The sequence below is a fragment of the Vibrio sp. RE86 genome (assembly GCF_013114545.1).
GTDB lineage: Bacteria > Pseudomonadota > Gammaproteobacteria > Enterobacterales > Vibrionaceae > Vibrio.
The window spans coordinates 1-56,316 of sequence record NZ_VTXI01000029.1; the positions used below are offsets into that span (position 1 = coordinate 1).

A 56,316-nucleotide genomic window follows, 5' to 3' on the forward strand; every position below is an offset into this window, starting at 1 on the left:
CTAAAAATCAAGGGAGCATTTAACATGGGTAGAACTACAGGCAAAGCCCAACTGAATGATAACCACCTACTGAAGTAGGTGGTTTAGGGCTGAAAATAAAAAAGTGCCGTAAGGCACTTTTAATCATCTTATCGTCTCATTGCTCGCTTTCTTGCAGCAGAACGCTGCCGTTCTGGGCTACTTTCAAGAGGTGGGACTTTTTCTTGCCCTGCAATTTTTTTCTGCAGAGACATCATGAGTTCAGCTTCCGCCTTAGGCAGTTCACACTCTTCAATTAACTCATTGATATCAGCACCAAGCTGAACCATTTTGCTAGCTCTGGAGTAAAGGCGTCCATCACTATCAGCTTGCTCTAACTCAGTGATTCGTTCATTGAGGTGTTGAATAATGTCTTGCTGTTCACTCACTTTTTGCCCCAAACCAACCACAACAGATCGAACTTCTAACAGCTGCTTATTCGCTTTTTGCAGTTCTTTCTCTAAATGGCGGGTTTGTTGGCGCTGGTGTTCAGATGTTCGCGTCTGTCCTTGCTTCAGGCGTAGTAACACCAAGCCTAATAATAAGAAAACTAACGCGGTTGCTCCAGCAATCACTGGAGCACTGGTCATCCAACTACTGTCCATTATAGGTGAGCCATCTCATCCCATTCTTCGTCAGTCAGAAGCTTATTGAGGTCAACCAAGATAAGTAGCTTACCATCGCGGTTGCTAACACCTTGGATGAACTTCGCACTTTCATCTGTACCAACGCTTGGCGTAGTATCAATTTCAGAAGAACGTAGGTATACAACTTCAGCAACACTATCAACCAGAATACCGATCACTTGGTGCTCAGACTCAATCACGATAATACGAGTGTTATCTGTAATTTCACCTTCCATTAGACCGAAGCGAGAACGTGTGTCAATAACAGTCACAACGTTACCACGAAGGTTAATAATACCTAGTACATAGTCAGGCGCACCCGGCACTGGCGCAATTTCAGTGTAGCGCAGAACTTCACGCACCTGCATTACGTTGATACCGTAAGTTTCTTCTTCTAATTGGAACGTCACCCACTGAAGCACTTCGTCGTTAGACTGCTCTTTTCTTACTTCTACTTCATTAGTTTGAGACATACCTTATCCTCTCTAAGCCCCAATTGGCATAAATGTTCTAATTATCTAGTGCTTTGACATCAAGCCCTGCATTAAGCATAGCTATCAATGCTTCTACATGGATCAAAGCACACATTTTTTCTGTGACCATTCCGGCAAGCCAAGGGCGTTTACCTGCGGTTTCGCGCCAGCGTACCATCTCTGGATTCAATGATTCGGTACCCATTAACTGGGTTGATGCCAATCCCCACATACTCTCGCCTAGCATGACGATGTATTGATATTGGTCTTTGTAATCTTCACCTGAGAGCTTTTCTGCCATTACCCATTTCGCGGTATCGACAACATCAAGCTGAGCTTCTCGGCTAGTCTGTAACCCTAAATACCATTCAGGGCGACCAATGAGATGATTCATTTCGCCAATGCGGTGAATTCCACCGAGCTCATCAAGCGGGACAGCAAACGTCACGTTATTGACGTCGAAGTAGAGAACTTGAAAGTCGATATTACGCTGAGTGGATTGCCACTCGCCTAACCCTCCAGCGCCCACTTGTGTCTCAAGCTCGTGGCTAGTTTCGACCTCTACCTCTTCCGAGATAACTTCTTCAATTTCTGGCAGTGCGATCTCTGGTTCAATAATCGGTTCTTGAACTTCAGCGATTGGCTCAAACACTTCTGGTTCAGAGATATCCCAATCCTGGAGTTCAACGACTTCTTCTTCAGCCTGAGCGATAGAAGCCGTGTTTTGATCCATGACTTCTTCTAAATCTAATTCAGCAACCGGGTTGGAGGATTCAAGCTGCTTGAGTAAGCGTTCGACATCCTCCAAGTTTGGTGCTTCAACAGGCTCTGTCGAAAATTCGTAATAACTCATTTCTTCCACCGACTGAACCATAGGTTCCAAAGTAAGTTCCGGTGGCTCTGGCAAGATTGTTGACTGCTCGTCTTGATCTGTAAACTCTTGTTCGATGACTTCTTCCGATTCTTCAAGTAAAGCGGAGAAATAATCATCTAGAGCTTGCTCACTTGAGAGTAACGATTGGTTAGTCATTAATCGCTAACCTCTCAAGATGAATCAAGAGTTGCTTGTAAGCAAACACCCCGCGACTGCCTGATGCAAAGTGAGACACTGGCAAATGCTTTAAGCTAGCATCCCTAAATTTCGTATCAATAGGCACCGCAGAAGACCAAACTTGCGTCGGATAATCTTGTTTCAGCTGCTGCAATGTTTGTAGCGATGCGCGAGTGCGCTTATCGTACATTGTTGGGACAATGGTGACATTAAACGATTTATTGCGAGATTTCTGCATAATCGCTAACGTTCGAACCATTCGCTCTAAGCCTTTCATCGCCAAGAATTCAGTCTGAACAGGAATCAAAATACGATCGCTAGCCGCTAACGCATTAACCATCATCACGCCTAAAATTGGCGGGCAGTCGATGAGTACGTAGTCGTAATGCTCTTTTATTGCTAACAGTGCGCGTTTTAAGATCAGTCCCATACCACTGCGGTTACCCATGACACGATCCAATGTAGCCAATGACATGTGCGCAGGAATGAGATCAATCCCTTCAATATCAGAACGCATCACCAACGGCATCACGCTCTGCTCTGTAAACTCTTTCAATTGGAATAGATCAAACAGACTTGAAGGGACACTATCAGAGTCGTATCCAAGGTAAGTCGTCAGAGAGCCATGCGGGTCAGTATCAACCAACAGTACACGCTTACCTTGTTTACTTAGCAAACCCGCCAGTGTGATCGTTGTGGTTGTTTTCCCCACTCCACCCTTTTGGTTCGCTATGCTCCATACAATCATGATTGACCTCTATGCTAGACCGACTTCGACTAACATTCGCTCTGCAATTCTTTCTAACGGCAAGTCTTCTGTGGAAATACCTGCTTTTGCAACAGCCTGAGGCATGCCATAAACGACACAACTCTCCTCGTCCTGAGCCCAAATTGTCGAACCAACACCTTTGAGCATGCGTGCACCTTCACGGCCATCAGCGCCCATCCCGGTTAGTACCATCGACAAAACTTGATCCGAGTAGATCTTTGCCGCACTACCAAAGGTAACATCAACACATGGCTTGTAGTTCATGCGTTCACCACCATCAATGATGCGTAGCTTCGCAGAACCAGGGCGACCATCAATCATCATCTGTTTACCACCTGGAGCCAAATACGCCACCCCAGGCTTTAGCACGTCACCATCTTCTGCTTCTTTCACCTGAATCTTACACAGGGAATTAAGACGGCTTGCAAATGCAGCGGTAAACGTCGCTGGCATGTGCTGAATAAGCACAATAGGATGCGGATAGTTCGCTGGGAGCTTGGTCAGAATTTTTTGTAGAGCAACAGGCCCACCAGTTGACGTGCCAATAGCAGTCAACTGGTACTTTTTACCAGAGGCTTTAAAGCGAGCTGCAGCACTCGGTTTTGAAGCGACTGGTGCTGCAGGTCTTATCGGCGTACGGGCGGTCGTCGTAGGTTTCGCTGCCGGCGCTGCTGCTGGTGTTTTAGGTGCAGCCATACGACGCATCGACGCGCGTTTTGATGCAATCTGGATAACACGCTGCTGCAGTAAGACAACCGCTTCGTCACGGTTACGTGCGATATCTTCAAACTTTTTAGGTAAGAAATCGAGAGCACCTGCCTCTAAAGCATCTAACGTTGCCTTCGCGCCATCGTGAGTCAATGATGAGAACATCAAAATCGGCACAGGGCTTTTTGACATGATTTCGCGAACGGCAGTGATTCCGTCCATCACTGGCATTTCAATATCCATGGTAATCACATCTGGCTTGATGGATAACGCCTTTTCAACGGCTTCTTTACCATTTGTCGCTACATCGATAACTTCAAGTCGTGCTTCTGAGTTAATAATCTCACTCACTCGGCGACGAAAAAAACTTGAATCATCAACAACTAATACTTTGATTGCCATATATGTCCTTCTATATTCCGCAGTTTAGATTCGCGACGCAGCTGCGTATTGTTTTAGCAAATCTGGCACATCTAGAATCAGTGCAATATGACCATCACTTGTGATCGTCGCACCCGCCATACCTGGCGTACCTTGCAATAGATTATCTAGAGGTTTGATCACAACTTCTTCTTGGCCAATCAAGGCATCAACAACAAAACCGACGCGCTGACTGCCAATTTGAACAATTACAACGTGTCCGTGGCCTTTACGCAGCTCAACTTGACCTGCTTGCGGCGCTAGCCAGTTTTGTAAATAGAAGAGTGGAATCGACTTTTCACGAACGATGATGGTTAGCTGTCCATCAACAACGTTGGTGCGGCTCAAATCTAAGTGGAAAATTTCGTTAACGCTCGCCAAAGGCAGTGCAAATGGGTGACCCGCTACACCAACCATAAGTGTCGGTAGAATCGCCAGAGTCAAAGGTACCTTGATAGTAATCTTTGTCCCTTTGCCCATTTCAGAATCAATATCGATAGAACCGTTCAAGGTATTGATCGCTGTTTTAACAACGTCCATACCTACACCACGACCCGAGATATCAGAGATCTGCTCTTTACTTGAGAAACCTGGCATAAAGATGAGGTTAAAACACTCTTTATCGGTCAGACGTGACGCTGCATCTTCATCCATAATCCCGCGTTTTACTGCGATACCACGGAGTTTGTCTGGATCCATACCGCCGCCATCATCAACGATTGCTAGCTCAATATGGTCACCTTCTTGTGATGCAGAAAGAATGACTTTACCCGTACGAGACTTACCGTTAGATACGCGAACTTCTGGCATTTCAATGCCATGGTCAACGGAGTTACGCACCAAGTGAATCAATGGATCCGCAAGCGCCTCAACCAAGTTCTTATCTAGGTCTGTGTCTTCACCACGCATTTCTAGCGTGATGTCTTTGTTCAGGCTTCGTGCAAGGTCGCGGACAACACGAGGGAAGCGGCCAAATACTTTCTTAATTGGCTGCATTCGCGTTTTCATTACCGCACCTTGAAGATCAGCGGTCACGACATCTAGGTTGGCAACTGCTTTCGACATCTCTTCATCGTTGCTATTTAAACCCAAGCTTAATAAGCGGTTACGAACTAACACCAATTCACCCACCATGTTCATAATGGTATCTAAGGTCGAGGTATCAACACGCACTGTCGCTTCTGCTTGAGGCTTTTTCGCTTGCGTTGCAGGAGTCGCGGCTTCTTTTTTCGCTGGAACTTTTGGCTCTGCTTTCGCTACTGGCTGTGGAGCCGGAGTAACAGGCGCGGCTGGTGCTGGCTTTTCAGCAGCAACTGCAACGTTTTCTGACGCTGGCTTCGTTGCGGCATCTAGCTCTTCAATGCTTGGGCCTTTACCTGAGCCGTGCAGATCATCAAGAAGCTTTTCAAACTCTTCGTCTGTCATCAAATCACTGTCAACTGCAGATGGTGCTGCTGGCGCTGGAGGCACTGGTGGTGGAGTCGGAGCAGCAGGCGCTTCGTTTTCGCCTGGCGCTTTACCTACACCGTGTAGCTCGTCCAGTAATTTTTCGAACTCGTCGTCAGTGATATCACTGCTCATGTCAACGCTAGCTGCAGGGGCTGGCGGAGGTGTCGAGGCAGCAGCGGCTGATTGGCCAGGCGCACTGCCTGAACCATGAAGTTCATCCAGTAGTTTTTCAAACTCGTCTTGAGTAATTTCATCGATGGATCCCGATGAAATGTCAGCTTGAGGCGCAGGTGCCTCAACCACTGGCTCAGGTACGACAGGCGCTTCTACAGCTGGAGGCGCTTGAGCTACGACGGCTTCGTCTGCCGCCTCAGGGGAGCTTAGACGGTGAAGTTCATCCAAAAGGCTTTGCTCTGCTTTTGGCAACTCTTCACGTTCTTGAACCGCTTGGAACTGTTCATTTACGGTATCTAGCGCTTTAAGCATGGTATCCATAAGGCTAGCGCTCACTTGGCGCTGACCATTACGCAAGATATCGAACACGTTCTCTGCACCGTGACAAGTATCAACAAGTTCGGTAAGCGATAGGAAACCTGCACCACCTTTCACTGTGTGGAAGCCGCGGAAAATAGCGTTTAATAGATCTTTATCTTCAGGGTTGTTCTCTAACTCAACCAGCTGCTCTGACAACAGCTCTAGGATTTCTCCCGCTTCGACTAAAAAGTCCTGAAGAATATCTTCGTCTAAATCGTAGCTCATATATAACCTCTAAAACCCAAGACTTGAGAGTAAATCGTCAACTTCGTCTTGTGATGAAACGGCATCATCCCTTTCTTGAGCGTTAAGGATTGGACCTTCCGGGTCCGTAGATGCTTTCTTGTTGTTATTGTTGCTGTCTTCTAAATGGGTGGTACTAAACGCAGTTAGAATTTCCACTAACCGCCCTTCAACTTCGTCCACCAAAGTAATAACACGTCGTATAATTTGACCTGTTAGGTCTTGAAAGTCTTGAGCCATCAATATCTCGGTCAATTGACCGCGTAGCTCCGAGCTGTCACCTTCAACCTCACTTAGTAGGTTATCGATTCGATGACAAAGTGCTTTGAACTCCGCAAGCTCAATACGACCATGCATAAGCTCATTCCATTGAGGACGTACCTGTAGTAAGCCCTCATGGAGATTATCAGCAATAGGCATACAGCGATCGACCGCATCCATGGTTTTATTCGCAGCAACTTCAGTCTTATCAATGACGTATTGGAGGCGATCCCTAGCGTCAGGGATTTCGTCATTGGCGATCTGACTCATTCGTTCATCCACGCTGAAATGTTTAATCGACTCATGTAAGTCACGAGTCAATTCTCCAATTTCTTGCAGCATAGGATTCGAGGTGCCCTCATAAATGCCTTTAACAAGAGTATTTGCTTCTTGTTGCTGGTCATTTTCTAACAGCTCAACGAGTTGCTTTGCCTGTTCTAATGAAATCATTCTGAATATTGGCCTCTCACGCTTTAGTCAAAGCTTTGACTATAAACGTTCGAAAATTTTATCTAGTTTTTCTTTTAATGTTGCTGCTGTGAACGGCTTAACAATATAGCCATTAACACCTGCTTGAGCGGCTTCAATGATCTGCTCGCGTTTCGCTTCTGCTGTAATCATTAACACTGGTAGGTGTTTTAGCTCAGCATCAGCACGGATATGCTTGAGTAGGTCAATGCCCTGCATGCCTGGCATATTCCAGTCTGTCACGACAAAGTCGAATTCACCTTTCTTGAGCATTGGTAACGCCGTTAAGCCGTCATCCGCTTCTTGGGTATTATTGAAACCCAAATCACGAAGTAGGTTCTTAACGATACGGCGCATTGTTGAAAAGTCGTCAACAATAAGGATCTTCATGTTTTTATTCAAAATTGCCTCCACTGAATTTGAGATCAGTGATTTTTACTCATTATTTGTCCAAGCACTCAACTTTGTGCGTAGACGCTGCATTGATTGACTCAGTATTTGGCTAACGCGTGACTCGCTAACACCAATTACCTCGCCGATTTCTTTTAAGTTTAACTCTTCATCATAATAAAGCGAAAGTACTAGAGCTTCACGTTCTGGCAGAGATTTTATTGAATCCACTAATGCTTTGCGGAAAGATTCATCTGCCACACCTTTAAAAGGTAAGTTCTCGTCTTCGCTATCTTCTGGTGATATCGAGTCTTCCGATACACCTAAGTCTTCAATTCCAACCAAACGAGAACAGTTTATATCCGTCAAAATCGTATGGTATTGATCTAGACTAATGCCCATCCGTTGTGCAACTTCTGCATCAGTCGGGTCGCGATTTAACTCACCCTCAAGTACTGCAATAGTTTGACTAACCTCTCGGTTATGTTTGTGAACTGAGCGTGGTACCCAGTCCCCTCGACGAATATCATCGAGCATTGCACCTCGAATGCGAATCCCTGCATAGGTTTCGAAGCTCGCACCTTTACTACCGTCGTAGTTCTTCTGGGCTTCTAGCAGGCCAATCATACCCGCCTGAATAAGATCTTCTACTTGCACACTCGGGGGTAACCGTCCGAGTAAGTGATGAGCAATACGCTTCACCAACACCGAGTATTTTTCTAAAAATGCTCGCTGACTGTTTTGGTTTGCGTACTGGTCATAAGTCAAAGCCTTATTCACCAAATGGTTCCTCTAGAATCTCAGGTCTATTTAGTAAGCGTTCAACAAAAAACTCAAGATGTCCACTCGGAGTTTTAGGAATAGGCCAAGTTAGGGCTTTACTCGCTAGTGAACCGATGGCTAATGCAGCAGGCGATCTCGGGAACGCATCCACTACAATCTTTTGTTTTTTAACTGACTGTCTAACTTTATCATCCAAAGGAATACATGCTACGAGCTCTAGGCTCACATTCAAGAATCGCTCTGTGACCAAGGTCAACTTTGCAAACAATTCTCGGCCTTCTCGGTAGCTTCTGACCATATTTGCAACGATTTTAAATCGCTGAACTTGATGCTCTTTGCTCAGAAGTTTAATTAACGCATATGCATCAGTGATCGAGGTTGGTTCATCACAAACCACCACAACGACATCTTGTGCGGCACGTGAAAAGCTCACTACCATGTCAGATATACCCGCCGCCGTATCGATCAGCAATACGTCCATTTCATCTTCAAGACTGCCAAACGCACGAATCAAACCAATGTGCTGTGCATGGGATAGCTCTGTCATTGACTGAGTACCCGATGTTGCAGGAATAATTTGAATGCCGTAAGGACCTTCAACAATCGCATCCTTGAGATCACATTCGCCCGCGAGCACGTGTCCTAAGTTGCGTTTAGGGCGAATACCCAACATGACGTCTATGTTGGCAAGGCCTAAGTCAGCATCAAGTACCATGACTTTTTTGCCTTGTCTTGCCATCGAGATCGCCATTCCTAGCGTCACATTTGATTTACCTACACCGCCTTTTCCGCCAGTCACAGTAATGACTTTAGTAAGAGAAGGTTGTGTTAAGCGGCGTAATCCGCTTGCTTGGTCTTGTATCATATTCTTCGTCATAATCGTCCGCCGCCTAGAACCTTTCTGATTCACTATTCCAATAGTGAGGTTCGTCATCTGTCGACTTCTCAAGTAATTCGTTTGCTTTAGCGACCATATACTTAGGTTGCGCTATCACAATATCTTCAGGCACTCTTTGTCCATTAGCGATGTAAGCAACTGGTAAAGCATTTTGTACTACCACACTCACAAACTCACCCAAGCTTAATGACTCATCGAGCTTAGTCATAATGCAGCCTGACAGAGGTATTCGCTTAAAGTGATCGATTGTTTCTTGCAACACTTTGCGCTGAGCCGTAGCGGGTAGCACTAAGTAACTGTGGATCACTTCCCCTGTTTCCTGCATTAAGGTGTCGAGTTGTTCAGACAGTCTGACATCTCGCTGTCCCATACCCGCGGTATCAACCAGAATTAAACGACGATTGCGTAACTGATAAATTACATCGGCTAACTCGTTGGAATCTTTAGCGACTTTTACAGGACAACCCATAATTCGTCCGTAAATTGCCAATTGTTCATGTGCACCAATACGATAAGTATCGGTTGAAACTAGCGCTACGTTATCTGCGCCGTACTCCATGGCAGCACGAGCGGCAAGCTTAGCTACGGTCGTTGTTTTACCTACGCCAGTTGGGCCTAATAACGCCACGACACCGCCACGCTTTAGTATGTCTTGTTTTGCTACCGGCACCTGGTCTGAGACGAGTCCCAGCAGCGCTTTCCACGCTTTGGTCGGCGGAGTATCTTCAGGAATGTAACAAGCCAACTGGTCCGCTAAATCCGATGAAACTCCCATGCGCTCTAAGCGTTTGATCAACATTGCGCGTAGCGGTTCTCTGCGCTCGACTTCTTGCCACATTAGACCAGAAACTTGATGTTCTAAAAGGCGGCGAATAGAGGTCATTTCCTCTTTCATCTCTTCTAAATCTTCGTTAGGCAGAGAAGCATCATTTTGGCGCGAGCGTTCAAAACGGGTCGGATCAAGTTTTGCGGCAGGTCTCTCAATACGTCGATCTTCTGCAATCAGACGAGCAAGAGGCGAGTCTTCTCTGACTTGCACGTTTTCACGCGGGTCTTGTCTAGAGGATGACTGGCGTTTGAGCAAAGCAGAGAGCGTATCTGCGCTTGACTCTTCACTGTCACCACTTGAGCCATTACCACTGTATTGTTTAAACATGTTAGCGAAGCGCTTAGACATTGATCGGTCTTCGCCAGCGTGCGATTGCAAACTAACTTTGTCTTCTTCAAGTGCACGAGCTGGGGCAGCACTCGGTAAGCTTGCTGGAGCTTGTCGAGGCGGCGTAGGGTTATGCCTTGGGTTAGAGCCGTATTGGTTGTTAGAAAGGCTTGAACTACCACCATCACCGTCAACAGCAGCGACGATCTCTACTCCACCAGCGACTTTTTTATTCGACATGATCACAGCATCGTCCCCAAGTTCTCCTTTCACTTGGAGCAGTGCAGTGCGCATGTCTTTGGCAAAAAATCGTTTAATTTTCAAATTAAGTACCGTATATCAGCGTATTACAGCTAGTTACCCACAGCTTGAACAATACGAATTTGTTTCTCATCAGGGATTTCTTGGTAAGAGAGTACTCTCAACGAAGGAATCGTGTTCTTGACGAATTTCGCCAAGGTCGAACGTAACACCCCAGAAGTTAGTAACACAGCAGGTTCGCCTTTAAGTTCTTGTTCTTGCGTTGCTTGTGTTAATGAGGATTGCAAACGTTCAGCCAGTCCTGGCTCGATTCCAGCAGATTCTCCACCAGAAGCCTGCATGGTTTGATGCAATATTTGTTCCAGTTCAGGAATAAGGGTAATTACAGGCAATTCTGGCTCTATACCATTGATTTCCTGAACAATTAATCGTTTAAGTGATATACGAACAGCCGCAGTGAGAATGTCAGGTTCTTGACTCTTACTCGAGTATTCGGACAAGGTTTGAACAATCGTTCGAATATCCCGAATCGGAACAGCTTCATTAAGAAGATTCTGAAGGACTTTAACCACCACACCAAGCTGTAACTGATCGGGAACAAAACTTTCCACCAATTTAGGTGTACTGCGCCCCAACATTTCAAGGAGGTTCTGGACCTCTTCATGGCCAATAAGTTGTGATGCATTATTGGTCAGCAATTGGCTCAAGTGCGTCGCCAAAACTGTGGACGAGTCAACAACGGTATACCCCAGTGCTTGAGCGTGTTCACGCTGCTCTTCACGTATCCATACCGCTTCCAACCCAAACGCCGGGTCTATGGTCGGCTCCCCTTCAATCATGCCGTAAACCTGCCCCGGGTTAATCGCTAACTCCATATCTGGGCGGATTTCAGCTTCACCGACAGCCACACCCATTAGGGTAATTCGGTAACTGTTTGGGGTGAGCTCTAGGTTGTCGCGAATGTGGACGGCTGGAATCAAGAAGCCAAAGTCTTGCGACAGCTTTTTACGCACCCCTTTCACTCGCTCAAGTAACTCCCCGCCTTGACCTTGATCAACCAGCGGTATCAAGCGATACCCTACTTCAAGGCCAACAATATCTACGGGTTGAACATCATCCCATGATAGCTCTTTCGGTGTGGTACTTTCTGGCTCTGTAGTCGCAGGTAGGTTTGGTTTCTCCGCTTCTTTTTTCTGCTTTCGCTTAATCCAGTATGCACCGCCGCCCGCTAGAGCAGCCAGCAATAGGAATGCAAAGTGTGGCATCCCAGGGACGATACCCATCACTCCGAGAATCGCGGCTGTGATCATCAATGCTTTAGGGTCATCAAGCATCTGGAAGACAACCTGCTGGCCCATGTCTTCGTCTGTGTTTTGACGCGTTACCATGATCGCTGCGCCAATCGAGAGTAGTAGCGACGGGATTTGAGCAACTAAGCCATCACCAATGGTAAGTAGTGTGTAGATTTCAATCGCTTCGCCAAAACCCAAACCGTTTTGAGCCATACCAATTGATAAACCACCGATGATATTGATAAACAGGATTAAGATACCAGCAATCGCATCCCCTTTTACGAATTTAGACGCACCATCCATCGAACCATAGAAGTCCGCTTCTTTCGTTACTTCTTGACGACGTGTTCTCGCTTGGTCTTGGTCAATCAACCCCGCATTAAGGTCAGCGTCGATCGCCATCTGTTTACCCGGCAATGCATCCAAGGTGAATCGAGCACTTACTTCAGAGATACGCCCTGCACCTTTGGTAACAACCATAAAGTTAATGATCATCAAGATGATAAACACCACAAGACCGACGGCGTAGTTACCGCCGATAACCACACTACCAAAGGCTTCAATAACGTTACCGGCTGCACCTGCCCCTTCGTGGCCATGCAGTAGAACCACACGAGTTGAAGCGACGTTCAAAGCCAAACGAAGCAGCGTTGCAATCAGCAATACGGTAGGAAAAGCTGCGAAATCGAGCGGTCTACGCGTATATACCGTGACTAACAGCACGACCATCGCAAGAGCAATGTTAAATGTGAAGAAAAGGTCGAGTAAAAACGCCGGTATAGGTAAGATAACCATTGCCAACGTTGACAAAACCATCACAGGTGCGCCAATGGCAGGCATCGCACGTTGAGGTATCGAAGGCAGTTTGTCCGCAAACGGCAAAGAAAACTTCATAGTTAAGCAGCTACAATCATTGTGAGGAAAAATAGAAACTTGGTGACATATGCAATATTCGATCCGCCGATTATGTCAATTTAATGGCAAATGTCACCTTGCTGAATAGGTTGAACGTTCGCCCCCAAGCCAGCACCTAGGCTAAAGGGCGACAACCGAATGGTATTACGGATGGATATTAAAAAGCACGTTGCCAGTCAGCTTTTCAAGTGAATAATCAATGCAAATTAAGCCGGATGTTGGGAACATTGGAGGTACCATGTCCGTCACAAACTCAGCCGTCAGATAGCCAACCAGTGGTAAGTGAGAAACCAACAATACGCTCTCATACTTATGAATATCAACCAAGGCAGAAACATAATCTGCAACCTGCTCAGAGTCACCGTATGGGGTGATATCTTCACACGTTTCTACTTGATCAGATGAAAAGTGCGCTGAGATTTCTTGCCATGTTTGTTGAGCTCGAATGTAAGGACTCACTAACACTTTATCGAACTGAGCAAATCCTTTTTCAGCACAAGCCTGAGCGACTGCAACAGACGCTTTTCGACCGTGAGACGTTAGCTCACGCTCCGCATCACTGCTAGCGAAGTGCTCTGCCTCTCCGTGACGCATAATAAAAATTTTCATGGCGATTCCTACTACTATCTCTGCTAGATATGACACTAGCTAAATATTGTTATTTTCTTTGACTACTCAGATCAGTACGGTTTCTAAAGCAGCACACATTATTTTTAGTTGAGCTACCAATAATTATATCAACTTTGCTTAGAAAGACTCTGACTTTCTTAACACTCTCGCATACCGATGCGTGAGCACCCTAGCGCTATTTTGCTCATATTTCTCAATCAGATAGTTTGCAGTCAGCTATATCCGAGTCATAATTAGTTTATTGTCTATAAGGCACTTCCTAACTGACCGGAGATAGTATCGTGCATATAAGCCCAAATGATACCAACCAATACCGCTATATCACTCTTGAAAACGGTGTTCGGGCATTACTGATTCACGACGATACAGCCCAAAAGTCTGCTGCTGCTTTAGCGGTGAATGTCGGTCACTTTGACGACCCAGACGATCGAGAGGGTCTTGCGCACTATCTTGAACATATGCTGTTTCTTGGTACAGAGAAATACCCCAAAGTCGGTGAGTTTCAAAACTATATAAGCCAACACGGAGGCAGCAACAATGCTTGGACAGGTACAGAGCACACGTGTTTTTTCTTTGATGTGTACCCGAACGCATTTGAAGCAAGCTTAGACAGATTCAGTCAGTTTTTTACCGCCCCACTGTTTAACGAAGAGGCATTAGACAAAGAGCGTCAAGCGGTAGAGTCTGAATACAAACTCAAATTGAACGATGATTCGAGACGCCTGTATCAAGTACACAAAGAGCTCGTTAACCCAGTCCACCCGTTTAGCAAATTTTCGGTCGGTAACTTAGAAACGCTGGGCGATCGCAATGGGCAATCAATTCGTGACGAGATTGTCGCTTTCCACTTCGAGCAATATTCTGCCGATTTGATGACTTTGGCTGTGACAGGTCCGCAGTCACTCGATGAACTCGCATCGTGGTGCGAAGAGAAATTTTCCGCGATTCCCAATCATCACCTCAATACAAAATCGATCTCTGTGCCTTATAGTACAGAAGGTTCGACCGCGATTCAGGTTAACGTTGAACCCATTAAAGAAATCCGTAAACTGATTCTCGCTTTTCCGATGCCTGGAATGGATGAGTATTACCAATCAAAGCCATTAAGCTATTTTGCTCACTTGCTCGGTTATGAAGGCGAAGGAAGCTTGATGCTCGCCCTTAAAGACAAAGGCTGGATTACATCCCTGTCTGCAGGCGGAGGAACCAGTGGCAGTAACTACCGAGAATTCACAGTTAGCTGTGCATTAACACCAGATGGCCTTAATCATATTGATGAAATCACTCAGGCCGTTTTTAGCTATTTAGAACTCATCAAAGGTCAGGGATTTGATGAGTGGCGCTATCTTGAAAAGCAGGCCGTTCTAGAATCAGCTTTCCGCTTTCAAGAGCCAACTCGTCCGCTGGATTTGGTCAGTCACCTTGTGGTCAACATGCAGCACTACCAAGCAGATGATGTTGTCTACGGCGACTTTATGATGAATCAGTATGATGAAGGTTTGCTTCGCGAGCTAATCCAATACCTGACACCTGACAATCTACGTACAACATTGATAGCTCACGGTTACGAATACACTGAAACGGCTAAGTGGTATTTTACTCCCTACTCCGTTGCACCATTTACACCAGAGCAGAAGGAGCTCTTCTTAGAGCCAACACCACTAACGTTCTCGCTGCCAGAGCAGAACCCGTTCATCTGTTATGACTTGGATCCAAAGCCACTCGAAAACCCAGGCGAAAATCCTGAAGTTATTGAAGAACTGGCTGGATTTAAGCTTTGGCATCTACAAGATTCTGAATTTTGTGTACCGAAAGGTGTGGTGTATGTCGCCATCGATAGTCCTCACGCCGTGGCGAATCCACATAACATTGTGAAGACTCGTCTTTGTGTCGAGATGTTCCTAGACAGCCTAGCGACGGATACCTATCAAGCCGAGATTGCTGGCATGGGGTACAACATGTATGCCCATCAAGGTGGTGTCACACTAACTATTTCAGGCTTTAGCCAAAAGCAGCCTGAGCTAATGAAAATGATCTTAAGCCGTTTCGCCAAACGTGATTTCAGCCAGCAACGCTTTGATACAATAAAACAACAGCTTCTAAGAAATTGGCGCAACTCTGCACAAGACCGCCCTATATCGCAGTTGTTCAATGCATTAACCGGAATTTTGCAGCCCAATAACCCTCCCTATACGGTGCTGGTCGAGGCATTGGAGTCCATTGAGGTAACTGAATTAGCGAGCTTCGTCGAGAGCATTCTTGCAGAGCTACATGTTGAAATGTTTGTCTATGGGGATTGGACTCGATCAGATGCACTCGCACTCGGCAACACACTTAAAGATGCGTTAAGAGTTCAAAACCAACAGTACGAAGAGTCTCTTCGGCCACTTATCATGTTGGGTAAAAATGGCTCATTCCAACGAGAAGTTTTCTGTGACCAAGAGGACTCTGCGACCGTTCTTTACTATCAATGTGAAGACACCAGCGCTCGCAGTATCGCCTTGTACTCCTTAGCCAACCACCTTATGTCAGCGACCTTCTTCCATGAAATTAGGACCAAACAACAGTTAGGTTATATGGTCGGTACAGGGAATTTACCCCTCAATCGCCACCCTGGAATTGTCCTGTATGTCCAATCTCCAAATGCAGCACCAGTCGAGTTGATCCACTCGATCGATGAGTTCCTCAATGCCTTCTATATGGTGTTGCTTGAACTCAATGAATATCAGTGGCATTCCAGCAAACGGGGACTGTGGAACCAAATTGCGACGCCAGACTCCACTTTACGTGGCCGCGCTCAGCGTTTGTGGGTTGCGATTGGTAATAAAGACCTTGAATTCAATCAGAAAGAGGTGGTTTTAGAAGAACTCAAAACGCTTACGCGCTCTGATATGCTGCGGTTTGTCATCAATGAACTGAAGCCGAGAACCGCGAACCGACTCATCATGCACACTCAGGGTAATGCACATCATGAGTCGGAGAAACTCAATTTAGGTTTAGAGATTGGCTCAATTGAGGAGTTCCAGCTTAGGCCAAAAGATATTGAGTTAGGCTAATTCCGATTCAACAATCTTTTTCAATGAATGGGGGTGGAGCTTAATGCACACCCCTTTGTATTTAAACGCCACGGTAGGGTTATTAAGCCTTTCGCCCTCACCCTTGGGGCTAGAAAGCTTGGTTTTAATCCCCAACTCTGACAGGCTATTCCATGAATCAGCCAACTCGGGAAACTGCTTTTTCAGATCCACTAAGTATTCATCGGCTGTGTTGGCATTAGAAGGCACAACGAATTCTACATGCTCCCAACTTTGCTCTGGGTAGTGTTTCCCCTCTGCTGGATAAGGCAGTTCAAGGCACTCAATCTCCCACGTTAGCGCCTTCAATGCTTCATCAAACAAAATGACGATAATTGGTCGCCCATTTATTTGAGCGCTAGAAATGACCTTGCCCTCTTTTTGCCACTCTTGGTGAGCTAATTGTGCCAATTCCGTCTCGTTAATACGCAGTGCAATATGATCGGCTTGAAAGTCCGTAAGATTAATATGCAAAAGCTCGCTTAAAGCTTGGATTTTATGCATAAATTCATTCAGTGTCCCTTTCATCTGAGAAGGCATTAATTGAGCATTATTTAGCAGCTGTGACATTTTCAAATATCCAAAACGTTTATTTTTCTTCAATACTAACAAGATCGTCAGGAAAAGTAGAAAATTTCCCAGTTCACTCCCTATAAGCCGAGCGATAAAGTTGGTATTATGTGCGCCAAATTTATGAACTAGATCGAGATATGCATTCACTCCACCCCGTGGATATTATTCAGCGTTTGCCTCTTTGAGCCGCTCAATAACTAGAATGCATAGCTAACCAATTCCCAGAATTGAAGGAAGCGCGTGTGAATATCCAAGCACTTATTAATGACAAAGTATCTCAGGCTCTTGAAGCCGCTGGCGCACCTGCAGGTAGTCCTGCTGCTGTTCGCCAATCTGCAAAACCTCAGTTTGGTGACTACCAAGCGAACGGCGTAATGGGCGTAGCAAAAAAATTAGGTACTAACCCACGCGAATTTGCACAGAAAGTATTGGATGTTCTGGACCTTGACGGTATCGCAAGCAAAACTGAAATCGCTGGACCTGGTTTCATCAACATCTTCCTAAGCGAAGAGTTCCTAGCGAAGCAAGCTGATGCTGCACTAGCTGACGCACGTCTTGGCGTTGCTGCTGAAGACCAAAAAACCATCGTTGCTGACTACTCTGCGCCAAACGTGGCAAAAGAGATGCACGTAGGTCACTTACGTTCAACTATCATTGGTGACGCAGTAGTTCGTACTCTTGAGTTCCTAGGTCACAAAGTGATCCGTGCTAACCATATCGGTGACTGGGGTACTCAGTTCGGTATGCTTATCGCAAACCTAGAGCGTGTTCAAAAAGAGTCTGGTGAAGTTTCAATGGAGCTTTCAGATCTAGAAGCGTTCTACCGCGAATCGAAAAAGCTTTACGACGAAGACGAAGAGTTCGCAGTAAAAGCACGTAACTACGTAGTTAAGCTTCAAGGCGGCGACGAGTACTGTGCAGAAATGTGGAAGAAGCTAGTCGACGTTACTATGGTTCAAAACCAACGCAACTATGACCGTCTAAGCGTTTCTCTTACTCGTGAAGACGTAATGGGCGAAAGCATGTACAACGATATGCTTCCAGGTATCGTTGCTGATCTTAAAGAGCAAGGTCTTGCTAAAGAAGATGACGGCGCACAAGTTGTATTCCTAGACGAATACAAGAACAAAGATGGTGACCCTATGGGTGTTATCATCCAGAAGCGTGACGGTGGTTTCCTTTACACAACAACTGACATTGCTTGTGCGAAATACCGTTATGAAGAACTAGGCGCAGATCGTGTCCTTTACTTCATCGATTCTCGTCAGCATCAACACCTAATGCAAGCTTGGACAATCGTTCGTAAAGCGGGCTACATCCCTGAAGAAGTGTCTCTTGAACACCACGCATTCGGCATGATGCTAGGTAAAGATGGCAAGCCTTTCAAGACTCGTGCAGGAGGTACTGTTCGTCTTGCTGATCTTCTTGATGAAGCAGAAGTTCGCGCAGCTCAGCTGATTGAATCTAAAAACCCAGGTTTAGAAGAGCAAGAGAAGCAAAAAATCGCTAATACAGTTGCAATGGCAGCCGTGAAATACGCAGACCTTTCTAAGCACCGTACAACTGACTACGTGTTCGATTGGGACAACATGTTAGCGTTTGAAGGCAACACTGCACCATACATGCAATATGCTTACACTCGTGTTTCTTCGATCTTCGCAAAAGCAGGCATCTCTATGGACGAGCTGACTGGCGAAATCAAAGTAACTGAAGAGAAAGAAAAAGCACTGATCGCGAAACTTCTTCAGTTTGAAGAGGCGGTACAGTCTGTCGCTCGTGAAGGTCAACCTCATATTATGTGTAGCTACCTGTTCGAACTAGCAGGTCAGTTCTCAAGCTTCTACGAAGCGTGCCCAATCCTGAACACTGAAGATGAATCAGTGAAACAGAGCCGTTTGAAACTTGCTGCCCTAACAGCGAAGACTATCAAGCAAGGCCTGTCTCTACTAGGTATCGAAACTCTAGAGCGTATGTAAGCACTCGCTGCTAACAACGATTTAGAAGAAAGGTTGACGTGAGAGCGTCAACCTTTTGTTTTATTTGACGTATACTGACTTCATTCAATTCAAATCGGACAATAATAATGAGTTTTGAACTTCACCCTCAATTAGCGAAAGACACCACGGTTATTGGTCACTTTCCTTTATCTATTGCCTTACTACACAAGGACAACGCGGTACCTTGGGTGATTCTGGTCCCTAAACGTGAAAACCTAAAAGAACTGCACCATTTACCGATGCAGGAACAACAACAGTTTTTACATGAGTCTCAAGCCGTGAGCCAAGCTCTAGAAGCAACGTTTCAACCAGACAAGCTCAACTTAGGCGCCCTTGGCAACATGGTCCCTCAATTACACATTCACCATATCGCCCGTTTTAAAAACGACATAGCATGGCCAGGGCCGGTATGGGGTAACACTCAAGGTGAGTTCCGTAGTGATGAAGAGCAAACTGCTCTACAAACACGTATTGGTAATGTACTTTCTTTGAGTAAGTTATTTCAGCGTAGCTAGGGGGAGTTGAGCCTAATACCTTTGCACAGACGTAAAAAAGCCGCTTATCGTAAGCGGCTTTTTGCTGTTTTAACTACATTGTCACAGTAAGAGAAAATGCGTCAATCTCAACTTTCGAATATCGAATACGCGTGACATGATTCGCTGCGTTGGTATCGACCAAACGCGAAATCATCCCTCTCTTTATCCAAACCGTTAGCATCGCGTCCACACCATCTTCAGTTAGGTAGAATTTCTTTGCGAGATCTTTGCCCGATACACTTCCCTGCTCATCGATGTACTGCTTCAGCTCAGCTAAAATCATGCAGTTTGTACCTCTAATGATGGAGTTTGCTTATTACCAACAGATTTTAGAACTCGGTAAACCCCAACACTGACTAGCAAAATACCTGCAATCCATGCTGAGCTCGTCGCTGGGTGGTCAGCAAAGTGAGTCACTTGGTAGTACAAAGCTGCACCGCCATACGCAAGGCCCATCGTCCAAACCGCGATAAAGCGAGCGTATTTTTGGCCAAACTCACGTACATACGCACCCATTGCCGCGACACAAGGTGTGTAGAGCAAGATGAAAATGAGATAAGCAAACGCAGCATGGCTTGAAGCGAAGTAACCTTTCAGATTACCAAAGATGGATGCATCCACTTCTTGCTCTTCCGCTACCGCTTGGCTATCTGACAAGTCACCCACTTCAATACCCAGTGGATCAGAGTAGCTCAAACCCGCAAGGTTGTCTGGAATTGACATCACTGCCTCTTCTAAGCTTGCAGCTAAATCAAACTCACCCGCTTCACCTTCACTTGGAGCGTATAAGCTATTTAATGTACCTACGACGGCTTCTTTAGCGAAAATACCTGTGATGATACCAACTGTCGCTGGCCAGTTATCTTCTTCAATACCAATCGGTGCAAAGATAGGTGTCACAATTTGAGAGGCTTTCGATAGCACAGAGTTTTCACTGTCTTCGTTCCCAAACGAACCATCCGTACCAACTGAGTTAAGGAAACTAAGAATAGTGACCACAACAACGATTGTCTTACCTGCGCCAAGTACGAAACGTTTTAGCTTCTGCCACGTTTTGATTACTACATTACGCACTGTTGGCAGTTCATAGTCAGGCATTTCCATTACAAGGCTGTCACTTGAACCTGGGTAAAGCGTGTTCTTAAGAATCAAGCCGGTAAACACCGCCGCTGCAATACCCAATAGGTAAAGAGCGAAAACAATATTCTGGCCACTTTGTGGGAAGAACGCCGCTGCAAACAAAGCATAAACAGGTAAACGTGCGCCACATGACATAAATGGAGCCATTGATGCCGCTAGCTTACGCTCACGTTCTTGGTCAAGTGTTCGAGTGGCCATGATAGAAGGAACATTACAACCAAAACCAAGAACGAGTGGCACAAATGCCTTACCTGGTAGACCAATCTTTTGCATCACTTTATCAAGTACAAATGCCGCGCGAGACATATAGCCCGAGCTTTCCAGCACTGCTAGGAACAGGTATAGACACGCAATTACTGGGATAAAGGTCGCAACCGTCTGGATACCGCCGCCCAAACCATCCGCTAGTAGGGTCACTAACCAAACAGGCAAATGGTCATCAAGTAAATAGTGGCCACCATCTACAAGCAGCGCCCCCACACCAATATCGAAGAAATCGATAAATGCGCTACCAATATTAATAGAGAACATAAACATTAGGTACATGACAACAAAGAAGAAAGGTACACCAATCCACTTGTTCAAGATTACGTTATCAACTTTTTCTGTGAAGCTGTGACTCAATTTGCCTTCAGCACGACGCACCTTTTTACACTGCTCATGCAAAAACGAGTATTTAACGTCAGCAACCAATAGATCAATATCCACGGACAGTTTGTTTTGTTCAGTAAGCACCAATCCGCGTTCTTGTTCTGATAACGAATTCAGTACCAAAAGGTCATTCTCTAATGCTCGGATAGAGAGCGCACGATTAGCGACTTGAGTTTGCTGATTGAAATTGTTTTCGAGAGAACGGATAGCAGCTTCAAAGTCTGAGCCATAGTCTAAGTGAAGTTCATTTAGGGCTACCCCTTGAACTAACGCTTTATGGAGTTTTTCTTTGAATGCATGAACTTGAGTTTTGTTGTTTGCCGAAATGGCAAAAACAGGACAACCCAGCATTTTTTCGAGTGCCTTAACATCAACCGTTTGGCGGTCACGTTTTAACGCATCCATTTTATTGAGCACAACGACCATAGGACGGCCTAGTTCGCGTAACTGAAGCGTCATATACAAGCTACGTTCTAGGCAAGTTGCATCAACTACGTTAACGATGAGATCGGCAGGGTGAGTTAACACGGCCCTTGAAGCGATAGACTCATCAATACTGTTGCCGTCATTACCGCTGTCTAACGCGTAAATACCTGGCAAATCAGTGAGCAAAAACTCATCGCTAGAGTGTGTGTATTTACCAGTTTTCTTCTCTACCGTTACACCCGCCCAGTTACCAACTTGCTGCTTTGCGCCCGTCAGACCATTAAACAGTGTCGTTTTACCGCTATTTGGATTACCGACAGTAAGTACTTTGTATTCCATTATCGTGTCTCCACTGTCACTGCGTCTGCAATGTTAGTTCGGACAGCAAGCGATACGCCACGCACTTCGACTTGCAATGGGTCGCCCATAGGCGCTTTACGAATAAGCGTAACGGGTGTATTCGGCAAAATCCCCATTACCATGAGCTTTTTTCTGACGTCGTTCGACAGCTCTGTGAATCCCGTAATGGTAGCTTGTTGCCCCTGTTGTAATTGTGAAAGTTTCATAGACAGGCCAATTCGATATATAAATGAGAAATATTTTTATTAACGATTGCAATAGTATCCCTGATACATCAGCTCGATCTTGTCTGAAATCAATGTTTCCAAGTTTGCACAAAACAAAACGTCAAAACTGACTTCGTTAAAAACGTCAAAACAACTGTCATCTAACTGTCACAATTCACCCAGCTTTCGTTTAAAAACTAAAGAAACAAATTTAAACTTTTAAATTTCAGTCACTTAGATAAATGTCGTTTTATTCATACTAATCTGGCGTTAATTTTATAAGTAAAATAAGTAGCTAGGCGTATAGTTAATTCCATCGAGAGGGCCTCCTCCCAATCGATAACATTGAATTCCAGAGGTGGCGCATCAAGCGTCACTCCGGCAGCAAGCGAAGGTGTCATTGGCACCCGTGGTATAGTCCCCCGGCTATACCACGATATTTTTTTCTTCACTTTATACTCTCCCCCACACCCAACACTTTCTCAAAAATTTCAAACAGTTTCTTTAAACCTGATTCAATCTGACTTTCGTTATGTTCGTGTACTAGACGCAATGCCCTAGACTCTCAAACGAGATAGACACAGTTTTATCGAATCACTCTAGCCAGACACATCTCCTTTAGAGAAGAACTCTTAGGGAATGGACGATAGTTTGCTGATATGCGAGGGACAGGTGAACGAGAGTGACAAGCCCCAAGGCTGCCACTCGATCGTTAAGTAAGGGACTAATGAGATTTAGAGGTTATCTTGCTCTTCAACGAATTGAGTCGGAGACATTCCAAATCGATGTTTAAACCTCTGGCTAAAGTATGAAGGGTCGTTAAATCCACACTGGAAAGCCACTTCAGAGACTTTCTCACCCGCTAGAAGTCTGCGACAAGCGTTGTCTAACCGAACTTCTGTCAGGTACTCAGTGAAAGTTTTCTCAATAGAGGATTTTAACCGTCGTTGCAAGCTCCGCTCTGATACAAACAACATCTTCGCCGCAGAAGAGGTACCAAAGTCAGGATCGGTATAGTTTTCCTCGACTAAGGACACCACCTTCTCTAACCAAGGATCTCGCTCGTGTACTGGGGACTCTTCTTGAGGTCCAGTCACAATAGAACTCTCTTCGAATGCCGCACTCGCGTGCCATGTTACCTCTAACAGGTTACGTTCATTCGAGGCATGAATATTCAAGTCTCCGCCACTTTGTTCAATCAAGGATCGAAGAGTTTGCAGCGCTGATGTCAGCAATGCAGGCCCATCCATTGTTTCACCTTGATCCAGCATTGCAAAGGTGACCAAGTCCTCTCTTTGTTGAAGCTGGAGGACTACGGTCTGGTTGCGATAACAACGTTTCACAATCCCATCAAACAAGAGATTAAAGACTTCATCTAAGTTGAAATTCACTAAGCTGATATACAAGTCTTGATCACTCTCAATATCGACGTGTATACCCGCCTTGTTAAATTCTTCCTGCCAACCACTTAACGCTGATTGAACAATTAAAGTAAGGTTATAAATCGGTAACGCTTGGCCATTGGTCGAACGGGTATTAACCAGTAGATCGAGCTCTCTGGATAAATGCTCTACCAGTTTTTGTTGCTCTTCAGAGGCTTTTGGCTGCGATTTCAAGCGCTCTTTCAACGCGTTCACCGATTGACTGTATATCAGACGCCTTACTTGAAGTTGCTTACGTAATTGTTGATTGTTGCTCAGCAGGATTCGGCTTTGATGTCGCAACTGATTGGTTTTAAGTGCAACTTGAGCTTTCAGCGCTCGGTTAGCAATTGCCATCAGTCGTGAGCGCCAATAAACGGCTGTGACAATCACCACGATGATAATGAGCACGTACGACACAATCGCAAAGTTGCTCATAAACCAAGGTTCTGTCACCGCAAACTGATAACGACTACTTTGGCCTTGGACAACACCGTTTCGGAGCGCACGTACGTCGAGTAGGTACTGCCCTGGCATCAGGTGTTCTATCGTCAACGTGAAGCCATCTAGCCTTTGCCACTCATTCTCTTCATTGATTCGATATTCTAAATCTAAGTTGTTCGCCCTTGGAAAAACACCAAACTGAAACTGAATAGATTCTTGATAGCCAAGCAATGGCGTTTCCTTGAGGCTATTTCCTAATGAATACAGTGCTTGGTCTCGTTTGATTTGGCTAAAGATAACTTCAATTTCGGGTAGTCGACTGACCACAAGCTCATGCGTGTTAACTTTTACCAAGCTAGTGTTCGAGCCCAGTAAAATGGTTCGCTGATGATCGTTGCTATAGCTGCACAGGCCAGGAAGGAATTCGTTATTGATGATTCCGAAAGGTTCTCCATAATGATGAACTAAGTGCCCTTTTTCACTGTATCGTGATAATCCCGCAGAGGACGTCAGCCAAATACCATCTTCATTTTTAAGCAAACATTTCGGTGTCACGTGACCATCCACCATGCTCACCGATTCGACTTGTTCTTGGTGGAGATCTAACTGATAAAGCCCATAACGGCTAGCGACCCAAAGCTCATTGTCAGAAGATTGCTCAATATCGATGACTTCACCATAAGGAACACTCTCCCCAATAAACTGCACTTGGCCACCTTTTAAAAGGTAGATACCATGCTCGGTGCCTAAAGATAAATACCCTTGCTTGGTAAGGTACATTTGGGTCAACTGCGCAGGTAGGTACTTGTCAATCATCCACTCAGAACCAAACTGTGTGAGTGTGCGAGTATTGAGGTTATAGCTCCAAAGTTGACTGCGACTCGCTCCCCAAGCAACGTTGTTTTCGTCAAGTTCGATGAAGCGAACTGCATTTTGTTTTAAAAATAGCGGTAAGCTATCCTCGATGACTTCGCCACTGTCTGCATCGACACAAATAATACCGTCGTCTGTCGCGAGCCAAAGTACACCATTGTACTCTTCGATATCGTGGACTTTTCCTTTGTAAACTTGAGTTCTGGCCCCGTTTTTAGATAAACCCACACGATAAACGCCTTGATTCGTTAGCGCCCAGTATCCATCTTGCCCTGTCACTCGAAGTAGTTTAGATAATCGCTCATTACGTTGATTGAACGTCAATAGGCTTGCTGGGTATCGCTCAAATTTATGCGAAAACAGAGAGAAATAACGAACCCCTCTATCCGTCGCAATCCATATACCTCCACTGTTGTCATTCAGCAGCGAGTAGATCTTTTCTCCTGAAAGCGCATCACCTGCCCATAGGCCTTTATCGAAACTTCGAGTTTCTCCCGTCAAGAAAGAGTAGACGAACAATCCTTTCTCGGTACCAATCCAATACTCTTGATTGGTTTCAGTGACGCTCAATACATGACTACCTGCAATGGTTTGAATCGGCTCATTAGGACGCTCAATATCAAAGATCAGTGCACCATTAAGCGAACCAACAATGAGCTCTCGGCGCTTATCGGAAAAGTATATCTTCTCAACATAGTTCTTCCCGGAGCTGGCGACATGTTGAAATTGATGACCATCAGAGAGAAACACCCCTGCATTGGTTGCAAGTACCCAGCGAGACAATACAAAGCTGGCATCATTAATCGTAATTTGAGCAGATTGATTGTATTGATAAAGTTCCATCAGTGAGAAGGTTTGAAAGTCACCGCTATCAATATGGTAGGTGTAAAAGTTACGTTCATCGGAAACCCAAATGTATCGTCGGGTTACACCAATTTTTCTAATTTCTGTGCCTGGCGTTAGGCTAAAGATGAGCTCTCGCTCTTGATTAGGTACAGTTCGATAGATTTCGTTTTGGAAAAAGGTCCAGAAGGCGTTATCCAAGTAAGCCACTTGCTCTGCTTCAAACTCAATAGCGGAGCCTTGCTCGGGTAGAATTTTTTGTCCATCGAAGAACAGGATTTGATTACGGACATCTTGTAACCAGATACCGCCGCCATCTGCGAGGAAAAGCTGCTTGGCAGCAAATACCTTGCCCTCTGCCTGAGTGGGCAACGGATAAAAAACCATAGGTGATGAGCTAGATGCCAAGATCTGAGCTGAGAATAGGCTCAGAAAAAACATCAACACGATTCTAATCAATGAATACAATCCCTTGCAGCAAAAGGTCAGGTGTCAACTTCAAGTGCATGACGTGAGCGGTGTAACCACTCTAATTATTTTGTGATAATAATTATCTAGGATTTGTATCAATTAACAAGTCAGAGAAGAAAATAAGTAGGGAGTTTTTCGATGGCTTCACAAGAAAAAGTAAGCCAAAGGTATTTCACCTTTGGCTTTTGAGCATTATTGGGTTAAGCACTCACTAAAACTGTCTGCCAGTTGCTGCTTAAACTTGAAGTAACCGCCCGCTGCAACCTCGATATCAGTACCCAATGGATCAAGAACGCCCATTTTTGCGTCGCTACCACGAGTTACAGACTGTACTACCGCAGGTGTAAACTGAGGCTCAGAGAAGACACATTTCGCATCGTTTTTTGCCAAAGCTTTACGAATAGAAATCAGTGTTTTCGCACCAGGTTTACGATCTGGGCTCACTGTAAAGTAACCCAAATGGTTTAAAGGGAAGTCTTGCTCAAAGTAGCCATACGCATCATGGAAAACGTAGTATCCAGCTTCTGACACAGGTTGAAGCTGCGCTTTGATTGACTCAAATTGGTTTGTTAAAGTCGATTCAAACTCCTCGAGATTCTGCTCGTATTGAGTTTTGTTCTCTGGATCAATTTCCATAAGCTTAGCGGCCATTGCTTCTGCAACTTGAAGCGTTGGCTTATGACCTAACCAAAAATGCGGATCATGACTGCCATGATCGTGGCCATCATGATGATCATGGTGACCACCAGCGAATTCTCTAAGCTCTAGCCCTTCAATTTCGTTAATCGTTAGCACGTTGTTTTGACCTTCTAACACTTTTTCCAAGTACGGCTCTAAGTCATGGCCATACCAAACAACAAGATCAGCAGCACGTGTGCGTTTAACGTCTGATGGTTTCAACGCATAGTCGTGCGGAGAGGTGTTTGCACCGAGTAACACATCTGGAGTGGTGACCTCTTTGGTCAACTCAAGTGCAATCAATTGGATAGGCTTAATGCTGGTCAAAACATTGGTTGCATGAGCATAAGTCGTACTAAATAGCAAAATAGTTAAAGCTGATAGGAAATGTTTCATAGTTAGTGGGCTTACTTACTGGTTAAACTTGTCGATAAATGTTACTTTATAACACTGTTCAATTGCAAATGAGTTCCATTCATGTCGGCATTAGTCGAACTCAATAATATCTGCGTTCAGTTTGACGAACGAAAAGTACTCGATAATATCTCGTTCCAACTTAACAGAGGTGAGATCACCACGTTAATCGGCCCAAACGGGGCAGGTAAATCTACCTTGGTGAAAGTGCTACTCGGACTACAACGTCGCTATAAAGGCCAAGTAAAAAAAGCCAAGGGGCTCAAAATTGGCTACGTGCCTCAAAAGTTAAAATTGAATGATTCTCTTCCCCTCAATGTTGACCGTTTTCTCCAGTTAGCTGGTAAGTACAGCAAGCAAGAATTGAATGATGCGCTAAAACTGGTTGGTGCGGAGCATTTACTGAAAAGCAATATGCACTCTTTGTCTGGGGGTGAGAACCAACGCGTTCTTATCGCTCGTGCCCTGCTACAACGCCCTGACCTTCTTGTTTTGGACGAACCCGCTCAAGGTGTCGACGTTCAAGGCCAAATCGATCTGTATGACTTAATCGATACCATTCGCCATCGATTCAATTGCGCCGTGTTCATGGTGTCTCATGACTTACACCTAGTGATGGCAAAGACCGATGATGTACTTTGCATCAACCACCATGTGTGTTGCTCTGGTGCACCTGCTGATATCGCTCAGCACCCTAGCTACATCGCTCTATTTGGCCATACGCACCAACAACCACTGGCGTTTTACCACCATAAGCATAATCATCATCACCACGATTTAGCCGGCGAGCCGGTTGAAGGTGATGTCCACAACTGTTCTCACCATTCACACGGCCACAATCATGATTGAGTTTTTGCTACCTTCTATTCTTGCTGGCCTTGGTATCGCTTTGATTGCTGGTCCACTTGGGTCTTTTGTTGTCTGGCGACGAATGGCTTATTTTGGCGATACGCTGGCACACGCATCACTGATGGGGCTAGCGTTTGGTTTCTTGCTCGATATCAATCTATATCTTGCTTTAACACTTTGCTGCTTGGCGTTAGCAGTCATCCTGGTGACTTTACAAAAACAGCAGTTGGTCGCCACTGATACACTTTTGGGTATTTTAGCTCATAGTGCACTTTCACTTGGTCTCGTCGCAGTAAGCTTTTTAGACAATGTTCGTATTGATCTGATGAGCTATCTATTTGGCGACCTCCTTGCCGTCACCCCTGAAGATCTTACTTATATTTACATTGGCGTTGTCGTTGTTGCTATCGTACTGGCTGTTTTTTGGCGTTCGCTGCTGTCTACCACAGTGAATGAAGATCTTGCTGCCGTTGAAGGACATAACGTCGACCTTATGCGTTTAGTCCTGATGTTAATGGTTGGTCTTGTCATCGCTATCGGTATGAAGTTCGTCGGCGCTTTGATCATGACATCACTACTGATCATTCCTGCTGCGACCGCTCGTCGCTTTGCTCAATCACCTGAGCGAATGGCTATCATGGCATCCGTTATCGGTGGTATCGCAGTCCTACTAGGCCTGTCACTCTCATGGCATTACGACACCCCAGCAGGACCATCTGTTGTGATCAGTGCGACCGGTATGTTTATGCTAAGTCAGCTTTACCGCATTAAGAGTTAGTCGTTTTCGACTCATACACAAACTAAAAAAGCCGACGTTTTCACGTCGGCTTTTATTCGTTTTGAAGTCGCTTATGCGCCTTCGTTATGAAGCTCTAGATTCGCCAGATCTTGCTGAATTTCACGTTGAGTTTTTGCATCATCACTACGCAAAGATTCCAGAAAATCGAGATAAGCTTGGTCGATATCTCCAGTCACATACTCACCATTAAATACCGAAGTATCAAACTGAGTAATATCTTGGTTACCTGAACCAACCGCAGTCACAAGATCTTCAAGTGTTTGGAAAATCAAAGCATCAGCGCCGATTTGGTCACAAATGGTTTGGTTATCACGTCCATGAGCAATCAGCTCAGTCGCACTTGGCATATCAATGCCGTAAACGTTCGGGAAACGAACTTCAGGGGCTGCAGAAACCATAAATACTTTCTTGGCACCCGAATCACGCGCCATCTCAATGATCTGCTCAGATGTCGTGCCTCGAACAATCGAATCATCCACTAGCAGTACGTTTTTGTCTTTAAACTCAGAACGGATTGCATTTAGCTTACGACGAACCGACTTTTTACGTTGCTGTTGGCCTGGCATGATGAAGGTACGTGCTATGTAACGGTTCTTAACAAAACCTTGGCGATATGGTTTATCAATCGCTTGAGCAATACGAAGCGCAATATCGTTCGATGTCTCTGGAATTGGAATAACAACGTCAATATCAAGATCTGCATACTCGTCTTTGATACGCTTACCAAGCAGCTCACCCATTTCGACACGTGCACTGTAAACAGAAATCTTGTCGATAAATGAATCAGGACGAGCAAAATAAACAAACTCAAAAATACATGGGTTAAGTGTTGGGTTATCAGCACATTGCTTAGTGTGCAGCTGACCATCAAATGTTGCGTATACGGCTTCACCTGGTGCAACGTCACGAACAAAGTCAAAGCCTACCGCATCTAATGCGACTGACTCTGACGCTACCATGTACTCAGTAACACCATCGATTTCGCGTTTACCAAGACATAGAGGGCGAATGCCATTTGGGTCACGAAAAGCAATCATACCGTGGCCGATAATCATTGCAGTCACAGCGTAAGCGCCACGAATAGTGCGGTGAACATTTGCAACAGCGCGGAATACATCTTCCGAGGTTACATTCCCTTTAACGGTATCAATTTCGTGAGCAAGTACATTCAGCAGTACTTCTGAATCCGACGTCGTATTGACATGACGGCGGTCCTTTTCAAACAGTTTTTCACGCACATCAGCAGCATTGGTTAGGTTGCCGTTGTGAGCAAGTGTGATACCAAATGGAGAGTTTACGTAGAAAGGCTGCGCTTCAGATGCGCTTGAACTACCCGCTGTTGGGTAACGTACGTGACCGATACCAACATTACCTTGAAGGCGTTGCATGTGTTTTGCTTCGAACACATCTTTAACTAAACCGTTCGCCTTACGCAGACGAAAACGATTGCTTTCTATGGTACAAATACCGGCAGCATCTTGGCCACGGTGCTGCAATACCGTCAACGCATCATAGATAGACTGGTTTACAGGCGTAGTGCCCACGATTCCTACAATACCACACATGTCTTAACCCTCGATTTTAGACAATGACTGGCGCGTTATAGCGCGCCAGATAAGAAACTAGATGTTGCTTGTAAGTGTTCAAAGAAAGGCGCTATAACTCGGCTAAATTCCGGTACAAGCTGAGACCCTTTCCACCACTCTGAGTCTGGAAACGATGTGAACGCATCCATAAAAAATAGTGCAGCAGAAACAATAAGGACACCACGTAAGCCGCCGAAGACGACTCCAAGGACTCTATCTGTTCCTGACAAGCCTGTTTTTTGTACTAGCTGTGCAATCACATAGTTTACGATCGCACCAACCACTAAGGTTGCAATAAACAAGGCCGCAATCGCCGCTCCGTTTCGAAACATATCATCTTCGATGTTGGTGAAGTACACAGCAAGTTTTGCGTAGTACTGACTGGCGATGAAAAACGCACCAAACCAGATCACTAATGACAATGCTTCTTTCGCGAAACCGCGAACTAAACTGATCAAGGCAGATAACCCGATCACACCTAAAATGACGATATCTAATGGATTCATTTTGAACTTACATCTTAAGTTGGCGCGCATTTTAACAGAAAAAACGCTGACGCAAACGTTTTCTTATGGATTTAGTGGTTTAAATTTGAGCAATTGACCTTTCGAACCAGTAATTTTTTCCAATTCGATAATTTGGCGTTCCAGTTTGCTCTTAGAGACATCTGGCCCGATTATTACTCGAGTGAAACCATTTTCTGGTTTGGTATGAGCCTGATACCCACGCTTTTGAAGATCCTTAACGAGGTTCTCAGCATTGTCTGCATTCTTTAATGCCATTAACTGAATTAGCCATGCAGAGTCCTGATATTCATTTCTCTCTGGCACCTCTTTTACGACAACAGGAAGCGGCTCTGCGTCATCAACACTCTCGTCTACAGCGTCAACCACTTCAATCGGCGTATCGGGCAGACCTTGAGAGTCATCGATAGGGTCGAGGATTTCGAAACTCTCTAATTCACTGTCCAGTTCAGGCTTTAATGGAATACTCGCTATTTCTTCTTTGTAGTGTGTTTTCTTTCCGTCTAAAACGTCCGGCAAGACAATCACACCAATCGCAACCAGAATAATGGTGCCAACGAGACGATTTTGAAATTTACTTGCCATTTAATCTCCTTTGTTTTGCCAATGCTCAAGTACCTCTCCCACTGTGTGGAATGAGCCAACGACAAGAATGACATCTTCTTTGTTCGCTTGTGTCATTGCAGCTTCAAATGCAGCAGCTGGCGAAGAGAAGGTTTCTGATACGTTAGGTAAGTGCTGGCATAGCTCACTGGCTTGCGCAGCTCTTGGACCAGTAAGTGACGCTGGGTACCAGTGTGAAGCAACAGGTGCAAGCGTCTCTAGCGTCGATTCAATATCTTTGTCATGTAACATGGCTACAACGGTATGAATACGTTTATTTGGATACTGCTTGGCTACGCGCTCCACCAAATATTCTGCTGAGTGAGGGTTATGGGCAACATCAAGAAGAATGGTTGGTTCAGAACTGATGATTTGCATACGACCTGGCAGTTTCGCATTTTCTAACCCTTTCACAATGTTGATATCGGTGATATCTAAGTGAGAAGTTCCTAATGCCATAAGCGCGGTTGCTGCATTTTGTAATGGCAACCCTGGAACCGGTAGATCTTCAAGTTCATAAGACCCATGAACCCATCGCCACGTATTCTCACTTGTCTGCTCGTAGTTATATTGAATCTCAACTTGGTACAACTCAGCGTTAATATCATCAGCATGCGCTGCCACCGTTGACGGCGCTTTAGGCTGGCCACAGATCGCTGGCTTACCACTGCGATAGATACCCGCTTTCTCAAAGCCAATGACATTGATGTCATCACCTAACCAATCTACATGATCGATAGCTAAGCTAGTGATAACCGATACATCATGATCAACAACATTGGTGGCATCTAGACGCCCGCCAAGGCCAACCTCTAACAGCACCACGTCTACCTTTTCTGTTTGGAACAAACGTAGAGCGGCTAATGTGCCATATTCAAAGAAGCTTAGGCTGATTTCGCCACGCTGTTTCTCGATAAAATCAAACGCTTCAACATGCTTTTCATCTGACATATCTTGCCCGTTGATGCGGACTCGTTCGTTGTATCGAATTAAATGTGGGGAGCTATAAACACCAACAGAGTATCCAGCATCTAGCAAGATAGCTTCCATTAGAGCACACGTAGAGCCTTTACCATTTGTCCCAGCAACGGTGATAACGGTAGGTGCAGGTTTAGTAAGGTTTGCTGACTGAGCGACAGCTTGGACACGATCAAGACCGAGGTCAATCGCTGAAGTATGGATGTTTGTTAAATAATCAAGCCACATCGCAAGTGGAGATGTGGCTTGAGGAATTTGGGTTTGACTCATCTAACTTAAACCAATGAATTGTGGTTGCCTGTTAGTAAGTTACTTTACCCTTTTTCGTCCGCTTCTGGTACAGAATAAGCGTCTTCATTTGGTGAATCGTCGACTGAAACAACCAAAGGTGATGGTTTATTGTTCATCTTCGCCATTAGGCTACCGATGCGCTGACGCATTTCGCGGCGATCAACGATCATATCGATGGCACCGTGATCCAATAGGAACTCACTGCGTTGGAAACCTTCTGGTAAGTCTTCACGTACCGTCTGCTCGATAACACGACGACCAGCAAAACCAATCAGCGCTTTTGGCTCACCGATATTGATATCGCCTAGCATCGCCAAACTCGCAGATACACCACCCATTGTAGGGTCTGTCATTACAGAAATGAACGGTAGACCTTTTGCAGACATACGCTCAAGAGCAGCACTGGTTTTTGCCATTTGCATTAGAGACATTAGCGCCTCTTGCATACGTGCACCACCACTTGCAGAGAAACAGACTAGACCACAGTTTGCTTCCATTGCAGCTTCTGCCGCGCGAACAAAACGAGCACCAACAACAGAGCCCATTGAACCGCCCATGAATGTGAAGTCGAAAGCACATGCCACGATTGGCTGGCCAAGCAGTTCACCTTTCATAACAACAAGCGCATCTTTCTCGCCGCTGCTCTTTTGTGCAGCTGAAATACGATCTTTGTATTTCTTGGAATCTTTGAACTTAAGCTTATCTTGCGGCTCAAGATCGTCTGCGAGTTCAACACGATTGTTTTCATCTAGGAATGTTTCTAGGCGACGACGAGCCTTCATTCGCATGTGATGGTCACATTTCGGACATACTTCTAGGTTACGCTCTAGTTCAGCGTGGTAAAGCACCTGTTCACATGAAGTACATTTAGTCCAAACCCCTTCAGGAATAGACGCTTTACGTGAGCTTACGATATTGCTTTTTTCTAAAATCTTTTCAAGCCAACTCATGGAAGACCTTTTCTCTCTACTCCTCCGCCAAAGCGAAGGATACAAATTCTGAATTTACGCGTGAGGATTAAAGCATATTAAATGCCAAGTGTAGACAAAAAACTGGTTGTACCTATTTCCTGAATCAATTTCTCACGCACTAAGACTTTGATAGTTTCGACAATTTAACACGGTTTAGTTCAAGTTGTCTGGCAAAAATAGTGGTCCAATCGGCACTCTTGGCAATTCAAATTCTTGTGGGTAATCCACATCCACTAAATAGAGCCCTTCTGCTTTTGCTGTTGCTCCAGCAAGCTTGCGATCTTTTGCTTCAAGTAGCTCTGCAATCCATTCTGGATTTTTCTCACCACGCCCGACACAAATCAAACTACCTGTGATATTTCGTACCATATGATGAACAAACGCATTCGCTTTAATATCTATCACAACATACTGATTATGACGCGTGACGTTAATGTGCATCATATTTCGCCATGGGCTTCGAGACTGGCAATGTGTAGCGCGAAACGACGTAAAGTCATTTTCACCAAGAAGGTACTGAGCGGCTTGATGCATTTTCTTTTCATCCAGCTCGCCATGGTAATGACTCACGCCAGAAGACAAAATACCTGGTCGAAGCGCACTATTGAAAATGATGTAACGGTATCGACGCGCAGTGGCCGAAAAGCGGGCATGAAACTCCTCAGGTACCTCTTTTGCCCAACGAACCGCAATATCATCAGGTAAATTGGCATTCGCTCCCATTGTCCATGCCACCATCTTACGTGATGCAGTAGTATCAAAATGGACAACTTGCCCAGTGCCGTGCACTCCAGCATCCGTGCGACCTGCACACTGAACTTCGATAGGGTGGTTTGCAACAACGCTCAATGCACGTTCTAAGTTCTCTTGAACGCTCTTAACGTCTCTTTGACGTTGCCAGCCATAGTATTGAGTGCCATTGTATTCGATGCCTAAAGCAATTCTCATTGGATATTCTCGCAGGATTGATTGACCTAAGAATGGGGCGGGAAGTATATACCAAAAAGTAAGGGGGCTAAACTGCCCCCTCACTGATCATACTCGCTTCTGTGCCTACTAGGCCGTTAGCCCTAACCTTTGTTGATTGTATCAATCAAGTTCTTGGCTTCTCGACGGATTTCATCACTGCCATCAACAATAGCTTCTTCGAGAAGTTTAATCGCACCTTGGCCGTCGTTCATTTCAAGGTAAATCTTGGCAAGATCCAACTTACCCGCGGCTTCTGAATTGGCATCGACATCCGCTGAGTCACCAATATCTCCGATTACGTCAGGGAAATCATTTAAGCCAACATCAAGTTTGAGATCCTCTTCAACGAACCCATCCTCTTCTGACTCAACCTCTGCCATTAACTCATCAATGGTGCGGTATTTATTTTCTTGAGGAGAGAAGTTATCAAGGTCAGGCTGCTCTTCCCAGTTTTCTTCGAGCACTTGTGCTTGCTCTGGCAAGTTATCCTGAGACCAAATATCTTGCTCATCTTCTGGGATTTCATCAGGAATAGTGGCTTGCTGTTCAGGTGACAAACTAAAGCCATTCCAGTCTTCACCAATTTCAAGCATTGCATCGATATCAAGGCCTGCACTATCGGAAACGTCACTGTCCACAGGGCCGTCAAATGAGAAGCGCGCTGGTTCACTATCGTCTTCCGCTAGTAACTCATCAAATGCAGCTTCGTTAAACTCTTCACGAGACACATCTAAGTCATTTGAGCTTGCGGTTGTCGCATTCTCTGCAGGAATCTCATTGAGATCTGGCAACTCAACAGAATCAAGCTCAAAATCATCACTGCCCTCAAGTAGCTCTTCCGAGCTTGGCTCTAGTTCAGCAAGTGCGTCTTCTTCGTTGAACTCTGGTAGATCTAAATCATCCAGTTCAAATGAAGGCTCTTCCGTTGTTGGCGCTTGTGGCTCGACAACGTCTGGGATCTCTAGCTCTGGCTCAGCTGCCACATCGGCTATGGCATCAGCAAGAGCATCTTCTTCGTTGAACTCAGGTAGATCTAAATCATCCAGTTCAAATGAAGGCTCTTCCGCTATTGGCGTTTGTGGCTCGACAACGTCTGGAATCTCTTGCTCTGGCTCAACTGTCGTATCGGTAAGCGCATCAGCAAAAGCATCTTCTTCGTTGAACTCAGGTAGATCTAAATCATCCGGTTCAAATGAAGGCTCTTCCGCTATTGGCGTTTGTGGCTCAGTAACGTCTGGGATCTCTAGTTCTGGCTCAGAAGTCACATCAGCCATTGCATCAGCAAGAGCGTCTTCTTCGTTGAACTCAGGTAGATCTAAATCATCTAGTTCAAATGAAGGCTCTTCCGCTGTTGGCACTTGCGGTTCAGTAACGTCTGGGAGCTCAAGATCTGGATCAGCTGCCACATCTGCAATAGCGTCTTCTTCGCTGTACTCAGGAAGCTCTAAATCATCAAGTTCAAACGAAGGCTCATCCGCTGTTGGCGCTTGTGGCTCAGCAACGTCTGGGATATCAAGTTCTGGCTCAGAAGTCACATCCGCAATCGCATCAGCAAGAGCGTCTTCTTCGTTGAACTCTGGAAGATCTAAATCATCAAGTTCAAACGAAGGCTCTTCCGCTGCTGGCGCTTGTGTCTCAGCAACGTCTGGAATCTCAAACTCTGGCTCTGCTGCCACGTCGGCAATAGCATCAGCAAGAGCGTCTTCTTCGCTGTACTCTGGAAGTTCTAAATCATCCAGTTCAAATGAAGGCTCTTCCGCTGTTGCCGCTTGTGGCTCGACAACGTCTGGGAGCTCAAGCTCTGGCTCTGCTGCCACGTCGGCAATAGCATCAGCAAGAGCGTCTTCTTCGCTGTACTCTGGAAGTTCTAAATCATCAAGTTCAATTGATGATTCTTCCTCTGTTGGCGCATTTGGCTCGAGAGCTTCCGTTTCTGCAAAAGACGCAATGCTATCTTCAGCTTGTACTTCTGCTGGTTCATCGATAAGCCAGTCATCATCTTGAGGAATGCCAAACTCATTTGGGATCGCTTCAGGTGTTGATAGACCACTTTGTTCCAGCTCAACAACCGGTTCAGCTTGCTCTGGAACTTCTGGAACTTCTGGAACTTCTGGAACTTCTGGAACTTCTGGAACTTCTGGAACTTCTGGAACTTCTGGAACTTCTGGAACTTCTGGAACTTCTGGTCTTCATCATCAACGGCAACAGCTTCGCTTTCATCGTTAGCCACTGATTCAACTTGAGGTGTTGGTTCTTCAGTTTCTAGCGCTTCGGCAATGGAGTCGAGGTCATCTGATTCAACATTAAAATCTGGGTTCTCAACTTCATCAATTGCAGCGGTGAGCCAATCGTCTTCATCTTCAATTGGCTCTGGCTCTGGCTCTGGCTCTGGCTCTGGCTCTGGCTCTGGCTCTGGCTCTGGCTCTGGCTCTTCAAGAGTTTCTAATTGCGCTTGAGTGTCAAGCTCTAACTCTTGTTCACCAGTTGGTTCTAGGTCTGCGTCAAGGTCAAGCTCATCAAGCAGCGGATCGGCCTCTGGCGCGACGCTAAGCATATCGTCAATAAAGTCTTCACTAGAGAAGTCTTGCTCAGCTGACGGCTCTTCAATGACTTCCAGTTCTTCAACATTAGACGGCTCCTCGGTGACATTAGGCTGCTCTAGCTGTTCGTTAAGAAGTTCATCAAAGTCTGTTGCACCGAATTCTACTTCTGGCTCATCTTCGCTTTGCTTTTCAATATCAAGCAATTCTTCGAACAGATCGGTGCTTTCATCACCCAAATCATCACTATTGGACTCACTAACAGTGCTATCAGCGACGTCAGCGAGTAAGTCAGTGCTGTCTTCTAAATCAAAAGATTCCTCTTGGGTATTACCAATAAGGTCATCAAGTTCCGAATCTAAATCGAACTCACTGTCATCCTCAGAGTCAGTAATAAACTCGTCTAGTAGGTCGGTGCTATCTTCATCTAACTCTTCTTCAGCGCCGATCAACTCATCAAACGGATCACTTTCAATGTTTGCTTGAGTAGGTTCAGGGCTATGCTCGTCTAACAACTCATCAAGCAAATCGGTACTTTCTGAACTGATATCAACACTGTCTTCTTCCAGCATTTCATCGAGCAAAGCCGTCTCATCAATTGAGTTAGCCTCTAATGCATCGAGATCAGCTTGCTGCTCCATTTGGGCAAAGATGTCATCGATTTCATCATCAGACGCTAAGCTTGGCTCAGACAGGCTATCACCTGACTCATCACTTAAATCAAACGTGTCTTCGCCTTCGTCCAGCAAGTTGTCAAAGTCGAGATCATCACTGCTATCAGCGTCGTCTTGTGTTTCATTGAAGAGGTCATCTAATAGAGATTGGTCCAGCGAGTCAGTACCTAACTCTTCAGCCTCTCCATCCTCTGCAAGCAGAGAGTCAAAATCATCTTGCGAGAAGCCACCTTCGTCTGAAAGGTCAAAGCCAGTTTCTGGTTCGTCGGTACCATCAATGACAACTTCATCAAGCGCGCGTTCCATCTCTTCGAGACCCAGCGCCTTGTCTTCACCATTAACACTAATACCACTTGAGCCTAGGTCTGCATCAGCAAGCGACTCATCTAAGTCGCCATCATCACCAATGCCTGCAAATGGGTCTTCGTCATCCTCACCTTCCAAGTTGAAGTCGAGATCACTGTCATCAAGATCAGCAAAAACATCCGCATCACCATTGCTTTCATCATTAAGATCAATGTCATCGCCAAATAGCTGCTCACTATCACTTTCCGACTCACCAAACAGATCGTCATCAAGTAGCAAGTCATCATCAATATCTTCGTTGAGAGTTTCTGCGACAGGCGGAACAACTGGCGGCGGCGACTGCTCGGTCATTTCTTGTTGCGGCTGCTCCTCTTTGTTAGAGCGGCGGCCTAGCAACATGACAACAAGCAAGCCAATCAACAAACCAGGAATAATGGCTAAAGCTGCAACTAGCCAAGTATTAGAGAAAAGTTCTTCTAGTGGTGATGGAGCAAGTTGTTTCTCGTCAGCAACACGGCGGCGCTCTTCTTCCAACAGCTTTTCAACTTCATCACGAATGCGGTTTTCATCACCGAGTTCATCTTTTAAAACATCCACCTCAGACTGAACATCAGCCAGCATGAGTCGAAGTTTATGATTCTTCTCTTCCAGTGCCATCAACTCGGATTCTGACATCTCTAGTTGATTTTCAAGGCTTTTAACCTGCTGTTGATTTTCGCGTTTAGCAATCTGTTTTAGATCGCTATTGTCCAACGTAGTTGGTTTAACGTCTGGTGATTCAACTGGCGCTGTTGATTTAGAGACGGGAGCTTCCGAAGCAACAGGGGTAGGACGCGGGTTAGGAGAAACTTTGCCAAGCCTCGCCTGATGAGCGTTCATTACATTGACAGCTTCTTCAGTACTCACGCTGCGAACTTGGTTTAGCGACGGAATTCGAATGGTACTTTGAGGGATCAGCTCATGGATATTTTGATTATCAAACGCTTGAGGGTTTAACTGATAAATGGCGTAAAGCGTTTGTTGAACCGAAACTGAGTTGGACGGACGTAACTGACTGGCGATACCCCAAAGCGTTTCTTGGGAGGTCGTTGGTCCATAAAAGCGCGACGGCTCTGCTGTTGTACGATTGCTGCGAGTAACAGGCTCAGAAAACTGGGGAGCCGATTGAAGCTCACCATTTGGCCCTTTAAGGCGAATGCTCTCAGCATTTACGATAGAAGTTTGAGTCACGGCAACCATTGCTAAAGGCAACAGTAGACGCTGGAAAAGTCGACGCATATAAGGCTCAGCTATGTGCTCAATTAAAAATTAATGTAATGATCTGTTAAATATATCGGATAAACCCACCAAAACTATAGGTGTAGAGCTAAAAAATGTGTGTCTAGCGCCATAATCGCATTAATCTCACACAAATTTTTCACGATCGATTAAAAAAGCCTCACACAATGGCGAGGCTTTATAAATCAAGTTATCAACCGATTAGTAGTAATCGCGAATCAGGACTTCAGCAATCTGTACTGCATTGGTTGCGGCACCCTTGCGGACGTTGTCTGCAACTACCCATAAGTTCACACCGCTATGGTGGCTAATATCATTGCGAATACGTCCTACCATTACGTGATCTTTTCCACCAGCATCGCGAACTTGAGTCGGGAAGTCTTCACCTTGGAATACTTCTACCCCTTCCGTGTTCTCTAGTAGATTGATCACCTCTTGCGCATCAATCGGTGCGCACGTTTCTAGATGGATCGCTTCTGCGTGACCGTAGAATACCGGAACACGAACACACGTTGGGTTTACCGTGATACCTGGATCATTGAAAATTTTCTGCGTTTCCCAAACCATCTTCATCTCTTCACGGGTGTAGCCGTTTTCCATGAACTGATCAATTTGTGGGATACAGTTAAACGCAATCTGTTGAGAGAACTGCTCGTTCTCAGCTGGCATGCCATTCAGCAACTTAGCAGTTTGACCAGCTAACTCGTCAACCCCTGCCTTACCAGCACCTGATACTGACTGATAAGTCGATACGTTGATACGCTCGATACCTACCGCGTCATGGATTGGCTTTAACGCTACCAACATTTGAATCGTTGAGCAGTTAGGGTTTGCGATGATATTACGGTTACGAAACTCAGCAATAGCTTCTGGGTTGACTTCAGGCACAACTAACGGAATATCGTACTCGTAGCGGAACTGGGAAGTATTGTCGATGACGATAACGCCTTCATCAGCAGCGATTGGAGCCCATTTCGCCGACAATTCACCGCCCGCAGAAAATAGACCAATATGAGCTTGAGACCAATCAAACTCTTCGACGTTTTGTACTCGTACTGTCTTACCATTGAAACGGTAAGTCTTACCGGCACTACGCTCACTCGCTAGCAAGAAGATCTCACCAACCGGAAACTTGCGCTCTTGCAGCACCTCAAGAATTGTTTCACCTACCGCGCCCGTCGCGCCTAGTACAGCAACATTGTATTGTTGGCTCATTGACTTACCTCAACCTGAAAACCTAGTTTTTCTAGTGGTGACAGTCCACATGACTCATCTCCCACTAATGTGACAGCACTGTACTCACGACGATCCCAGTAATTCTTACGCATCAGGTCAAACGCACCTGGCTTACTGATTTCTCGACGGAATAAGGCGTCATCTTTGCGCACATCATAGACTAGCTGTGTAATGTTATGCAGCGTTGCTTCGTCCCATTGACGGTCCACTACCAATTTAGGTACTGGCGCTGTCGGCAGCAAGTCACTGGCATGCGCACGTAATTCGTTATTTAAGAACTCACAGTAGCTGTTGAATATCATCGTCGTACCGCGAGCTTTCCCTTCCAGACCATAACCTGCAACGTGAGGGGTTGCGAATGCTAGCAGAGGCAGAAGCTCCATATCAACCTCTGGCTCAAATTCAAACACATCTAATGCTGCAATAAAGCCATCATTTTTCTGCAAACGCGCTTTTAAAGCAGTGTTGTCAACGATAGGGCCGCGAGCCGCGTTGATCAGAATCTGGTCGCTACGCAGTTGGTTCAGCACTTGTTCATTGATTAAGTGATGAGTTGGATACTTGCCATCACGAGTAATCGGGGTGTGCAATGTTATTATATCGGCTTGCTCAAGCAACTCTTCAACGGGTGTAAAATGGCGGCTATCCCCTTCGTCTTGTTTAATCGGGTCATTAATAAGTACCTTGATCCCAATCCCTTCAAGACATTTCTGCAAGTAACTGCCGACTTGACCCGCACCGATAATACCCACGGTTTTATCGAATACTGAAAAGCCATGCTGCTGAGCTAACACCATCATAGCGCTAAATGCATACTCAGCCACCCCCACTTTGTTACAGCCTGGTGCCGCAGTAAAGAAAATACCTTTATCTCTTAAAAGTTGCTGGTCAACGTGGTCCATGCCTGCTGTCGCAGTGCCGACAAACTTTAATTTGTTAGCTTTAACGATCAGTTCTGCATTCACTTTGGTGACAGAGCGGATCATCAATGCGTCAACATCGACAAGATCGTCAGCAGTTAAGGTTCGACCAGACTTTAGAACAACGTCGCCCAGCTGGCTGAACAGTTGCTCAGCATAAGGCATATTTTCATCGATAAGGATTTTCATGTAGTTACTTGAGTAGAGTTGCAATTGATTTGATTGTGCAGAAAAGGGCAGCCACTGTCGAGGGATTAATGAATGCCAAACTGCAGATAGAAAAATGCCCGGCATAATAGCCGGGCAATAGTCCAGAACAAAAGGATCTTAACCCGCTCTCCATGGATTAAAGTCTGCGTCTGTTCGATTCACCTTGATAACAAGGTGTATCAGCTCTGGAAACTGGATTGCACGTGCGAGCGAGAAGCAAGCACCGCAAATTCAGTTAGCCTTGGTACTTCTTGATAACTAAAGTAGCGTTCGTGCCACCAAAACCAAAGCTGTTCGACATAACTGTTGTTAACTCAGCGTCACGAGCTTCAGTTACGATGTCTAGACCTTGTGCTGCTTCGTCTAGGTTTTCTACGTTGATGCTTGGAGCAATAAAGCTGTTCTCTAGCATAAGTGTAGAGTAGATTGCTTCATGTACACCTGCCGCACCAAGAGCGTGACCTGTCATCGCTTTAGTTGCAGAGATAGCTGGGCTGTTATCACCAAATAGCTCTTGAATCGCACCTAGCTCTTTAACATCACCAACAGGTGTTGAAGTGCCGTGAGTGTTAACGTAATCGATGCTATCGACATCTTGCATTGCCATCTTCATACAACGCACAGCGCCTTCACCAGATGGAGCAACCATGTCGTAGCCATCTGAAGTTGCACCGTAGCCTACGATTTCACCGTAAATTTTAGCGCCACGAGCAAGAGCGTGTTCTAGCTCTTCGATCACCATCATGCCGCCGCCGCCAGAGATAACAAAACCGTCACGGTCTGCGTCGTATGTACGTGACGCTTTATCTGGTGTTTCATTGTATTTGGTTGATAGTGCGCCCATTGCATCAAACATCATAGTTTGAGACCAATCTAGCTCTTCACCACCACCAGCAAAAACGATGTCTTGTTTGCCAAGTTGGATAAGTTCCATTGCGTGACCAATACAGTGTGCAGATGTTGCACATGCAGAACTCATTGAGTAGTTCACGCCACGAATTTTAAATGGTGTTGCAAGACATGCAGAAACAGTAGAAGACATTGTACGTGGTACCATGTAAGGACCTACACGCTTAACGCCTTTTTCACGCATGATATCTGTCGCGACTGTTTGGTTTAGTGCAGAAGCACCACCAGAACCAGCAACAATACCTGTGCGATCGTTAGATACTTGCTCTTCAGTTAGGCTCGCATCTTCAATTGCTTGCTGCATTGATAGGTATGCATAAGCAGCCGCGTCACCCATAAAGCGCATCTTTTTGCGATCGATGTGCTCTGATGGATTAATCTTTAGATCACCCCAAACCTGTGAACGAAGGCCATGTTCCTTAAATTGCTCAGAGGAAGTGATACCAGATTTGCCCGCTTTTAGAGACGCTAAAACTTCTTCGACGTTGTTACCGATACTTGAAACAATACCCATACCGGTGATTACGACTCGTTTCATTATGACATTCCTATAATTCAAAAATCCGCTAGATAATAACTAAGATAGTGAGGAAAAGTGGTCAGCTTTCCCTTAAAACCGTACAATTACGCCAATATTATCGCATCTACTCACATATTTCCGACATTATGACCTCGATAACCAACGCACAACTGGACTGGAACGATGCTGGCACGCCTGTTTCAGATCAATTCGATGATGTTTACTTCTCTAACGTGAACGGTCTAGAAGAGACTCGCTACGTTTTTTTACATCAAAATCATCTCCCACAAAGATGGCAAACGTATGACCAACGCCGCTTTGTGATTGCTGAGACTGGCTTTGGTACGGGGCTTAATTTCCTTGCCGTTTGGCAATGGTTTGATCAGTTTAGACAACAAAACCCTGAGTCGACACTAAAGGAGCTGCACTTCGTTAGCTTCGAAAAATACCCGCTTAGCCAAACCGACCTAGTTAAAGCCCACAGCGCCTGGCCTGAACTCGCTGAGTATGCGAAGAAACTCCAACAACACTACCCTATTGCTGTACCTGAATGTCATCGCATCGTATTGGAAGATGGTGCCATTACGCTCGACTTATGGTTTGGTGATATCAAAGACTGCATGCCAAAAGTGCCTGTCACAAAAGAAGGCCTCGTCGACGCTTGGTTCCTAGATGGCTTTGCGCCAAGTAAGAACCCTGAGATGTGGAACCAAGACCTGTTTAATGGCATGGCTAAACTGGCGAAGCAAGATTGTACCTGCGCGACATTCACTGCGGCTGGGTTTGTTCGTCGAGGCCTTATTGAAGCTGGCTTTGAAATGAAGAAAGTCAAAGGCTTTGGTACTAAGCGAGATATGATTGCGGGCAGCTTGCCCACCAAGAAAGCGGACTCAAACGTAAAGCCTTGGTTCTACCGTGAGCAGCCTAAAGCAGCAGATTCAATCGCCATCATCGGCGGTGGCGTGGCGAGCGCAACACTAGCGAAGACGCTCACTCGTCGCGGCAAGCACGTGACGCTCTACTGCCAAGATGAACGCCCAGCCCAAGGCGCTTCAGGGAATCGTCAAGGAGCCGTGTATCCACTACTAAATGGCGGTCATGAAGGTGTTTCACGCGTATTTGCTCCGGCATTTTTATTTGCTCGTCAGTTTGTTGAACAAGCCGCAGAAGAGATTCGCTTTGATCATAGTTGGTGTGGTGTGACACAACTTATGTGGAATGACGACGCAGCGAGAAAGCTAGAGAATATGCTCAAAGGCGATTTCGACAACCAATTGATTGAACGTTTAGACGCTGAACAAACTGCAGAAACGATCGGTTTACCGATTGATATGGCCAGTGTCCACTACCCACTTGGTGGCTGGCTCTGTCCGGCTGAGTTAACTCAAGGGTTAATTGCTCAGCTAGAGCAAAAAGAGACGTTCACAGCTCACTTCAATACTAAGATTGAACGTTTAGAATGGAGTAATGAGCAGCAAAGCTGGACGCTATCCGCAGGTGAATCAAACTTTACTCATGACACCGTCATTGTCGCAAATGGCCACCAGTTTGCTGAGCTTGAACAGACGTCAGAGATCCCACTTGGTCAAGTGAAAGGTCAGGTTAGTCATATTCCGACGTCAGACAAATTAACTAAGCTCAAAACGGTACTTTGTTACGACGGCTATATGACGCCAGTTAACCCTAACAATGGCCATCATTGTATTGGTGCAAGCTATGATCGCTCTCATTTAGACAATGTGTTCGATCCTGTCGCGCAGCAAGAGAATAGCGACAAATTACGAAAATGCGTACCAAATCAAGATTGGGTAGAGCAAGTTGACACATCAGGGAATCAGTCACGACAGGGGATCCGCTGCGTAAGCCGAGATCATCTTCCTTTTGTTGGTAACGTGGGTAAATTAGATGAAACCGCAGAAGTGTACGCTGAATTACACAAGAAAAAGCCAGCATTAAACGCGGTCAACGTACCAAACCAGCCGAACCTATTTTGTATGTTAGGGCTAGGCTCTCGCGGACTCAGCTCAGCCCCTCTACTTGCTGAAGTCTTGGCATCACAAATTTGTGGTGATCCTCTTCCATTGCCAGTGGATGTTCTAGAGCAACTCCACCCAAGCCGCATGTGGGTAAGGAAGCTAAGAAAAGGCAAAGCAATTAATAAACTGCAATAGATTGGGGGAGTTTATGAATTGTTAGAGGTTTCGCACAGATTGATATGCAACATTTAGCAATACGTATATTAAACTTCAAACAGTCTCTAGTTTATTTACAATACGTCCGATTGAAAAAGGACTATATCTATGAAAAAAACACTGTTGGCTACAACTATTACATTACTAGCTCTTACGGGCTGTAATAGTAATGATAATACCGCATCATCAACTACACCAACCACATCAAGTTACAACTTTATTGATGAAGCTGTAAAAGGTTTATATTACGAATCCGCTACACAGTCTGGCTGCACTGATGATACAGGCCTATTTAGCATTCAAGACTCTGAAAGTGTTGATTTTTATTTAGGCCGTTGTGATGAAAACAATCAACCTAATTGGACTGATAACGATATCAAGATTGGCACTGTGACAAATGCTTCAACAACCACAACACCTTTTGACCTGCTGGTGAATAGTAACTCTGAAAGTGCCGATGCCGTAACAGTTGCAACTATCCTCAAATCTTTAACAAGCGATGCTGGTGCAGCTCAACTTGACTTATCTGGTCTATACCTTAATGAGAATGGAGTCGATGTACGAACAACACTTCAAAACCTGATTAATTCCCCATCGACCGATGCTACAACAGTTTTAACCTCAGCTCTGTTTACACAAATCGAAACAGCAAACACTAGTAAGGCTCAGCCTCTAGAGCATAGTGCATTTAAGAACGAAACAGATGTGGAGAATGAACTTCGCAGCACTCTTGATGCTATTAATGGTGAGCTAGTATTCCTTACATCAGATCTTGTAGGTAAAACAGCAACGACACCTGCTGGTGTAACATATACTTTCGGTGCCGAAGACTCAGCCCCCGCTCAGGGATATTACTCAGCAAGTGGTGCACTGAAGGTGAATAACCCTAATGACCCAAGTTTGACTGATAGCGCATGGGGCATTTTCAACGGCTCACAATTTGCCGATGCCGGTGAGTTATATATCCCAAATGGTTACACTATCCACATCCTTGATAAGCGTACTGATAGCTGGCTAGTAAGTATTGATGATGGCGGCTTAACTGAAAGAACAGAAAAGTGGTCAATTAATTAAGCGCAATATGCCCTGTAAAACAGGGCATATTATATTTATCTTAATACATAGACTACTTGTTCTAGCTGTGTCATCAACTCTTGGTTACGGAAGCTATTTGTCTCTAAATCGAAGTTATCGTAAAAGCTTGGTACAGAAAGTGATGCCTTCACTTCAGCGCCAAAGTAAGGAGCAGAACCTATCGCAGCAGCAAGCACTGTCTGTGCACCACCCGGCCCTGGCGATGTTGCTAGGTAAACCACTGGCTTCTGTTGGAACACATTGCGCTCTATGCGAGTCGACCAATCAAACAGGTTTTTATAAGCTGCAGTGTAAGAGCCGTTATGCTCTGCAAAAGAGACAATAATTGCATCCGCTTGAGCTAGATCATCCAAAAACGCTTTCGCACCTTCAGCTTGACCAATCTCTTTCTCAGTATCTTCGCTAAACATTGGTACTTGGTAGTCATTGAGATCAAGTACTTTTACTTCTGCTCCTTCAAGCAGATTTGCTGCATAAGACGCTAACGTTTTATTGATTGAAGTTGAGCTATTTGATGCTCCGAACGCGACAATTTTCATACTCTGTTTCCTTTGGTTTCCCTTTCTCTTTATAAACAGAATATCCTTTGCTCAGAAAACCAACAACCTGAAAAAATTTAAGGGCTTGTTCAAAATATTCGAACAAGCCCTATATATGTCACTCACGTCACGTCGATGATTATGCGTTGTTGACCAACTCGACCCATAAATCGTGAACAATCGTGCGGTCTGCAGGTGTTAGCTCTGAGCGCGCTTCATCAAGGCTGCCTTGAATACGCTGCTTTAAGACTTCAACATCATTGATGCCTTCTTCTTCACACGCTGCTGCGGATAAAGAAATATGACCACGCAGATAACCACCAGCAAATAATTCATCATCTGATGCCGTTGAAATACGAGCATCAATTAGCTCTAGTAGCTGCTCTTCAAATTCAATAATCATTTTGCTTTATCGCCTAATTCAGTTTGATTCTCAAAAAGAGCGCCAAGCTTCTCATATTGATAATCGCAACGCAAACCCTCCGTCATATAAGGGCTCGCAGCATGGCACGCGCTGTGCAGTCTATCAAATAATCACTTTCGATTAGCGAGGAAGAGCGGATGAAAATTCAGGAGAGAACAATACTAATAACGACGGCCTCGGCCATTGCCTTGACTGCGATTCCTGTCGCGGCGGAAACCCCCTTTACCAGTTGCCCGACCCAAGCATTCTTAATTCAAAATCCTTCGGGGGCTCCTGTAGCCTATGGCGTCAATATTGATGTCGGTAGTTACGTCACCCTAGACTCTACATTAGGTACAAGTAAGCTTAACGCGGTGGGTTATAGCAAACACGACGACTTCATCTACGGTTGGGACTACGACAACCAAACGCTGTCTAGATTAGACGCTGATTTCGGCAAAACCATTCTAACCATCACTAAACCTTCAGGCACACCTGGCTCTATCTATGTCGGGGATGTCGCTCTCGACGAGAATGCATGGTACGGCTATCGCCCAAGCTACGGCCTTTACCGAGTCGACTTGGACACATTAGTAATGGAGTTATCTTCACCATCAGGCGTATTTGGCAACCCTTCTATATACGATTTAGCCTTTCATCCATCGAATGGCCTCGCTTACTCTATCGATGCCACGGGTTACCTTTGGGAAATCGATGTCAGCGCGGGTACATCAACTCGCCTAAACCAGGTGCTAAACCGCGATGAACTCGGCTATCGATTTACTTTTGGGGCCGTCTACTTTGACGTAGATGGGAATTTCTACGCCAGTAACAACAGTAACGGCTACGTATTCAAAGTGACTATTGATGACCTTCAATCAACAGCTGAGTTCTTTGCTTATGGCCCATCAAGTAACTCGAATGATGGTGCACGTTGTGCCCTCGCGCCTGTCGAGCCAAGCGAATACACCGATTTTGGTGATGCGCCGGACAGCTATAAGACTACATTCGCCGCCTCGGGTGCCCGTCATGGTCTTTCCGATCTTAAATTGGGCTCTGTGATTGATGGTGAGACCGATGGCAGCCCTTACCCTCTGAGTGATGACCTTTCTGATGGTTCTGACGATGATGACGGTATCCAGTTCCCAGTGCCCATCCAAGTTGGCAACACCAGTAAAATTATTGCAACGGCTTTAGGGACATCATCGGGTTCTGTTCTCAACGCATGGATAGATTTTGACCGCGATGGCGAGTTTGAATCAAACGAGCAGATTATTGATGATCAAGCTTTGACTGACAGCACTCACGACGTGTTTTTCACTGTACCGACATGGGCTATTGCGGGCGAGACATGGGCGCGCTTTAGAATCTCAAATACTTCAGGGATCGGGCCAAGTGGCGGTGTACCCGCTGGCGAAGTTGAGGACTACTTGATTGATGTAACCGAAAGCGGTGTAAGCACACAAACTTACCCAACTGGAGGAGGCTTCACAACATTTGCCTATGAAGACCAATACCCTTTGGTGGGTGACTACGATATGAATGACGTATTAATGAACGTCAAATACACAGAGTACCAACTTAACAACCAAGTCATTCGAATGAAGATAGAGGGCAAGGTGGCTGCATTAGGTGGCGATTACCATTCAGGTTTTGCCATACGTCTACCCGATGTCGCTCGAGAGGACATTAAAGAAGATTCCGTTGAACTGATTGTCAATAATGTCTCGATGAGTGGCACTGTATTAGAAAGTGATACTACCGACGCTGTTTTCATCATTCATGAAGATTTATGGGACATCACGGAACCGGGCGAGGCAGAAGCGTGCTCCATGTTCCGTACTCAAGAGAACTGTGGCACGACTTATAGACCAACTTGGAGCCTGACATTCTCACTTGAGAACGCAGTTGGTAATGATGTCATGCCCGACTTCCCTTACGACCCGTTTATTTTTGCAGCTCCTGGACACTATTACGGTGATATCGGACATCAAGTCAGTGGTGGGTATCCGGGTCGAGCATTAGAGATTCACCTGAAAAACCAATCACCAACTTCTAAATTCGACAATCGCTACAAATCTTATGGCGTCGATGCTTCAAGCGGGAACACCCATTATCACAATGCCAATGGCCTTCCTTGGGGTATTGAAGTTCCAACGGATTGGAAACACCCGATGGAGCAAAAGAATATCCTTCAAGCCTACTCTGAGTTTGCTCAATTCTCTCTCGATAGTAGCGGACAAACTCAACCTACTTGGTATATGTCGCCAAACAACAATTTCATTTACGTAGATTAGGAGACACCGTTATGAACACAACAAATAACAAACTGTATGCAAGTGTAATGACTCTCCTACTACTCGGTGGTTGTGGCGGCGGAGGGGGTGGTGACGAGGGTTCAACAAGTGGGTCATCTGGCAGCACATCCACACCAAGCGGAGAGGATTCAAGTACAGAGAGCGCGACAACACCAGCAAGCCAATCCGTGAGCATAACCGATCTACAAATCGATCATGACAACAGTTTGACGTCAGTGTACGAAGTGAATATCGATGTGAGCTTACCTCACCTCTCGGCATCACAAGTCTACGTATCGATTTGTGATAACAGTGGTGGAGGCTATGACAACATCGACTATGACCAATGCATGGTTAAGGCGGCATTGAATTCTGGATACGGTAGCTATCAATTGAGCGTTCCGAACCACTGTGAATCGCTGATTGCCGTTATATCCGTCATGGAGCCAAACACAGACCCGCTCGTCTATGTTCATAACCACAACGGGGAATTAGATTCTTCTTGGTTGATCCAATAAAGGAGCAGAATTAAAAAGTAAACAAGCCGCTTCATGCGGCTTGTTTTATTTCACTTCAAACTGTTCAAAAGAGAGCACTGGCACTTTGTAGAAAGCTCTCAATGAATCTGAAAGCATCTTTACTCGCAACGGAATACCTTGTTGGAAGATCTTTCCCACCTCTTGATGAACCTTATTCATAAACATAAGCCTATCAGGCTCAAAGTCACCATTAAGATTGTCGCAGCTTACCGTAAAAGGAAACCCTGCACTCTTTGACAGAATCCACTCATACGCTTGTGGGCGGATCTCCACTTTTTCAAATTCAGCTTGTACCTGCTCTGTGCGTCCATCTGGCTCATACCAATAACCAAAGTCTTCAAGCAAACGACGCTCAGGCCCAGCGACACACCAATGAGCAATCTCGTGCATTCCAGACGCATAGAAACCACGAGCAAAAATAATGCGATGATGAGGAGTCGACTCGTCAGAAGGTAAGTAAATCGGCTCATCCCCACCCAATTCGAGCTTGGTGTTGAATTGGTCAAAAAATGTATCGTTGAAGATCTTGATTAAGTCTTGGTATTCGTGGCTCATAGCTCAATTGGATTGTTGATATTCTTCGCTGCCGCATTCTCGCATTTTTCGTCCAAATTGCAAATCCACACAAAATGCATTGCTATTAGTTTAAGTTATGTGAAAAACGTTTTCGTCTTCATAAAATCTCATTCGTCACAGATCACATTTCCCACTACACTCTCGCCTTAAATTTATAAGATTATGCCGCATTTTTCGGCCCTATTTTGAGAATTCATCATGCTGCTCAGTGTTTTGTACATTATTGGAATTACAGCGGAAGCGATGACAGGTGCACTGAGTGCTGGTCGTCGAAAAATGGATTGGTTTGGCGTCATGTTAGTGGCAAGTGCAACAGCCATCGGTGGCGGCACCGTTCGTGACATTCTTCTTGGTCACTACCCGCTAGGTTGGGTAGAAAACCCACAGTTCTTGGCCATCACTTGTGTTGCAGGCGTACTCACTACAGGGTTAGCTAAGTGGGTTATCAAACTAAAAGGGCTGTTTATTCGTTTAGACGCACTTGGCCTCATCGTATTTAGCATCATCGGAACTAAAGTGGCGATGGGTATGGGACATCATGCGATGATCTGTATGGTCGCGGCACTGGTGACCGGCGTCTTTGGTGGGCTGCTTCGTGATCTTATTTGTCGCCAGACGCCACTGGTGCTTCACGAAGAATTGTACGCATCTGTCGCGCTAGCGTCATCAGGGCTATACCTAGCAATGCTAGAGTTTGGCATCAACGATGTCACCGCAACGATTACCACTCTTGTTGTGGGCTATCTTCTTCGCATGGCTGCAGTAAGGTTCAAATGGCGTTTACCCTCATTCCATTTAGAAACCGAAGGTTCCCTGCACTAACTCCTATTAGGTTCGATGCAAAGAAAAACGGCTTCCAATTTGGAAGCCGTTTTTGAATCAAACTTGCATTAAATCTGCGGAGTTTCTGTTGTCACGCCGTGATTTTGTCCGCGGTGACGCAATAAGTGGTCAAGTACAACAATCGCTAGCATCGCTTCAGCAATAGGCACCGCACGAATACCAACACATGGGTCGTGACGACCTTTCGTGATTAGCTCGGTTGACTCACCCTGCTTGGTGATGGTTTCACCAGGAACGGTAATGCTTGATGTTGGTTTAAGTGCAATATTTGCCACGATATCTTGACCAGTCGAAATACCACCTAAGATGCCACCAGCGTGGTTACTCGCAAAACCATCAGGGGTTAGCTCATCACGGTGCTCACTACCTTTTTGGCTAACAACGTCAAAGCCATCACCAATCTCTACACCTTTAACAGCATTGATGCTCATGAGTGCATGAGCGATATCTGCATCAAGGCGATCAAAGACAGGCTCACCAAGACCAACAGGGACATTGGTTGCAACAACTTGTAGTTTTGCACCGATTGAATCACCTTGCTTTTTAAGGTCACGGATTAGTTGGTCAAAGGCTTCAACTTTATCGGCGTCAGGACAGAAGAACGCATTGTTCTCAATCTCAGCCCAATCAACCTTATCGATCGCTACGTCACCCATCTGTGAAAGGTAAGCTCGGATCTCAACACCAAACTCTTGCTTCAAGTATTTCTTTGCAATCGAACCTGCAGCAACTCGCATGGCTGTTTCACGAGCAGATGAACGACCGCCACCACGGTAATCACGCACGCCATATTTTTGATGGTAAGTGTAGTCAGCGTGACCTGGGCGGAACTTGTCTTTAATTTCCGAGTAATCTTTTGAACGTTGATCGGTGTTTTCGATCAACAGACCGATTGAAGTGCCCGTCGTTTGACCTTCAAACACACCAGATAGAATTTTCACTTCATCAGGTTCACGACGTGCTGTGGTATAACGAGAAGTACCTGGACGACGACGATCAAGGTCAATTTGAATATCCGCTTCTGTGATTTCAAGACCCGGAGGGCACCCGTCGACAATACATCCTAGTGCGATACCATGACTTTCTCCGAATGTGGTCACTCGGAAATGTTGTCCGATACTGTTTCCTGCCATTACTTCCTCAAACTTTTTTCTCTGGTACAACTATCAACTGTATACAGAGTTTTACACTTCAATTGTTAGTAAATTCATAGTCGCTTTATTGCGGTTTGATGTAAACCCCCAAAAGCCAACTATTTTGCTTTTTAGCCCGCATAAAAAACGCCAAGCCGATTTATCGCTAAATCAAGACTTGGCGCTTTGTTGAAATCAAGGGTTTACTTAATTTCTAAGACTACCTTACGCTGTTCAGAAAGAGGGTAACCTTCTACTTCTCCCAAGATTTGAACATTAATCTGAGAGCTGTTTACCCCTTTAGAGTCTAGGTACTTAACAACATAGTCTGCTCGTTTTTTCGCTAGCATATCATTGTATTTCGCAGGACCCGTCGTATCACTCGATGCTTTCAGCTCAATAACTGACTCTTCTCCGATTTGGCTAATCAGACCATCAAGCTCTGTTAACAGTGCCTCTGAAGGAGTAGTGCTATCAAAGCCAAAATACACTTTAGCTACACGCGGTTCGACAACTTCATCCATCACTTCTTGCTGAATCGAAACTTGCGGTTTTGGTTCTACCTGTTGAAGCTCATCAGTATTCACATTTTGTTCAGCGGCAATAATTGTCGGTTCTTGTACTTGCGCTACGACAGGCGCAGATGCTGCTACCAAGAGTGCATCACTCTTATCAGAGCCACCACCGAACAAGTATGAAATATTCATCGAGACTAGATGGTTTCTAGTTCCATCCATATCAACGCTATCCCACCCAGCCGAAGCAGCCCAGTTATCTGCCAGCTGATATTCAACACCAGCGCCAATGAGTAAATCGGTACCGGACTCGTTACCCCTAGCATTATCCACTTCAACCGTCGACTCCCAAGCCATAGCACCAATTCTGCCATATACCGACCAGTCTTTAACAAACTCGTATGTAGGCCTGATTGCAGCTGCAAAGCCTTCACCAGTAATTGGCAAAGCGTCAACAAGAGCATCATCAAACCCTTGTGTCCCACCTATTACGGTAACGTCGCGACGACCAAAGTTTAAGTAGCCTGCCTCCAGAATAATGTTTTGATGCGCCTGCCAACCAACCCAAGCACTATAGCCCAGACCATTGCTCATTGGATAATCAATATCCGTATCAAACCCACTATCTAGTAAGCTTGACTCAATTTGGGTTTCAGATACATCGGTATTAAACCCATAACCTAATCCACCTGATACACGCCACGAGTTCTCAGACGAAATTGCCGAGCTACTAGCAGCCAAAGTTATCATTACAGCAAGCAAAGACTTTTTCATTCAACTTCCTTATCTACTACATACAAAACAAGGGCTTTATTCGTCTCTTGTTTATACTATTGTAAATAGTATTGCATACTGTAAGAAAATAAACAAAAAAAAAGCACCAATATTATTCACTTGGTGCTTATTACTTTTTAATCTGGGGTTAAGAGCTAATCTTTATAGATAGAAAACTCTTCTGCATGTTCTAGCATCTGCTCTCGCGTCAGCATAAATACACCGTGACCACCGTTTTCAAACTCAAGCCAAGTGAATGGAATGTCCGGGTATTGCTCCATCATGTGAACCATAGAGTTACCGACTTCACAGATAAGAATACCGCTTTCTGTAAGGTAATCTGGTGCGTTTGCCAAAATACGGCGCACAAGCTTGAGGCCATCAGTGCCTGCAGCCAAGCCAAGTTCTGGCTCATGAGTAAACTCATCCGGTAGGCTGTTCATGTCTTCTTCGTCCACATATGGTGGGTTCGACACGATGATGTTGTATTTCTCTTTTGGAAGATCACGGAATAGATCTGAACGGATAGGGAAAACTTGCTGTTCCATACCGTGGTCTTGCACGTTTTGTTCTGCCACTTGCAGTGCATCTGTTGAGATATCAATTGCATCAACTTCTGCTTCAGGGAAAGCATGAGCACACGCAATCGCAATACAGCCGCTGCCAGTACACAAGTCCATGATACGAGTAGGCTCTTCCACTAACCAAGGCTGGAATTCAGCTTGAATCAACTCACCAATCGGAGAACGTGGCACAAGAACACGCTCATCAACGAAGAACTCAAGACCACAGAACCACGCTTTATTCGTCAGGTAAGCTGTTGGCGTGCGCTCATTAATACGCTTAACAACACGCTCAACAATGCGCATACGCTCGCTTGTTGTCAGGCGCGAGTTTAAGACATGTGGAGGCACATCGATCGGTAGGTATAGTGTTGGAAGGATCAGCTGTACTGCTTCATCCCATGCGTTATCTGTACCGTGACCATAAAATAGGTTCGCAGCGTTGAAACGACTTACAGTCCAACGAATCATATCTTGAAGCGAGTGAAGTTCTGATACTGCTTCTTCTACAAAAATCTTATCCAAAATTGCCTCCGAAAAGCGCTACAATACTGCTAATTGCATTTATACATATTTAAATTATTCCCATGAGCAAAAAAGACACCGATATGGATGATGACTTCGCCCTTTTTAGGGATGCAGTACAAGGCGTAAAAAAGTTGTCACAGGATACCATAGTCCAGCAACCAAAAAAAAACAGTAAGCAAAAAGAAATTGTCCGTACCGCCCGTGAAGCCAGTGATACGGAGTTCTATTTCTCTGACGAGTTTGTGCCTTTGCTGAATGAAGAAGGCCCAACACGTTACGCTAGAGATGATGTTTCGACGTATGAAGTCAAGCGCCTGCGCCGCGGTGTTTATGTCCCTGATGTGTTTTTAGATATGCACGGCATGACTCAGAAAGAGGCAAAACGAGAGCTTGGAGCCATGATCGCTCACTGCATTAAGAACGAAGTGTCCTGTGCTTGTGTTCAGCACGGTATTGGTAAGCACATCCTAAAACAAAAAGCCCCACTTTGGCTGGCTCAGCACCCAGATGTGATGGCGTTCCACCAAGCACCTCTGGAGTTTGGTGGTGACGGTGCTTTATTGGTGTTGCTCTCGATTCCTGAAAAATAACCACTTCCTATTGTCTCGTCCTAAAATACGTTGACGATTTTTAATAAGCCAGTAACGCAAGTTGCTGGCTTTTTTCATGCACCTTATTTGGCGTATTCATACCCAGGCTAAGAT

The 56,316-nt window shown here is 45.3% G+C and carries 47 protein-coding genes; 11 read left to right on the forward strand and 36 right to left on the reverse strand.

Annotated elements, in window-relative coordinates:
• Window positions 1-128: 128 nt before the first annotated feature.
• From F0231_RS19470 to sixA, 13 genes are all read right to left on the reverse strand, one after another.
• Complete coding sequence (locus F0231_RS19470; RefSeq protein WP_171761346.1) at window positions 129-623, reverse strand: DUF2802 domain-containing protein; 495 nt, start codon at window positions 621-623, stop codon at window positions 129-131.
• Entirely contained in the window at window positions 623-1,117 is a 495-nt protein-coding gene (locus F0231_RS19475) for a chemotaxis protein CheW (RefSeq protein ID WP_004413313.1), read from the reverse strand. Before F0231_RS19475 ends, F0231_RS19470 begins: the two co-directional genes overlap by 1 nt.
• 37 nt (window positions 1,118-1,154) lie before the next feature.
• Complete coding sequence (locus F0231_RS19480) at window positions 1,155-2,147, reverse strand: chemotaxis protein CheW (RefSeq protein WP_171761347.1); 993 nt, start codon at window positions 2,145-2,147, stop codon at window positions 1,155-1,157.
• On the reverse strand, window positions 2,140-2,916 hold the full coding sequence (locus tag F0231_RS19485; protein ID WP_171761348.1) for a ParA family protein: 777 nt from the start codon (window positions 2,914-2,916) through the stop codon (window positions 2,140-2,142). The genes F0231_RS19480 and F0231_RS19485 overlap by 8 nt, the downstream gene beginning before the upstream one ends.
• 9 nt (window positions 2,917-2,925) lie before the next feature.
• Entirely contained in the window at window positions 2,926-4,047 is a 1,122-nt protein-coding gene (locus F0231_RS19490; RefSeq protein WP_171761349.1) for a chemotaxis response regulator protein-glutamate methylesterase, read from the reverse strand.
• Window positions 4,048-4,071: 24 nt separating this feature from the next.
• Window positions 4,072-6,273 carry a chemotaxis protein CheA gene (locus tag F0231_RS19495; RefSeq protein WP_171761350.1) on the reverse strand — a complete coding sequence of 734 codons (2,202 nt, stop codon included), beginning with the start codon at window positions 6,271-6,273 and terminating at the stop codon, window positions 4,072-4,074.
• 9 nt (window positions 6,274-6,282) lie between these two features.
• Window positions 6,283-7,002, reverse strand: coding sequence for a protein phosphatase CheZ (locus F0231_RS19500; RefSeq protein WP_171761351.1), 720 nt, complete (start codon window positions 7,000-7,002; stop codon window positions 6,283-6,285).
• A 39-nt stretch (window positions 7,003-7,041) separates the two neighbouring features.
• A complete protein-coding gene (gene cheY / locus F0231_RS19505; protein ID WP_008218307.1) occupies window positions 7,042-7,410 on the reverse strand; it encodes a chemotaxis response regulator CheY in 369 nt (122 codons plus the stop codon).
• 45 nt (window positions 7,411-7,455) lie between these two features.
• Window positions 7,456-8,190 (reverse strand): RNA polymerase sigma factor FliA, encoded by a 735-nt coding sequence (locus F0231_RS19510; RefSeq protein ID WP_171761352.1) that lies wholly within the window; start codon window positions 8,188-8,190, stop codon window positions 7,456-7,458.
• On the reverse strand, window positions 8,183-9,070 hold the full coding sequence (locus F0231_RS19515; protein ID WP_171761353.1) for a MinD/ParA family protein: 888 nt from the start codon (window positions 9,068-9,070) through the stop codon (window positions 8,183-8,185). The genes F0231_RS19510 and F0231_RS19515 overlap by 8 nt, the downstream gene beginning before the upstream one ends.
• Before the next feature lie 13 nt (window positions 9,071-9,083).
• A complete protein-coding gene (flhF, locus tag F0231_RS19520; protein ID WP_171761354.1) occupies window positions 9,084-10,571 on the reverse strand; it encodes a flagellar biosynthesis protein FlhF in 1,488 nt (495 codons plus the stop codon).
• Window positions 10,572-10,600: 29 nt separating this feature from the next.
• Window positions 10,601-12,694 (reverse strand): flagellar biosynthesis protein FlhA, encoded by a 2,094-nt coding sequence (gene flhA / locus F0231_RS19525; protein ID WP_171761355.1) that lies wholly within the window; start codon window positions 12,692-12,694, stop codon window positions 10,601-10,603.
• A gap of 165 nt (window positions 12,695-12,859) precedes the next feature.
• Window positions 12,860-13,324, reverse strand: coding sequence for a phosphohistidine phosphatase SixA (sixA, locus tag F0231_RS19530; RefSeq protein WP_171761356.1), 465 nt, complete (start codon window positions 13,322-13,324; stop codon window positions 12,860-12,862).
• Between the two features lie 302 nt (window positions 13,325-13,626).
• On the opposite strand from sixA, the gene F0231_RS19535 reads away from it, so the two are divergent.
• Window positions 13,627-16,401 carry an insulinase family protein gene (locus tag F0231_RS19535; RefSeq protein ID WP_171761357.1) on the forward strand — a complete coding sequence of 925 codons (2,775 nt, stop codon included), beginning with the start codon at window positions 13,627-13,629 and terminating at the stop codon, window positions 16,399-16,401.
• Here the strand turns inward: F0231_RS19535 and F0231_RS19540 are convergent.
• Entirely contained in the window at window positions 16,393-16,989 is a 597-nt protein-coding gene (locus tag F0231_RS19540; protein ID WP_171761387.1) for a VOC family protein, read from the reverse strand. The genes F0231_RS19535 and F0231_RS19540 overlap by 9 nt on opposite strands.
• A gap of 245 nt (window positions 16,990-17,234) precedes the next feature.
• On the opposite strand from F0231_RS19540, the gene argS reads away from it, so the two are divergent.
• Window positions 17,235-18,968 (forward strand): arginine--tRNA ligase, encoded by a 1,734-nt coding sequence (argS, locus tag F0231_RS19545; RefSeq protein ID WP_171761358.1) that lies wholly within the window; start codon window positions 17,235-17,237, stop codon window positions 18,966-18,968.
• Window positions 18,969-19,075: 107 nt separating this feature from the next.
• Window positions 19,076-19,504: an HIT domain-containing protein gene (locus F0231_RS19550; protein ID WP_171761359.1), complete on the forward strand. Its 429-nt coding sequence runs from the start codon at window positions 19,076-19,078 to the stop codon at window positions 19,502-19,504.
• Window positions 19,505-19,577: 73 nt separating this feature from the next.
• On the opposite strand, the gene F0231_RS19555 is transcribed toward F0231_RS19550, so the two are convergent.
• The 5 genes from F0231_RS19555 to znuA all read right to left on the reverse strand — a co-directional run bounded on the left by F0231_RS19555 (window position 19,578) and on the right by znuA (window position 27,434).
• Window positions 19,578-19,808: a FeoC-like transcriptional regulator gene (locus F0231_RS19555; protein ID WP_171761360.1), complete on the reverse strand. Its 231-nt coding sequence runs from the start codon at window positions 19,806-19,808 to the stop codon at window positions 19,578-19,580.
• Window positions 19,805-22,081: a Fe(2+) transporter permease subunit FeoB gene (gene feoB / locus F0231_RS19560; RefSeq protein ID WP_171761361.1), complete on the reverse strand. Its 2,277-nt coding sequence runs from the start codon at window positions 22,079-22,081 to the stop codon at window positions 19,805-19,807. The genes F0231_RS19555 and feoB overlap by 4 nt, the downstream gene beginning before the upstream one ends.
• Window positions 22,081-22,308 carry a FeoA family protein gene (locus tag F0231_RS19565; RefSeq protein WP_171761362.1) on the reverse strand — a complete coding sequence of 76 codons (228 nt, stop codon included), beginning with the start codon at window positions 22,306-22,308 and terminating at the stop codon, window positions 22,081-22,083. The genes feoB and F0231_RS19565 overlap by 1 nt, the downstream gene beginning before the upstream one ends.
• A gap of 734 nt (window positions 22,309-23,042) precedes the next feature.
• Complete coding sequence (locus F0231_RS19570) at window positions 23,043-26,348, reverse strand: AraC family transcriptional regulator (protein WP_367613489.1); 3,306 nt, start codon at window positions 26,346-26,348, stop codon at window positions 23,043-23,045.
• A 204-nt stretch (window positions 26,349-26,552) separates the two neighbouring features.
• Entirely contained in the window at window positions 26,553-27,434 is an 882-nt protein-coding gene (gene znuA, locus F0231_RS19575; RefSeq protein WP_171761363.1) for a zinc ABC transporter substrate-binding protein ZnuA, read from the reverse strand.
• Window positions 27,435-27,515: 81 nt separating this feature from the next.
• On the opposite strand from znuA, the gene znuC reads away from it, so the two are divergent.
• Together znuC and znuB are read left to right on the forward strand one after the other, a co-directional pair.
• On the forward strand, window positions 27,516-28,301 hold the full coding sequence (znuC, locus tag F0231_RS19580; protein ID WP_171761364.1) for a zinc ABC transporter ATP-binding protein ZnuC: 786 nt from the start codon (window positions 27,516-27,518) through the stop codon (window positions 28,299-28,301).
• Window positions 28,294-29,079, forward strand: a complete 786-nt coding sequence (gene znuB / locus F0231_RS19585) for a zinc ABC transporter permease subunit ZnuB (RefSeq protein ID WP_171761365.1) — start codon at window positions 28,294-28,296, stop codon at window positions 29,077-29,079. The genes znuC and znuB overlap by 8 nt, the downstream gene beginning before the upstream one ends.
• A gap of 71 nt (window positions 29,080-29,150) precedes the next feature.
• On the opposite strand, the gene purF is transcribed toward znuB, so the two are convergent.
• The 11 genes from purF to fabB form a co-directional block, all read right to left on the reverse strand.
• Window positions 29,151-30,665: an amidophosphoribosyltransferase gene (gene purF / locus F0231_RS19590; RefSeq protein WP_171761366.1), complete on the reverse strand. Its 1,515-nt coding sequence runs from the start codon at window positions 30,663-30,665 to the stop codon at window positions 29,151-29,153.
• Between the two features lie 35 nt (window positions 30,666-30,700).
• Complete coding sequence (locus tag F0231_RS19595; protein ID WP_171761367.1) at window positions 30,701-31,192, reverse strand: CvpA family protein; 492 nt, start codon at window positions 31,190-31,192, stop codon at window positions 30,701-30,703.
• Between the two features lie 63 nt (window positions 31,193-31,255).
• The gene (locus F0231_RS19600) at window positions 31,256-31,795 is read right to left on the reverse strand and encodes an SPOR domain-containing protein (protein ID WP_171761368.1); all 540 of its coding nucleotides are present in this window, start codon (window positions 31,793-31,795) and stop codon (window positions 31,256-31,258) included.
• Entirely contained in the window at window positions 31,796-33,061 is a 1,266-nt protein-coding gene (folC, locus tag F0231_RS19605) for a bifunctional tetrahydrofolate synthase/dihydrofolate synthase (protein WP_171761369.1), read from the reverse strand.
• A gap of 44 nt (window positions 33,062-33,105) precedes the next feature.
• Window positions 33,106-34,032: an acetyl-CoA carboxylase, carboxyltransferase subunit beta gene (gene accD, locus F0231_RS19610; RefSeq protein WP_171761370.1), complete on the reverse strand. Its 927-nt coding sequence runs from the start codon at window positions 34,030-34,032 to the stop codon at window positions 33,106-33,108.
• 174 nt (window positions 34,033-34,206) lie between these two features.
• Window positions 34,207-35,001, reverse strand: a complete 795-nt coding sequence (truA, locus tag F0231_RS19615) for a tRNA pseudouridine(38-40) synthase TruA (RefSeq protein ID WP_171761371.1) — start codon at window positions 34,999-35,001, stop codon at window positions 34,207-34,209.
• Window positions 35,002-35,123: 122 nt separating this feature from the next.
• The gene (locus F0231_RS21275; protein WP_367613490.1) at window positions 35,124-36,839 is read right to left on the reverse strand and encodes a FimV/HubP family polar landmark protein; all 1,716 of its coding nucleotides are present in this window, start codon (window positions 36,837-36,839) and stop codon (window positions 35,124-35,126) included.
• Between the two features lie 50 nt (window positions 36,840-36,889).
• Window positions 36,890-39,820 carry a FimV/HubP family polar landmark protein gene (locus tag F0231_RS21005; RefSeq protein ID WP_253825833.1) on the reverse strand — a complete coding sequence of 977 codons (2,931 nt, stop codon included), beginning with the start codon at window positions 39,818-39,820 and terminating at the stop codon, window positions 36,890-36,892.
• Between the two features lie 201 nt (window positions 39,821-40,021).
• The gene (locus F0231_RS19625) at window positions 40,022-41,035 is read right to left on the reverse strand and encodes an aspartate-semialdehyde dehydrogenase (protein ID WP_171761372.1); all 1,014 of its coding nucleotides are present in this window, start codon (window positions 41,033-41,035) and stop codon (window positions 40,022-40,024) included.
• Window positions 41,032-42,165 (reverse strand): 4-phosphoerythronate dehydrogenase, encoded by a 1,134-nt coding sequence (locus F0231_RS19630; protein ID WP_171761373.1) that lies wholly within the window; start codon window positions 42,163-42,165, stop codon window positions 41,032-41,034. The genes F0231_RS19625 and F0231_RS19630 overlap by 4 nt, the downstream gene beginning before the upstream one ends.
• A gap of 256 nt (window positions 42,166-42,421) precedes the next feature.
• Window positions 42,422-43,633, reverse strand: coding sequence for a beta-ketoacyl-ACP synthase I (gene fabB / locus F0231_RS19635; RefSeq protein WP_171761374.1), 1,212 nt, complete (start codon window positions 43,631-43,633; stop codon window positions 42,422-42,424).
• 128 nt (window positions 43,634-43,761) lie between these two features.
• On the opposite strand from fabB, the gene mnmC reads away from it, so the two are divergent.
• Both mnmC and F0231_RS19645 read left to right on the forward strand, forming a co-directional pair.
• Window positions 43,762-45,786 (forward strand): bifunctional tRNA (5-methylaminomethyl-2-thiouridine)(34)-methyltransferase MnmD/FAD-dependent 5-carboxymethylaminomethyl-2-thiouridine(34) oxidoreductase MnmC, encoded by a 2,025-nt coding sequence (gene mnmC / locus F0231_RS19640; protein WP_171761375.1) that lies wholly within the window; start codon window positions 43,762-43,764, stop codon window positions 45,784-45,786.
• A 129-nt stretch (window positions 45,787-45,915) separates the two neighbouring features.
• Entirely contained in the window at window positions 45,916-46,881 is a 966-nt protein-coding gene (locus F0231_RS19645; RefSeq protein ID WP_171761376.1) for a hypothetical protein, read from the forward strand.
• 35 nt (window positions 46,882-46,916) lie between these two features.
• Here F0231_RS19645 and F0231_RS19650 read toward each other — a convergent pair whose 3' ends face one another.
• Together F0231_RS19650 and F0231_RS19655 are read right to left on the reverse strand one after the other, a co-directional pair.
• A complete protein-coding gene (locus F0231_RS19650) occupies window positions 46,917-47,441 on the reverse strand; it encodes an NADPH-dependent FMN reductase (protein WP_171761377.1) in 525 nt (174 codons plus the stop codon).
• Between the two features lie 139 nt (window positions 47,442-47,580).
• Complete coding sequence (locus F0231_RS19655; RefSeq protein ID WP_171761378.1) at window positions 47,581-47,844, reverse strand: YfcL family protein; 264 nt, start codon at window positions 47,842-47,844, stop codon at window positions 47,581-47,583.
• A gap of 158 nt (window positions 47,845-48,002) precedes the next feature.
• Here F0231_RS19655 and F0231_RS19660 point away from each other — a divergent pair, with 158 nt between their 5' ends.
• Together F0231_RS19660 and F0231_RS19665 are read left to right on the forward strand one after the other, a co-directional pair.
• Entirely contained in the window at window positions 48,003-50,141 is a 2,139-nt protein-coding gene (locus F0231_RS19660) for an LruC domain-containing protein (protein WP_171761379.1), read from the forward strand.
• Window positions 50,142-50,152: 11 nt separating this feature from the next.
• Window positions 50,153-50,659: a hypothetical protein gene (locus F0231_RS19665; protein WP_171761380.1), complete on the forward strand. Its 507-nt coding sequence runs from the start codon at window positions 50,153-50,155 to the stop codon at window positions 50,657-50,659.
• A 45-nt stretch (window positions 50,660-50,704) separates the two neighbouring features.
• Here the strand turns inward: F0231_RS19665 and F0231_RS19670 are convergent, their stop codons facing one another.
• Window positions 50,705-51,235, reverse strand: a complete 531-nt coding sequence (locus F0231_RS19670; RefSeq protein ID WP_171761381.1) for an elongation factor P hydroxylase — start codon at window positions 51,233-51,235, stop codon at window positions 50,705-50,707.
• A gap of 219 nt (window positions 51,236-51,454) precedes the next feature.
• Between F0231_RS19670 and F0231_RS19675 the strand changes: the two genes are divergently transcribed.
• The gene (locus F0231_RS19675) at window positions 51,455-52,078 is read left to right on the forward strand and encodes a trimeric intracellular cation channel family protein (protein ID WP_171761382.1); all 624 of its coding nucleotides are present in this window, start codon (window positions 51,455-51,457) and stop codon (window positions 52,076-52,078) included.
• A gap of 68 nt (window positions 52,079-52,146) precedes the next feature.
• On the opposite strand, the gene aroC is transcribed toward F0231_RS19675, so the two are convergent.
• From aroC to prmB, 3 genes are all read right to left on the reverse strand, one after another.
• Window positions 52,147-53,232: a chorismate synthase gene (aroC, locus tag F0231_RS19680; RefSeq protein ID WP_171761383.1), complete on the reverse strand. Its 1,086-nt coding sequence runs from the start codon at window positions 53,230-53,232 to the stop codon at window positions 52,147-52,149.
• 203 nt (window positions 53,233-53,435) lie between these two features.
• The gene (locus tag F0231_RS19685; RefSeq protein WP_171761384.1) at window positions 53,436-54,521 is read right to left on the reverse strand and encodes an outer membrane beta-barrel protein; all 1,086 of its coding nucleotides are present in this window, start codon (window positions 54,519-54,521) and stop codon (window positions 53,436-53,438) included.
• Window positions 54,522-54,676: 155 nt separating this feature from the next.
• Complete coding sequence (prmB, locus tag F0231_RS19690; RefSeq protein WP_171761385.1) at window positions 54,677-55,609, reverse strand: 50S ribosomal protein L3 N(5)-glutamine methyltransferase; 933 nt, start codon at window positions 55,607-55,609, stop codon at window positions 54,677-54,679.
• A gap of 62 nt (window positions 55,610-55,671) precedes the next feature.
• Here prmB and smrB point away from each other — a divergent pair, with 62 nt between their 5' ends.
• The gene (smrB, locus tag F0231_RS19695; RefSeq protein ID WP_171761386.1) at window positions 55,672-56,202 is read left to right on the forward strand and encodes an endonuclease SmrB; all 531 of its coding nucleotides are present in this window, start codon (window positions 55,672-55,674) and stop codon (window positions 56,200-56,202) included.
• The last annotated feature ends 114 nt before the right edge of the window (window positions 56,203-56,316 follow it).

Excerpts from the sequence above, each read along its gene's own strand:
- F0231_RS19685 (WP_171761384.1), bottom strand. The coding sequence starts at position 54,521 with ATGAAAAAGTCTTTGCTTGCTGTAATGATAACTTTGGCTGCTAGTAGC.
- F0231_RS19675 (WP_171761382.1), top strand. The coding sequence starts at position 51,455 with ATGCTGCTCAGTGTTTTGTACATTATTGGAATTACAGCGGAAGCGATG.
- F0231_RS21005 (WP_253825833.1), bottom strand. The coding sequence starts at position 39,820 with ATGCGTCGACTTTTCCAGCGTCTACTGTTGCCTTTAGCAATGGTTGCC.
- F0231_RS19515 (WP_171761353.1), bottom strand. The coding sequence starts at position 9,070 with ATGACGAAGAATATGATACAAGACCAAGCAAGCGGATTACGCCGCTTA.
- F0231_RS19540 (WP_171761387.1), bottom strand. The coding sequence starts at position 16,989 with ATGTCACAGCTGCTAAATAATGCTCAATTAATGCCTTCTCAGATGAAA.
- flhA (WP_171761355.1), bottom strand. The coding sequence starts at position 12,694 with ATGAAGTTTTCTTTGCCGTTTGCGGACAAACTGCCTTCGATACCTCAA.
- F0231_RS19650 (WP_171761377.1), bottom strand. The coding sequence starts at position 47,441 with ATGAAAATTGTCGCGTTCGGAGCATCAAATAGCTCAACTTCAATCAAT.
- aroC (WP_171761383.1), bottom strand. The coding sequence starts at position 53,232 with ATGGCAGGAAACAGTATCGGACAACATTTCCGAGTGACCACATTCGGA.
- folC (WP_171761369.1), bottom strand. The coding sequence starts at position 33,061 with ATGAGTCAAACCCAAATTCCTCAAGCCACATCTCCACTTGCGATGTGG.
- fabB (WP_171761374.1), bottom strand. The coding sequence starts at position 43,633 with ATGAAACGAGTCGTAATCACCGGTATGGGTATTGTTTCAAGTATCGGT.
- F0231_RS19670 (WP_171761381.1), bottom strand. The coding sequence starts at position 51,235 with ATGAGCCACGAATACCAAGACTTAATCAAGATCTTCAACGATACATTT.
- F0231_RS19665 (WP_171761380.1), top strand. The coding sequence starts at position 50,153 with ATGAACACAACAAATAACAAACTGTATGCAAGTGTAATGACTCTCCTA.
- F0231_RS19595 (WP_171761367.1), bottom strand. The coding sequence starts at position 31,192 with ATGAATCCATTAGATATCGTCATTTTAGGTGTGATCGGGTTATCTGCC.
- F0231_RS19550 (WP_171761359.1), top strand. The coding sequence starts at position 19,076 with ATGAGTTTTGAACTTCACCCTCAATTAGCGAAAGACACCACGGTTATT.
- F0231_RS19485 (WP_171761348.1), bottom strand. The coding sequence starts at position 2,916 with ATGATTGTATGGAGCATAGCGAACCAAAAGGGTGGAGTGGGGAAAACA.
- F0231_RS19490 (WP_171761349.1), bottom strand. The coding sequence starts at position 4,047 with ATGGCAATCAAAGTATTAGTTGTTGATGATTCAAGTTTTTTTCGTCGC.
- F0231_RS19625 (WP_171761372.1), bottom strand. The coding sequence starts at position 41,035 with ATGAGCCAACAATACAATGTTGCTGTACTAGGCGCGACGGGCGCGGTA.
- F0231_RS19645 (WP_171761376.1), top strand. The coding sequence starts at position 45,916 with ATGAAAAAAACACTGTTGGCTACAACTATTACATTACTAGCTCTTACG.
- F0231_RS19480 (WP_171761347.1), bottom strand. The coding sequence starts at position 2,147 with ATGACTAACCAATCGTTACTCTCAAGTGAGCAAGCTCTAGATGATTAT.
- F0231_RS19500 (WP_171761351.1), bottom strand. The coding sequence starts at position 7,002 with ATGATTTCATTAGAACAGGCAAAGCAACTCGTTGAGCTGTTAGAAAAT.
- F0231_RS19565 (WP_171761362.1), bottom strand. The coding sequence starts at position 22,308 with ATGAAACTTTCACAATTACAACAGGGGCAACAAGCTACCATTACGGGA.
- accD (WP_171761370.1), bottom strand. The coding sequence starts at position 34,032 with ATGAGTTGGCTTGAAAAGATTTTAGAAAAAAGCAATATCGTAAGCTCA.
- smrB (WP_171761386.1), top strand. The coding sequence starts at position 55,672 with ATGAGCAAAAAAGACACCGATATGGATGATGACTTCGCCCTTTTTAGG.
- F0231_RS19475 (WP_004413313.1), bottom strand. The coding sequence starts at position 1,117 with ATGTCTCAAACTAATGAAGTAGAAGTAAGAAAAGAGCAGTCTAACGAC.
- F0231_RS19495 (WP_171761350.1), bottom strand. The coding sequence starts at position 6,273 with ATGAGCTACGATTTAGACGAAGATATTCTTCAGGACTTTTTAGTCGAA.
- F0231_RS19655 (WP_171761378.1), bottom strand. The coding sequence starts at position 47,844 with ATGATTATTGAATTTGAAGAGCAGCTACTAGAGCTAATTGATGCTCGT.
- mnmC (WP_171761375.1), top strand. The coding sequence starts at position 43,762 with ATGACCTCGATAACCAACGCACAACTGGACTGGAACGATGCTGGCACG.
- F0231_RS19660 (WP_171761379.1), top strand. The coding sequence starts at position 48,003 with ATGAAAATTCAGGAGAGAACAATACTAATAACGACGGCCTCGGCCATT.
- znuB (WP_171761365.1), top strand. The coding sequence starts at position 28,294 with ATGATTGAGTTTTTGCTACCTTCTATTCTTGCTGGCCTTGGTATCGCT.
- purF (WP_171761366.1), bottom strand. The coding sequence starts at position 30,665 with ATGTGTGGTATTGTAGGAATCGTGGGCACTACGCCTGTAAACCAGTCT.
- F0231_RS19555 (WP_171761360.1), bottom strand. The coding sequence starts at position 19,808 with ATGATTTTAGCTGAGCTGAAGCAGTACATCGATGAGCAGGGAAGTGTA.
- F0231_RS19470 (WP_171761346.1), bottom strand. The coding sequence starts at position 623 with ATGGACAGTAGTTGGATGACCAGTGCTCCAGTGATTGCTGGAGCAACC.
- cheY (WP_008218307.1), bottom strand. The coding sequence starts at position 7,410 with ATGAAGATCCTTATTGTTGACGACTTTTCAACAATGCGCCGTATCGTT.
- znuC (WP_171761364.1), top strand. The coding sequence starts at position 27,516 with ATGTCGGCATTAGTCGAACTCAATAATATCTGCGTTCAGTTTGACGAA.
- F0231_RS19630 (WP_171761373.1), bottom strand. The coding sequence starts at position 42,165 with ATGAAAATCCTTATCGATGAAAATATGCCTTATGCTGAGCAACTGTTC.
- znuA (WP_171761363.1), bottom strand. The coding sequence starts at position 27,434 with ATGAAACATTTCCTATCAGCTTTAACTATTTTGCTATTTAGTACGACT.
- feoB (WP_171761361.1), bottom strand. The coding sequence starts at position 22,081 with ATGGAATACAAAGTACTTACTGTCGGTAATCCAAATAGCGGTAAAACG.
- sixA (WP_171761356.1), bottom strand. The coding sequence starts at position 13,324 with ATGAAAATTTTTATTATGCGTCACGGAGAGGCAGAGCACTTCGCTAGC.
- F0231_RS19600 (WP_171761368.1), bottom strand. The coding sequence starts at position 31,795 with ATGGCAAGTAAATTTCAAAATCGTCTCGTTGGCACCATTATTCTGGTT.
- truA (WP_171761371.1), bottom strand. The coding sequence starts at position 35,001 with ATGAGAATTGCTTTAGGCATCGAATACAATGGCACTCAATACTATGGC.